Here is a 55979-nt window from a genome sequence, read left to right on the forward strand (position 1 = left end):
ACCGGGCTGTACATCAGCAATTTGTGGTACCTGAACTTCTCGGATCAACCGGCGGCGCGCCTCACCGGCATGACTCGCTTCGCAACCTTCTGGGTCGAGAACGGCGAGATTCAGGCGCCGGTCAGCACCATGCGTTTTGATGACAGCGCTTACAACCTGCTCGGTTCGCAGCTGGAGGCGCTGACCGCCGAGCGCGAGATGTTGTTGTCGGCGAGCACGTATAGCCAGCGCAATACTTCGTCGGCGCTATTGCCGGGCGCGCTGGTGAGCCGATTGACGCTAACGCTGTAAACATAAATCCCCGGCACACCGGGGATCAAATGTTGGAATGAGCTTTGTGGCGAGGGGATTTATCCCCGATGGACTGCGCAGCAGGCCCCCGCATTTGATTTTAAAAGCGGGGGCCGCTACGCGCCCCATCGGGGATAAATCCCCTCACCACAGGGTTTCATTTCAGAACAAGAATTCGGATTAACCCACAAGAGGTTCCATGCCCAACCGCCCGCCTCTCGACGCCATCACCGCACGCTGGTTGCCGTGGGTCGTCGCCATCGCGTTCTTCATGCAGTCCCTCGACGGGACCATCCTCAACACCGCCCTGCCGGCCATGGCCCGGGATCTGGCCGAAGACCCGTTACGCATGCAAGGCGTGGTCATCGCCTACATGCTCACCGTGGCGTTGTTGATCCCCGCTTCCGGCTGGATCGCCGACCGCTTCGGCACCAAGAAAATCTTCTTCGGCGCGATCCTGCTGTTCAGCCTCGGCTCGCTGCTCTGCGCGCTGTCGAGCAGCTTGAGCATGCTGGTCGGGGCCCGGGTGATTCAGGGCCTGGGCGGTGCGCTGATGCTGCCGGTCGGGCGACTGGTGGTGCTGCGTGCCTATCCGCGATCCGAACTGGTGCGGATCATGGGCTTCATCACCATTCCCGGCCTGCTCGGCCCACTGATCGGCCCGACCATGGGCGGCTGGATGGTGGAGTACCTGACGTGGCACTGGATCTTCCTGATCAACCTGCCGGTGGGCGTGATCGGTTGTTACGCGGTATGGAAATTCATTCCCGATCTGCGCGGCACTGAGCGCACGCGCTTCGACAGTCTCGGCTTCCTGCTGTTTGGCGCGGCGATGATCCTCATCACCATCGCCATGGAAGGCCTCGGCGAACTGCACCTGCCGCACCTGCGGGTGATGTTGCTGCTGTTCGGCGGCATGGCGTGTCTCGCGGCGTACTGGCTGCGCGCCGGGCATATCGAAAATCCATTGTTCGCGCCATCGCTGTTCAAGACTCGTACATTTGCCGTCGGCATTCTCGGCAACCTGTTCGCCCGTCTGGGCAGCGGCGCCCTGCCGTTTCTGGTGCCGTTGCTGCTGCAAGTGGCGCTGGGTTATTCACCGTCGCAAGCCGGGATGAGCATGCTGCCGCTGGCCGCTGCGGCGATGGTCGCCAAGTGGGTGGCGCGGCCGCTGATTGAGCGCCTCGGTTATCGCATCGTTCTCACCGGCAACACGCTGGCGCTGGGGATCATGCTGGCGAGCATGGGCCTGGTCAGCGAGCAGACGCCGTACTGGTTGCTCTTGTGCCTGCTGGCGGTGCTCGGCGCGATCAACTCGCTGCAATTCACCGCGATGAACACCGTGACCCTGATCGACCTCGATGACGCCAGCGCCAGTAGCGGCAACAGTCTGCTGTCGGTGGTCGCGCAGTTGTCGTTGAGTCTCGGTGTGGCGTGCGCCGGTGCATTGCTCGGCGGTTTTACGGCGGAGATCGGCAACGATGGCGTGGAAACCGTGCTGGGTGCCTTCCAGTTGACCTTTGTGACGGTCGGAATCATGGCGATGCTCGCCGCGACGATCTTCTCGCAACTGTCGAAAGAAGATGGCCGGCGCGCCAAACGTCCGGAAGAACACATCGAACATTAATCACTGTTCGTCCAGAACTTTCGAGGAAAGTGGCACGGGGCTGCTACACTGCGCGACATTTTGTTTTGCAGGCCAGTCCCGTGACCACCATCGCCACCGCTTTTAATACTCTGCCGCTGTCCGCCGCCATGCTGGCTAACCTCGAATCCCTCGGTTATGCCCAAATGACGCCGATCCAGGCGCAGAGCTTGCCGGTGATCCTCAAGGGGATGGACCTGATCGCCCAGGCCAAAACCGGCAGCGGCAAAACCGCTGCGTTCGGCATCGGCCTGCTCAACCCGATCAACCCGCGCTACTTCGGTTGCCAGGCGCTGGTGATCTGCCCGACCCGTGAGCTGGCCGACCAGGTCGCCAAGGAAGTCCGTCGTCTGGCCCGTGCCGAAGACAACATCAAAGTCCTGACCCTGTGCGGCGGCGTGTCGTTCGGCCCGCAGATCGCTTCGCTGGAACACGGCGCACACATCATCGTCGGCACCCCGGGACGCATTCAGCAGCATCTGCGCAAGGGTTCGCTGGTACTTGATGGCCTGAACACGCTGATCCTCGACGAAGCCGACCGCATGCTCGACATGGGTTTCTACGACGCCATCGAAGACATCATCGTCAAAACCCCAGAGCGTCGTCAGACCCTGCTGTTCTCCGCCACTTACCCGGTGGGCATCAAGCAACTGGCCTCGAAATTCATGCGTGACCCGCAAACGGTCAAGGCCGAAGCGTTCCACGATGACACGCAGATCGAGCAGCGTTTCTACGAGATTTCCCCGGAAGACCGTATGAGTGCAGTGACCAAAGTCCTGCACCACTTCCGTCCGGCCTCCTGCGTGGCGTTCTGTTTCACCAAGCAGCAGGTGCAGGAAACCGTCGACCACCTGACCGCCAAGGGCATTTCCGCCGTCGGCTTGCACGGCGATCTGGAACAGCGTGACCGCGATCAGGTGCTGGCAATGTTCGCCAACCGCAGTACTTCGGTACTGGTCGCCACCGACGTTGCCGCCCGTGGTCTGGACATCGATGCACTGGACATGGTGATCAACGTCGAACTGGCCCGCGACTCGGAAATCCACATTCACCGCGTTGGCCGTACCGGTCGTGCCGGCGAGAAAGGCATTGCGATCAGCCTCGTTGCACCGGGCGAAGCGCACCGCGCGCAGGCCATCGAGCAACTGCAGAAATCCCCGCTGAACTGGGATCAGGTCGACAACCTCAAGTCCCAGGGCCTCGCCCCGCTGCAGCCGCCGATGACCACCCTGTGCATCGGCGCTGGCCGTAAAGACAAAGTGCGTCCGGGCGACATCCTCGGTGCTCTGACTGGCGACGCCGGCATTCCCGGCGCTCAGGTCGGCAAGATCGCAATCTTCGATTTCCAGGCCTACGTGGCCGTTGAACGCACCGTGGCCATGCAAGCCTTGCAGCGTTTGAACGACGGCAAGATCAAGGGCCGTTCGTTGCGTGTGCGTATCTTGTAAACAATCTTCCATCCAAAGGAGATCCCCTGTGGGAGCGAGCCTGCTCGCGAATGCAATCTGTCAGTCGACATCAGTGTTGAATGACACACCGCTTTCGCGAGCAGGCTCGCTCCCACAGTTTGTTTTGTAGCGATCCACCAAGAGGACACCGTTTTGCGCTCTACCGAAGTCGTGATCATTGGCGCTGGCGCCGCTGGATTGATGTGTGCACTGACCGCCGCCGGGCGTGGCCGTCAGGTACTGCTGCTCGACCATGCGAACAAGGCCGGCAAGAAAATCCTGATGTCGGGCGGTGGTCGCTGCAATTTCACCAACATGTACACCGAACCAAGCAATTTCCTTTCGCAAAACCCGCACTTCTGCAAATCCGCACTGGCACGCTACACCCAGTGGGATTTCATCGGCATGGTCGGCAAGCACGCCGTGCCGTATCACGAGAAAAAACTCGGCCAGTTGTTTTGCGATAACAAGTCCAGCGACATCCTCGGCATGCTGCTGGACGAGTGCGATCAGGTCGGCGTCGAGTTGCACCTCGATACCTCGATCCAGACCATCGAAAAAATCGAGAGCGGTTACCTGCTCGACACCACCCTCGGCCAGATCCAGTGCCAGTCGCTGGTGATCGCCACCGGCGGTCTGTCGATCCCCACGCTAGGCGCCACCGGTTTCGGTTATCAGGTGGCCAAACAGTTCGGCCACGAACTGCTGCCGACCCGCGCCGGCCTGGTGCCGTTCACCATCACCGATCAGCTCAAGGACTTGTGCACGGAGCTGTCCGGCACTTCCGTGGATTGTCTGGTGAGCTGCAACGACCAGAGTTTTCGCGAGAACATCCTGTTCACCCATCGCGGGCTCAGTGGGCCGGCGATCTTGCAGATCTCGTCGTTCTGGGAATCCGGCGACACGGTGGAGATCAATCTGCTGCCGGATCACGACGCGGCTACATGGCTGCAACAGCAAGTGGCCGAACGCCCGAACAGCGAACTGAAAACCCTGCTCGGTGAAATCTTCACCAAGAAGATGGCCAATCTGCTGGCGGACAACTGGTTCGTCTCCAAACCGATGAAGCAATACACCCATGCCGAGCTGGCGGAAATCGCCGACAAGCTGGGGAGCTGGAAAGTCGTTCCGGCCGGCACCGAAGGTTATCGCACCGCCGAAGTTACGCTGGGTGGGGTCGATACTCGCGAAGTCTCCTCCAAGACCATGGAATCGCTGAAAAGCCCTGGCCTGTACTTCATCGGCGAAGTGCTCGACGTCACCGGCCATCTGGGCGGCTTCAACTTCCAGTGGGCCTGGGCCTCGGGTTACGCGGCTGCGCAGTACGTCTGATCCAAACCCAATGCAAAACCCTGTGGGAGCGAGCTTTTGTGGTGAGGGGATTTATCCCCGATTGGGGTGTGCTGCACCCCCAAAAAGCCTGAATGCGGTCCGTCTGACAAACTGAGGTGACAGATTTGGGGGCGCTGCGCACCCCATCGGGGATAAATCCCCTCGCCACAGTTTCAATACAGGCCTTCAATGCCCATCAATCAAGGAACACTTTTTGCTGTCAGATGTGATCGGCGCCATTGCGTCGGCGTCATTACTGGCTCAATTTAGCGGCATCGCCTCGGAAGGCCTTCGCACTTCATGTCCTCTACCTCGTTTCGTCAGTCTTTGCGGCGCCTGTGGGCGCTGGATAAATTCAGCTATAGCGTGCGGGTGTTCATCGCCCTGACCGGCAGCATGGCGCTGTGTTGGTATCAGGATGAAATGGGGCTGCTGATCCCGTTGTTCCTGGGGATTATCGCCAGCGCCCTGGCCGAGACCGACGACAGTTGGCAGGGCCGCCTCAACGCACTCGCCGTGACGCTGGTGTGTTTCAGCATCGCCGCGCTGTCGGTGGAATTACTCTTCCCCTACCCCATCGTGTTTGCCGTCGCTCTGGCACTGGCCAGTTTCGGCCTGACCATGCTCGGTGCGCTCGGTGAGCGTTATGGTGCGATCGCGTCGGCGACCTTGATTCTCTCCGTGTACACGATGATCGGCGTCGATCAGCGCGGTGGCGCGGTGATCGATTTCTGGCATGAACCGATGCTGCTGGTGGCGGGCGCCGCTTGGTACGGCTTGCTCTCGGTGCTGTGGCAGGCGATGTTTTCCAATCAGCCGGTGCAGCAGAGTCTGGCGCGGTTATTCCGTGAACTCGGGTTCTACCTGAAGCTGAAATCCTCGCTGTTCGAGCCGGTCCGGCAGATGGACGTCGAAGCCCGGCGCCTGGAACTGGCCCAGCAAAATGGCCGCGTGGTCGCTGCACTGAACAGCGCCAAGGAAATCATCCTGCACCGGGTCGGAAACGGTCGCCCCGGCTCGAAAGTCAGCCGTTACCTGAAGCTTTATTTCCTCGCCCAGGACATTCACGAACGCGCCAGCTCTTCGCACTATCCGTACAACGCACTGGCCGATGCGTTTTTCCACAGCGACGTGCTGTTCCGCTGCCAGCGCCTGCTGCGCCAGCAAGGCAAGGCCTGCCGGGCGCTGGCCGAATCGATCCAGATGCGCCAGCCGTTCGTCTACGACGCCAGTTTCGCCGAAGCCCTGAGCGACCTCGACGCCTCCCTCGAACACCTGCGCATCCAGAGCAATCCGGCCTGGCGCGGCCTGCTGCGGTCACTGCGCGCACTGGCGGCCAACCTCGGCACCCTCGACCGTTTGCTAAGCGATGCGAGCAACCCCGACGCCTTGGCCGACGCCACCGACAGCAGCCTGCTCGACCGCTCGCCACGCAATCTGAAAGACGTGTGGATTCGCCTGCGCACACAACTGACGCCGACTTCGCTGCTGTTCCGCCACGCCCTGCGTTTGCCGCTGGCATTGAGCATCGGCTACGGCATGGTGCATTTGATTCACCCGTCGCAAGGCTACTGGATCATCCTCACCACGCTGTTCGTCTGCCAGCCGAACTACGGCGCGACGCGACGCAAACTCGGTCAGCGGATTCTCGGTACGGCCATCGGCCTGACCGTGGCGTGGGCCTTGTTCGATCTGTTCCCGAGCCCGCTGGTGCAGTCGTGCTTCGCCATCGCCGCCGGGGTGGTGTTCTTTACCAATCGCACTACCCGCTACACCCTGGCGACGGCAGCGATCACCATCATGGTGTTGTTCTGCTTCAATCAGGTCGGCGACGGTTACGGGCTGTTCCTGCCACGGCTGTTCGATACCCTGCTCGGCAGCCTGATCGCCGGCCTGACGGTGTTCCTGTTCCTGCCGGACTGGCAGGGTCGACGCCTGAACAAAGTGCTGGCCAACACCCTGACCTGCAACAGCATCTACTTGCGCCAGATCATGCAGCAATACGCCGCCGGCAAGAGCGACGACCTCGCTTATCGCCTGGCCCGGCGCAACGCGCACAACGCCGATGCGGCGCTGTCGACGACGCTGGCGAACATGCTGATGGAGCCGGGGCATTTCCGGAAGGAAGCGGATGTCGGCTTCCGCTTTCTGGTGCTGTCGCACACCTTGCTCAGTTATCTGTCAGGGCTGGGCGCGCATCGCGAGACTCAGTTGCCGGCCGATGTGCGCGAACATTTGATTGACGGTGCCGGCGTGAAACTGGCGGCGAGCATCGATGAAATCGCCCAAGGGCTGGCGAGCAAGCAGCCGGTGGCGATTCAGAGTGATGAAGAAGAAGCGCTGGCCAATGAGCTGGAGCAGATGCCGGATGAGATTGATGAGGGGCAGCGGTTGGTACAGACGCAACTGGCGCTGATCTGCCGGCAGCTTGGGCCGTTGCGCACGCTGGCGGCGCACCTAATCAAGGACACTGCCGAGGTTTGAGGTGGCCGGACTGGCCTCACATCCCATGCTGCCTCAGCAATTTGTCATAACTGCCATCCGCCTTCATCGCCTCAATCGCCTTATCAAACCCCGCGACAATCTGCTCATGCTGCGGATTCTTCAGGCTCACCAAGATATGCAGGCTGTTCTCGCTCAACGGCTTGGGCAAAAACTCCACGGCACTGCGCACTTTCGGTGATTCCCGTGCCAGGTAATGCCGCGCGACATATTCATCTTCCAGCGTCAGCTTGACCCGATCCGCCGCGAGCATACGCACCGCCATCGCAAAGTTATGCACAGGGACTTTCTGCAACGCGGTATCGGCATCGAACGGCGGCGAGTAGGCGTAACCGCGTACCACGGCAATCGGATAAGTGTGCAGTTGCTGCAAGTTATTGTATTCGAGCGGCGTGTCTTTGCGCTTGAGGAAGCGGATGCGATTAACCAGATACTCACCGGAAAATTGCCCGAATTTCGTGCGCTCATCGTTGTACCAGGCGTTGACCAGCACATCGTAGCGTCCCTCACCGACACCCAGCAGCGCCCGCGCCCATGGCACTTGCTCATAATCGCTGGCATAACCGGCCCGAGCCAGCGCGGTGCTGACAATGTCGGTGGCCAGACCGCCGTTGACCAGCGTGTCGTCAGTAAAGGGCGGCCAGATATCAAACACCAGCCGCAGCTTTTCGGCTGCAGCGGCTTGGGCCAGCAAGAGCAATCCGATCAAAGCAAAAGCTCGATGCAGTCGCGGCATGCTTGAAAATCCTTAGCGGGCGGCACGCCCGGCGTGTTTCCAGTCAAAACCCCAAGGCCCCGTACCGGCAAAACCCAGGCCCTAACATTAGCTCATTGCAGCCAGTGCACAGGGCTCCCCAGCAGATTACACAAAGAAGTCACCGGTGCGAGAAAGGAATGATGGCATTTTGACCTTTGTCACAGACTCTTACGCCATACAGACATCTTTCGCGCCTGCGCTTAGTATCGGGCGACACGTTCAAGGAATCGGAAAATGACAATCGAATGGGTCTGCAAACATCACAGCGACTTGGGCAAAGAACAGCTCTACGCCCTTTTGAAGCTGCGCTCGGAAGTATTCGTGGTCGAACAGAAATGCGCCTATCCGGACCTCGACGGCCAGGACCTGGACGGCGACACCTACCACCTGATGGGTTGGGAGGATGACCAGTTGATGGCGTATCTGCGCCTGCTGGACCCGGAGTCCCAGGGCGGCGACGTGGTCATCGGCCGCGTGATCACCGCGCCACAAGGACGGGGCAAAGGGCTGGGGCACGAGATGATGGAGCAGGCGCTGAAACAGGCCGAGAAACACTGGCCGCAGGTGCCAATCTATCTGTCGGCGCAGGCGCATTTGCAGGGGTATTACGGCAAGTACGGGTTTGTGGCGGCGGGTGAGGAATATCTGGAGGATGACATTCCACATATCGGGATGCGGCGCGCTTAAGGGCCTTTTCGCGAGCAGGCTCGCTCCCACATTTGGAATGCATTTTCCTGTGGGAGCGAGCCTGCTCGCGATGGCGTCAGCTCAGTCAACGCAGGATTCAGGGATATTCCAGCACCGCTTTGATCTGCCGCAAATTCCTCTCGATCCACCCCCGATCAATCGCTCCCCACTCGCGAATCCGATAACGCCCGGCATGGTTGCGAGCGCCCTCTTCCTGTTCGAACTCGCAGACGATATCCAGATCCGCCAGCGCGGCAATCGTGTCCTGCGCCGTGCGCCGGGGCATGCCGGTGACTTCGGTCAGCGTCGGCACACTCGGAGCCAGACTGCTGTCGATCAGGTAAGCCACATACAAGCGGCGATAGAAACTGCTTTTGGTCTTGCTTACGTCCATCCACACCTTCCTGGTTGCGACTGTTGTTATTGCATGTCCCGCCACGTCAGATACATCCGCAGATCAAACTCGACCTGGTGATACCCCGGCAGCATGTGCTCACACAATTTATAAAACGCCTTGTTGTGATCCGACTCTTTGAAGTGCGCCAGCTCATGCACCACGATCATTTTCAGAAAGTCCGGTGCGGCGTCCTTGAACAGCGAGGCGATACGAATCTCTTTCTTGGCCTTGAGCTTGCCGCCCTGCACGCGTGAAACCGTGGTGTGCAGACCAAGGGCGCGGTGGGTCAGGTCGAGGCGGTTGTCGAACAGCACTTTGTCGATGGCCGGAGCATTACGCAGGTATTCCTGTTTCAGATCCAGCGCGTAGCTGTACAACGCCTTGTCGCTCTGCACGTCATGCCGCCCCGAATAACGTTGATCCAGGTATTCACCCAGACGCCCGTCGGCGATCAGTTGACGCACCTGATCCTGCAATGGCGCGGGATAGGCCTGGAGGTACTTCAACACAGTCATGGACGGGCGACACGGTTCGAAAAAGGTGCGCCAGTGTAGCGAATTCAGCCTGGAAGCGCGCTCCAGTCGAACGGTTCGGCGAAGGTGGCGGCGTCCTCGGCGATCAATGGCCGCGCCACCAGGAAGCCCTGCACGTACTCACAGCCGTGGGCTTGCAGCCATTGGTATTGCTCGATGGTCTCGACACCCTCGGCAATCACCAGCAAACCGTACTGCTTGCACAGACTGATGACTGTGCTCACCAGTGAAGCGTCCCGCGACGAATCAGGCAATCGGGCGATGAGGTGCCGGTCGAGCTTGAGCGTGTCCAGTTCCAGATCGCGCAGATGCGCCAGTGAACAAGGCCCGGAGCCGAAGTCATCCAGCGCCACACGCACCCCGAGATTGCGCAGCAAGCGCAACTGTTTGCGGGTTTCGTCCGGATTTTGCATCAAGGCTTCTTCGGTGACCTCGACCTCCAGTTGCCGTGGCTGCAAAGAATGCCGCTCCATGACCTGACGCAACTCGGTGACCAGATTCGGCAGGCTGAACTGGGTGTTGCTCAAACTCACGCCGAGCACCAGATCTTCGGCAAACAAGGTTTCCCAGGCTTTGCGCTGGCCGGCGCCGCGATGATAAATCCAGCTGCCGAGACGACTGATCAGCCGCGCCTCTTCCAGCAACGGCAAAAACAGACCCGGCGGCACATCACCCACGCTCGGGTGCTGCCAGCGCAACAACGCCTCAAACCCACGGATCTGGCCGCTATTAATGGCTACCTGCGGTTGATAGACCAGGTTGAAGTCGCGGTTTTCGATGGCGGCGCGCACGCTCTCTTCCAGCATCAGACGCGAACGCGCCCGGCCGTTCATTTCATGATCGTAAAAGCGATATTGCTGACGCCCGGCACGCTTGGCTTCGTACATGGCAATGTCAGAGGCGCGCAGCAGACCGTCGAGGTTCGATCCGCAATCAGGGTATGTCGCGATACCGATACTGGCGCCCAGCGCGATATCCAGCCCTTCGATTTGCTGACAGATCGACACTCGCTCGATGAGTTTCTCGGCAATCTTCGCCGCCTGCTCGGGAAACTCCAGATCCAGCAACGCGGTAAATTCATCACCGCCCATGCGCGCGAGAATATCGAACGGCCGCAGACACGCCTTCAACTGCTCGGACACCCAGCGCAACACACGGTCGCCAGCATCATGGCCGAGGGAATCATTGACCCGTTTGAAGCCGTCCAGATCCAAATACAGCAGCACCCAACTGCTGTCGCTGCGCTCACCGCGCAACAGCAGGTTCTCAACGGTCTGGTAGAAACCGCGACGGTTAAGTAAACCGGTCAGCGGATCGGTGACGGCCTGAAATTCCAGTTGCTGATGCAGATGGCGCACCACCGACATGTCCAGCACCGTCACCACCATCGCCTGTTGTTCGGAAGGTAACGGCGCACAGGACAGCGCCACCGGCACCTGCTGACCCGGCGCGGTGCGCAGCAGCGCATCGTGCAGCCGCAGGGTTTCGCCGCGCTGATAGCTTGTACGGAATTCGGAATCGGCCCACACGGGAATGTGCGGTTTCTGCAGGTAATCGAGAAACTCCTTACCGTCCAACTCCTTCACCGGCGCATTGAGCAACCGTGAGATCGCCGGATTAGCAAAACGAATCAAGCCGTCCTCGCCCAAAACCAGAATGCCCTCGGCGGCGTTATCCAGCACCGAAGCATTGAAGGCCCGGGCGGATTCCAGATCCCGGCTCAGGCGCTGCAAGGCCCGGCGATTGCGCTGATGCTCAAGCAACGCCTGCACTTTGGGCTTGAGAATCTGCGGATCGAACGGTTTGAACAGGTAATCCACCGCGCCACTGGCGTAGCCCTTGATCACGGCGTCCTGGGACTGTTCGTTAGCGGTGAGGAAGATGATCGGCGTAAGCCGCGTACGCTGACTGCCGCGCATCAGTCGCGCGACTTCAAAGCCGTCCATGCCCGGCATCTGCACGTCCAGCAGCACCAGATCGACGTCGTGTTCGAGGAGGATATTCAGCGCCTCGAAACCGGAGGCGGCGGTCAGCACGTGCCAATCCTGACGCTGCAGCAACGCGCGCATGCTGATCAGGTTTTCAGGGTAATCATCAACGATCAAAAGGACAGAGTTGCCTTCACCTGGCTGGGGTTGCGCGCATTCCATGCTGCTTCTCTTATCGGGACCACAGGCGGTTTTCCGGTTAAAACCGTACACATACTGAGCCATCACTCTAGTCGCGGATCGACAAAAGCAGTAGCTGTCATCAGGCCATCATTTAACCAATGGCAGGTTTAGCCGACTAACGGTCACTCCTGTAGCCCGCTAAAACCGGGATAGATGGCATTTCGACAGGATGTTGACGTCAATCGTCCGCCGGACGGCGGTTAACAAAAAATCCCTCTACGCTTATAAAGGCCGCCCCAAAACGCGCGGGCTAGAGCTTCTGGCACGCGCGTGCAGCGAAAATTGAGTGGAAGAACCGACATGATCGATCTCGCAACCTGGAACCTCAGCGTTCCCGTTGGCAGCCCGCCATACACCGTCGAAACCTCCAAACTGGTGAAAGGCTTCAAGGATCAGTACTTCCATTCCGACACCGGCACCCTGTTCTTCTGGTCACCGGTGACCGGGTCAAAAACCGAAAACGCCATCTACCCCCGCACCGAACTGCGCGAAACCTATAGCAACGGCACCCTGCGCAATTGGTACTACCCCGACGCCGACAACCTGCTGCGCGCGACCCTCACGGTCAACAAAGTGCCGAGCTCCGGCAAAATCGTCATCGGCCAGATCCACGCCTATGAAAGCCAGAAGCCGATGCTCAAACTCGAATACCAGTACAAGACCAAAACCGAAACCGGCAACCTGGTGATCAAAGTTCGCATGCATCCCGATGACGACGAAAGCCGCGTCATCACCCTCGCCACCGGGGTCAAACTCGATCGCGAATTCAACTACCTCATCCACTTAAGCCCGGGCGGCGCACTGGGCGTAAGTGCGGCGGGTTATCAGTGGGATTCGCAGATCAGCGCGACGTGGCGCAACAAGCCGCTGTATTTCAAGGCAGGGGTTTATGTGCAGGACAATACGGGGTACACGAGTGAGGGTGGGCAGGTGACGTTTAGCAAACTCGATATCGATCACGACAAATAATCCCCGCATTTAAACGGCGTTGTTTAGATCGGTCGGCGGTTACTTCCGGATGCCTACAACAGCTTGCGTCGTTGCCTACGGGTACGCCAGAATCCGCCGGCTTGTGCGCCTGGAGGGCCATCGGTAACTTGATCCGCGTCACTGATTTCCAGTGATCGGGTTTAGTAGCCCGAGGTGTTTTTCAGTTATGCGCAAAGCGCATCGGTCGGCTATTGCTGTTTGACTTGATGGTGGCTGTGTGCAGGGCGCTTCGGCGCGCCGGTTAATGCTGAATAACTCCCCGGTCTACTAACCTGCGCACAGCTGCCACCCTTCTTTTAGTAGAGAAGGCGAAGCGGCTCCATCAGGAGTTTTCAGCAAATGATCAAATCAACGCCTCATCCGCCGGTCACAGATCCGGCATCCCCTTACGAATCCCCCAACTCAAAAAGATTCCACGACGCCGCCGAGCGCGCCCTAGACCACTACCTCAACCCCGCCGCAGCCATCATGGCCAGCACCCACGAACCCGAGGCCATGTACCTCGCCAACCCGAAGTACAACACCGAATCCCTGCTGGCCAACGCTAGCGAAACCCTGAGTTCAGCCAGCGAAATGCTCAACAACTTCGCCGCGATGCTCGACACCTCGCACCGCAAGACAGCGCTGGGCATCGCGCAGGTGGTCATGCTCGGTGAACTGGCGGTGAATCAGGCGCTGGATCATGTTGAGTTGAAGGAGTAGTCACCCAAAAAGAACCCGCATTTATGCGGGTTCTCTGATGACAGGCTTACTTGCTGTCTTTCGGAAGTTTAACAGGTGCCGGACCTCTGGATTTGATCAGGTTTTCGGGTTGCGGTTTCGGATCAACTGGAAGAGTGCCGGGTGCCGCGCCTTTTGGTGTTACATCCTTAGTAGCCATCGATGTGTACTCCATCACAAGGTGAAGTTTCATTTTGTGAGCATCACCAATGGCCGTCCACTGTCAGATCTGACAGTCCGTAATACTCATTTGAAATAAACCCAACATCGATTAGTCCCAAAAGCTCAGAATCTCGATGCATTGGATGCTTCAATAGCCATCCACAAGAAACCCGCCTCTCGGCGGGTTTCTTGAATAAGCGGGTTAGCGCTCAGGCTTAGTTAATCCTGAATTTCACCTCAGCATTCACACTTTCGCAATAACAGTGACTGAATCATGACGAAATAAATTTATCCCTTTCACGCTTCCTGCTTAGTTACTTTTTCCAGACTTTTTGACCAGCCCACACAATATGCTTATTTCTTTTTAACGGGCCACTCATCGCAAAAACATCTCTACACCTGTCAACTCTGACAGGTGACGAATTACATGCCGCCTCATAACCTCAGGATCGAAACATCAGAAAAACGGATGGAAAAATAACCCATTCACTGCTCATCAAAAAATAAAGGAGAAATACCATGGGCCAGATCAACCCGAATGGTACTTATAGAGGTCGCGTATACGATGCCGGCGAGAGCCATGAAGCCACACTTAAAATAACTTCTTCAGATCCACAGACGGGCAACATAAGCCAAGGCAGCATGGAGTATTACGGGCTTAGCTTCAAAGTTAATGGAAGTTTCACGTATGAAAATTTAACGGATGAATCCGCCGTATCCTTTAATCTTCGAGCAGAAGCAGGGAGCCCTGAACACAACGTGTTCAGCATCAGTTTGAGATCGCCTGACAGAAACTATTCGAAGTTAGACGGAACCGTTCGGGTTGATCGCGGCGGCCCGAATGTAGGTAAAACTTACAACATCACCTTTACAAAAAGCTGAGATCTTCTATCAAACGCAAAAAACCCGTCTAACGACGGGTTTTTATTACCGCTGAAACAGTGATCAATCAGTTAACCTTAGCGTTCAACTCACCCTTCAAATAACGCTGGTACATCGCTTCCAACGAGATCGGTTTGATCTTCGAAGCATTACCGGCAGTGCCGAACGCTTCATAACGAGCGATACAAACATCGCGCATCGCAGTCACGGTGGCGCCGAAGAATTTACGTGGGTCGAATTCGCTCGGGTTGGTGGCCATCAGGCGACGCATGGCGCCGGTGGATGCCAGACGCAGGTCGGTATCGATGTTGACCTTGCGCACGCCGTACTTGATGCCTTCGACGATTTCTTCAACCGGCACGCCGTAGGTTTCTTTGATGTCGCCGCCGTACTGGTTGATGATCGCCAGCCACTCTTGTGGAACCGAAGAGGAACCGTGCATCACCAGGTGGGTGTTCGGGATGCGTTTGTGGATTTCCTTGATGCGGTCGATGGCCAGCACGTCGCCGGTAGGTGGCTTGGTGAACTTGTAGGCGCCGTGGCTGGTGCCGATGGCAATGGCCAGGGCATCAACCTGGGTCTTCTTGACGAAGTCAGCGGCTTCTTCCGGGTCGGTCAGCATTTGGCTGTGATCCAGAACGCCTTCAGCGCCGATGCCGTCTTCTTCACCGGCCATGCCGGTTTCCAGCGAACCCAGGCAACCCAGTTCGCCCTCTACCGATACGCCGCAAGCGTGAGCCATGGCCACGGTTTGCTGAGTAACGCGCACGTTGTACTCGTAATCGGTCGGGGTCTTGCCGTCTTCGCCGAGGGAACCGTCCATCATCACCGAGCTGAAGCCCAGTTGGATCGAGCGCTGGCAGACGTCAGGGCTGGTGCCGTGGTCTTGGTGCATGCACACCGGGATGTGCGGGAATTCTTCGATCGCGGCCAGGATCAGGTGACGCAGGAATGGCGCGCCGGCGTATTTGCGAGCGCCGGCCGAAGCCTGGACGATCACCGGGGAGTCAGTCTTGTCAGCGGCTTCCATGATGGCGCGCATCTGCTCAAGGTTGTTGACGTTGAAAGCTGGAACGCCGTAGCCGAATTCGGCTGCGTGGTCCAACATCTGGCGCATGCTGATAAGTGCCATTGTGTGTGTCTCTCCCGGTTGAGGGTCGTTAATCGTGCCAGCCTGCCGGAGCGGCGGCGGCTATTCAAGTGATTGCAGATCGGGGGTCGAAGCCCGGTCTGGTGATTCGATAAAGCAAATTCTGTATTACTGCGCCTTGCAGCCGCGGCCGATCAGGTCATTGGTAGCGACCCAGTACACCAGGCCTTCGTTACCCTTGATGTGAAACGCCAGCATGCCGTCGCTGTACAGCGTGCCCGAGGCGCCCGGCTCTTCTTTCAGGCGATAGACCTGATCACCGCCACCCAGTCGAACATCGACTTCTTTCTGGCCGGCATCGGTGTAACGCCACAGCACTTTGGCCTGGCTGTCGCAGGTCCAGGTGGTCCAGTTATCCGTGGGGGCGGACGACTGAAACAGGTTCAACTGCGCGCAACCGCCCAACAATGCCAACGCCGCAATGGCGATCAAGCCTTTCATCCGTGTTCCTCGACTGACGGCGCACGCCGCCAGCCCTGAGTTAAGAGTCAGACCCGTCAAGGACAACCATGTTCCTTGGCCGGGGTTTGCGCTTCGTATTTGTCCAGACCGTCCGGCCCCGAGCGCTTGTTCAGCACCGGGTTGGTTTCGGCCTGCCAGTCGGCCTGATAACAGCCCTTCTGCGACTCGCTGGGTGCCGGTGTCGCTTCGGCCTTCGGGTTACTCCCGCAGGCCGCCAGCGTACCGGTCAGCAACAACAATGCTAACGACTTGACCATGTGACCACTCCTTTGCCTGGTCTGACGGGCGGCCTCAGGCCTTGGCCCGGCTTTCCAGGACTTCTACGGCAGGCAGCACTTTGCCTTCGACGAATTCGAGGAACGCGCCGCCACCGGTGGAAATGTAGGAGATTTGCTCAGCCACGCCATATTTATCGATGGCGGCCAGGGTGTCGCCACCGCCAGCAATCGAGAATGCGGAACTGTCAGCAATGGCTTGGGCCAGCACTTTGGTGCCGTTGCCGAACTGGTCGAATTCGAACACGCCGACCGGACCGTTCCACAGAATGGTTTTCGACGACTTCAGCAGTTCGGCGAAGTTGGCTGCGGTTTGCGGGCCAATATCCAGAATCATGTCGTCGGCAGCGACGTCAGCGATCAGCTTGACGGTGGCTTCAGCGCTTTCAGCGAACTCCTTGGCGCACACCACATCGACCGGCAACGGCACGCTGACCTTGGCGGCGATGGCGCGCGCGGTGTCGAGCAAATCCGGCTCGTACAGCGACTTGCCAACCGGATGACCGGCTGCGGCGAGGAAGGTGTTGGCGATGCCGCCGCCGACGATCAGTTGATCGCAGATCTGGCTCAGACTGTTCAATACGTCGAGTTTGGTCGAGACCTTGGAGCCAGCAACGATGGCAGCCATTGGCTTGGCCGGAGCACCCAGGGCTTTGCCCAGTGCATCCAGTTCAGCGGCCAGCAGCGGGCCGGCGGCGGCGATTTTGGCGAACTTGGCCACGCCGTGGGTTGAACCCTCGGCGCGGTGAGCAGTGCCGAACGCGTCCATCACGAACACGTCGCACAGCGCGGCGTATTGCTGGGCCAGCTCGTCGGCGTTCTTTTTCTCGCCCTTGTTGAAGCGCACGTTTTCGAACAGCACGATGTCGCCGGCCTTAACGTCAACGCCGCCCAGGTAATCGGCCACCAGCGGCACTTCGCGGCCCAGGGCCTTGCTCAGGTAGTCGGCGACTGGCTTGAGGCTGTTCTCGGCAGAGAACTCGCCTTCGGTCGGACGGCCAAGGTGCGAGCAGACCATCACGGCCGCGCCTTTTTCCAGGGCCAGCTTGATGGTCGGCAGCGAAGCCAGGATACGCGCGTCGCTGGTGACAACACCGTCCTTGACTGGGACGTTGAGGTCTTCGCGGATCAATACGCGCTTACCTTGCAGATCGAGGTCGGACATCTTCAACACGGTCATGGGTCGCACTTCCTACGGTTTTTTTGAAGTTGCTGTTTGCAGATAGTGGTCTGCAACGTCCAGCATTCGGTTGGCAAAACCCCATTCGTTGTCGAACCAGGCCAGGATGTTCACCAGTTTTGGGCCGGAAACACGGGTCTGACTGGCATCGACGATGGCCGAATGTGGGTCATGGTTGAAATCACAGCTGGCATGAGGCAATTCGGTATAGGCCAAAAGTCCTTTGAGCGGGCCGCTGGTGGCGGCTTCGCGCAGGATCCGGTTGACCTCGTTCGCGTCGGTCGCCGTGGCGGTCTGCATCGTGATGTCGAGGCAGGACACGTTGACCGTCGGCACGCGTACGGCTTTGGCCTGAATTCGCCCGGCAAGTTCCGGCAGCAGGCGCTCGATACCGCGCGCCAGACCAGTGGACACCGGGATCACCGACTGGAACGCCGAACGGGTGCGGCGCAGGTCTTCGTGGTGATAGGCGTCGATCACCGGCTGATCGTTCATCGCCGAGTGAATCGTGGTGATCGACACGTAATCGAGGCCGATCGCCTTGTCGAGCAGACGCAACAGCGGCACGCCGCAGTTGGTGGTGCAGGAGGCGTTGGACACCAGCAGCTCATCGCCGGTCAGGCAATCCTGATTGACGCCGTAGACGATGGTGGCGTCGACATCCGCCTCGCTGGCCATCGGCTGCGAGAACAGCACGCGTGGCGCACCGGCGTCGAGGAAACGCTGGCCGTCGGCACGGGTGTGGTAAGCGCCGGAACATTCAAGCACCAGATCGACGCCAAGCGACGCCCAATCGATGCCTTCGGGGGTGGCACTGCGCAGGACCTTCACGCAGTCGCCATTAATATGCAGACAATCGCCTTCAACCCGTACTTCGCCGGGAAAGCGGCCGTGGGTGGAGTCAAAGCGTGTCAGGTATTCGATGCTGGCCATGTCGGCCAGATCGTTGATCGCGACAATTTCAAACCCGGCCTTTTCGCCTCGCTCAAACAACGCACGCAAGACGCAACGACCAATCCGGCCGTAGCCGTTGAGTGCAACTTTGTAAGGACGCGGTTGAGGCATGGGGTTCTCGATTACCGTGGTGAATCAGGCAGTGCGATGCTGCCTGAACCAACACTTTCGCGAGCAGGCTCGCTCCCACAGGGAAATGCATTCCAATGTGGGAGCGAGCCTGCTCGCGAAGGCGTCAGTCCAGACGACGCGACTTCTGGATCAGTCTTCCAGCAGCTCTTCAGCCTGACCCAGGATGTTTTCCAGGGTGAAGCCGAACTCTTCGAACAGTGCCGAAGCCGGAGCCGACTCACCGTAGGTGGTCATACCGATCACGCGTCCTTCCAGACCCACGTACTTGAACCAGAAGTCGGCGTGAGCCGCTTCGATCGCGATACGTGCGCTGACCTGCAACGGCAGAACGGCTTGCTTGTAGCCGGCATCCTGAGCGTCGAACACGCTGGTGCATGGCATGGAAACCACGCGCACCTTGCGGCCCTGCTCGGTCAGTTTGTCGTAGGCCTGAACCGCCAGCCCCACTTCCGAACCGGTGGCGATCAGGATCAGCTCAGGCTCGCCTGCGCAGTCCTTCAACACATAGCCACCGCGGCTGATGTCGGCGATCTGGCCGGCATCGCGCTCTTGGTGCTGCAGGTTCTGACGCGAGAAGATCAGCGCCGATGGGCCGTCCTTGCGCTCCAGAGCGTTTTTCCAGGCCACCGCCGATTCAACGGCATCGGCTGGACGCCAGGTGTCGAGATTCGGCGTGGTGCGCAGGCTGGTCAGTTGCTCGATCGGCTGGTGCGTCGGGCCGTCTTCGCCCAGACCGATGGAGTCGTGGGTGTAGACGTGGATCACGCGCTTCTTCATCAGTGCCGACATGCGCACGGCGTTGCGAGCGTATTCCATGAACATCAGGAAGGTCGCGCCGTAAGGCACGAGGCCGCCGTGCAGAGTGACGCCGTTCATGATTGCGGTCATGCCGAATTCGCGCACGCCGTAGTACATGTAGTTGCCGCTGGCATCTTCAGCGCTGACGCCTTTGCAACCTTTCCACAGGGTCAGGTTGGAACCGGCCAGGTCAGCCGAACCGCCAAGCAGTTCCGGCAGCAAAGGGCCGAAGGCGTTCAGGGTGTTCTGGCTGGCTTTACGGCTGGCGATGGTTTCGCCTTTGGCGGCCACTTCAGCGATGTACGCCGAGGCTTTTTCCGAGAAGTCGGACGGCAGTTCGCCGCTCAGACGACGGATCAGTTCGTTGGCTTCGGTCGGGAACGCAGCGGAGTAAGCAGCGAAACGCTGATCCCACTCGGCTTCAACCGCGCGGCCAGATTCTTTGGCATCCCATTCGGCATAGATGTCGGCCGGGATTTCGAACGGGCCGTGGTTCCAGTTCAGCGCCTGACGGGTCAGAGCGATTTCCGCGTCACCCAGTGGGGCGCCGTGGCAGTCTTCTTTACCCTGCTTGTTCGGCGAACCGAAACCGATGGTGGTCTTGCAGCAGATCAGGGTCGGCTGCGCGCTCTTGCGAGCGGTTTCGATGGCGGTCTTGATCTCTTCCGGGTCGTGACCGTCAACGTTGCGGATCACCTGCCAGTTGTAGGCTTCGAAACGCTTCGGGGTGTCATCGGTGAACCAGCCTTCAACTTCGCCGTCGATGGAGATACCGTTGTCATCGTAGAAGGCGATCAGCTTGCCCAGGCCCAAAGTACCGGCCAGAGAAGCGACTTCGTGGGAAATGCCTTCCATCATGCAGCCATCACCCAGGAACACGTAGGTGTGGTGGTCAACGATGTTGTGGCTCGGACGGTTGAACTGCGCCGCCAGGACTTTTTCTGCCAAGGCGAAACCCACAGCGTTGGCCAGACCCTGACCCAGCGGGCCGGTGGTGGTCTCGACGCCCGGGGTGTAGCCGAATTCCGGGTGGCCCGGGGTGCGGCTGTGCAGTTGACGGAACTGCTTGAGGTCTTCGATCGACAGGTCGTAACCGGTCAGGTGCAGCAGCGAGTAGATCAACATCGAGCCATGGCCGTTGGACAGCACGAAGCGGTCACGATCGGCGAATGATGGATTGCTCGGGTTGTGCTTGAGGTAGTCGCGCCAAAGCACTTCGGCAATATCTGCCATACCCATAGGGGCACCGGGATGGCCGCTGTTGGCTTTTTGCACGGCATCCATGCTGAGGGCACGAATGGCGTTGGCACGCTCACGACGGCTAGGCATCGCTGATCTCCTGGGTGTGAATAAACTGGAACGGAAAAAAGGAGGGCATTTTCCCTCACCGGAGCGCCTCGGGGCAATGACAGATAGTCATGCAGAGGCGTTTTTCCAATGGATAGCGGCGGTTTCTGTTGGTGAAACCTTTCCGCTGCTCGTTTGTAGAGTTAACCATCTCGTGAGAAGTGCCATCTGTCGAGCAATATCAAAACTTTTTGATATTGCTCTTGCAGGGATTTAACCCCGTCTCTAGACTGCTGCCCCATGAACTTACGCGCGCCTTCCATTAGCCATGACGATTGCGACGAGCTGGCGGCCCTGTGCAAGGCCGGCGGCGATCCGTTGCGGCTGAATGTATTGCGCGCGCTGGCCAACGATTCGTTTGGTGTACTGGAACTGGCACAGATTTTCGGCATTGGTCAGTCCGGTATGAGTCACCACCTCAAGGTCTTGGCGCAAGCCGAGCTGGTGGCAACTCGCCGTGAAGGCAACGCGATTTTCTATCGTCGCGCCCTGCCCCATACCGAACTGCTGGGCGGCAAGTTGCACGCAGCGTTGTTAGAAGAAGTCGACAATCTGGCGCTGCCGGATGCCGTGCAGGCGCGCATCGCTCAAGTGCACGGGCAACGTGCTGCGGCCAGCCAGGACTTTTTCGCCCGGGTCGCGGAGAAATTCCGCGCCCAGCAAGACTTGATTGCCGGCCTGCCGCAGTACCGCGAAAGCGTGCTGGCCCTGCTCGACAAACTGAGCTTCAGTGGCGCTGCCACGGCCATTGAAGTCGGCCCCGGCGATGGTGCTTTTCTGCCGGAACTGGCGCGCCGCTTCAGCACCGTAACAGCGCTGGACAACAGCCCGGCGATGCTCGAACTGGCGCGTCAGGTATGTGAACGTGAACGGCTGGCTAACGTCAGCCTGCAATTGGCCGATGCATTGAACGGCAGCAGCCTTCAGGCCGATTGCGTGGTACTGAATATGGTCTTGCACCATTTCGCCGCGCCGGCCGAAGCGCTCAAGCACATGGCCGACCTGCTGCAACCGGGCGGTAGCCTGCTCGTGACAGAGTTATGTAGCCACAACCAGAGTTGGGCCAGGGAGGCCTGCGGTGATCTGTGGTTGGGGTTTGAACAGGACGATTTGGCCCGTTGGGCCACCGCTGCGGGACTCGTTCCCGGGGAAAGCCTCTATGTAGGCTTACGTAATGGTTTCCAGATCCAGGTTCGCCACTTTCAGCGACCGGCTGGCGACACTCACCATCGGTAAATTCAGGAAAACATCGAGATGAGCGAATACTCCCTCTTCACCTCCGAGTCCGTGTCTGAAGGACATCCGGACAAAATCGCCGACCAGATTTCCGATGCGGTGCTGGACGCCATTATTGCCCAGGACAAACACGCACGCGTTGCGGTGGAAACCCTGGTCAAGACTGGCGTGGCCATCGTTGCCGGTGAAGTGACCACCAGCGCCTGGGTTGACCTGGAGCAGATCGTTCGTGACGTTATCTGCGACATCGGCTACACCAGCTCCGAAGTCGGCTTCGACGGCGCCACCTGCGGCGTGATGAACATCATCGGCAAGCAGTCCCCCGACATCAACCAGGGCGTTGACCGTGCCAAGCCTGAAGATCAGGGCGCCGGCGACCAGGGCCTGATGTTCGGCTATGCCAGCAACGAAACCGACGTTTTGATGCCAGCGCCGATCACCTTCTCGCACCAGTTGGTGCAGCGCCAGGCCGAAGCCCGTAAATCGGGTCTGCTGCCTTGGCTGCGTCCGGACGCCAAGTCGCAAGTGACCTGCCGTTACGAAGGCGGCAAGGTTGTCGGTATCGACGCCGTTGTACTGTCGACCCAGCATAACCCTGAAGTGTCGTACAAAGACCTGCGCGAAGGCGTGATGGAGCTGATCGTCAAGCACGTACTGCCGGCCGAACTGCTGAGCAAAGACACCCAGTTCCACATCAACCCGACCGGCCAGTTCATCATTGGCGGCCCGGTAGGTGACTGCGGTCTGACCGGTCGCAAGATCATCGTCGACAGCTACGGCGGCATGGCCCGTCACGGTGGCGGCGCGTTCTCCGGCAAGGATCCATCGAAGGTTGACCGTTCGGCGGCCTACGCCGGCCGTTACGTCGCCAAGAACATCGTCGCTGCCGGCCTGGCCGAGCGTTGCGAGATCCAGGTTTCCTACGCGATCGGTGTGGCCCAGCCTACCTCGATTTCGCTGAACACCTTCGGCACCGGCAAGATCAGCGATGACAAGATCGTCAAACTGGTGCGTGAAGTGTTCGACCTGCGTCCATACGCGATCACCACCATGCTCGACCTGCTGCACCCGATGTACCAGGAAACTGCAGCCTACGGCCACTTCGGCCGTGCTTCGCAGACCAAGACTGTTGGCGAAGACACCTTCACCACCTTCACCTGGGAAAAAACCGACCGCGCCGACGCTTTGCGTACTGCTGCCGGCCTGTAATAACCTGGCTGCATGAAAAGCCCCGCACGGTTTGCGCCGTGCGGGGCTTTTTTGTGCCTGAAATGCGACTCCTGAACCCAAACGAATAAACCTGTGGGAGCGGGCTTGCCCGCGAAGAGGCCTGCAAGAGCGACATCAATTTGCGCATTGAAACACTCCGCAAAACACCACGCCGACCCAACTCAAAATCCTCGCCTAGCCTTCAAGCATTCCCTTTGAGCAAGGACGCTCACGATGCATGCCACGCTGCGCCTGTTGATTACTTTTCTGCTGTCGCTCCCTACTCTAAACGCCTACGCCGAATGCCCGAATTGGCCACCCGCCCAAGCCCAACGCGAAATCACCGCTCTGCAAAAACAGCTCGACCAATGGGACGACGCCTACCACCGCGAAGGCCGCTCATTGATTGCCGACGAACTTTACGACCAGTCGCGCGTGCGGCTCAGCGAGTGGCGAGGCTGTTTCAAATCGCCAGCGACGATCGAGCCTGTGCGCACGGTCTCCGGCGCTGTCGCCCATCCAATCGCCCACACAGGCCTGGATAAACTTCACAAAGCCGAGGCCGTGCAAGCCTGGCTGCGTGATCGCCAAGGGGTATGGGTACAACCCAAGGTCGATGGCGTGGCGGTGACGCTGATTTATCGCGATGGACTTTTGCAGCAAGCGATCAGTCGCGGCGACGGCGTCAGCGGGCAGGACTGGACGGCGTCGGCGCGCATGATCGGCGCTATTCCTCAGCGACTGAAACAACCGCTGGATCTGCTCGTGCAGGGCGAACTCTATTGGCGTCTGACCGAGCATGTTCAGGCTCAAGCCGGCAGCGTCAACGCCCGCGCCACCGTGGCTGGTCTGATGGGACGCAAATCGCTGAGCGCTGAACAAGCCGCCGGGATCGGGCTGTTCGTTTGGGACTGGCCGCAAGGGCCAGCAGACTTGCCTGAAAGGTTATCGAGATTGGCGGCGCTGGGGTTCGCCGCAACAGAACCCTACAGCCATCCCGTCCCGCAATTCGTCGAGGCACAAAAATGGCGCGAGCATTGGTATCGCTCTCCCCTGCCATTCGCCACTGACGGTGTGGTTTTGCGCCAGAGCCAGCGCCCACCCGCCGAGCGCTGGCAGGCGCGTTCGCCGTACTGGGCCATCGCCTGGAAATATCCGTTTGCCCAAGCCTTGGCCGAAGTGCGCAAAGTGAATTTCAAGATCGGGCGCACCGGGCGCATCACCCCGGTGCTGGAACTGACGCCCGTCATGCTCGATGACCGGGAGATCAAACGGGTCAGCGCCGGCTCGCTCAAACGCTGGCAGGAGCTGGACATCCGCCCCGGCGATCAAGTGGCAATCAGTCTCGCCGGCCTGACGATTCCGCGACTCGACAGCGTTGTATGGCATAGCACTGAACGTGCGGAACTCAAAATCCCCAGCGCCAGCGACTTTCATGCCTTGAGTTGCTGGCAACCTACACCCGGTTGCGAAAGTCAGTTTCTCGCCCGCCTGACCTGGCTCAGTGGCAAGCAAGGACTGGCCATGCGGCATGTCGGTCGCGGCACCTGGGAGAAACTTCTCGAAACAGGCCGTCTGAACTACCTGCTGGATTGGTTGACCCTCGACGAGCCAGAGCTTGCTAACATTGCCGGCTTCGGTGAACGCAGCAGCGCGCGCCTGATGCACAGTATTCACAGCGCTCGCCAACGGCCGTTTGCCCAATGGCTAAAGGCCTTGGGTTTACCGCCGACCGGTCAGGCGCAACTCCCTGACTCGTGGCAGTTGCTGGTACAACGTGACACCGAACAATGGCAGGCAGAACCCGGCATCGGCCCCGGTCGCGCGGCGCAATTGAGCGCATTCTTCCGCGACCCGCAGGTGCTAGCCTTGAGCGAAACTTTACACGCCGCCGGAATTGACGGTTTCTGAACATGCAATCCCGGCACGCCGGGAACCCGTCGGCCACTGAGGCGCTCCAACAGCGCAGTGCCCAACCGACCCGATTGTCTTTGCACATGGAGCTTTTATGAAATTTCTCGCACCGCTCGCCCTGCTCACCCTCTGCGCCGCCATGGCCGCTCCCGTGATGGCCGACGAAGATGCTCCGGGCCTGACCGGTTGCGCTGCCAAGAAGCAGGGCATCATCAACCAGATCGAACAGGCCAAGTCGCGCGGTAATGCCGATCAGCAGGCGGGCCTGGAAACTGCTCTGCGTGAGGTCACCGAACATTGCACCGACGCAGGCCTGAAAAAGGAACGCGAGAACAAGGTGCTGGAAGCCAAGCACGAAGTCAGCCAGCGCCAGGCTGACCTCGACAAAGCCATAAAGCGAGGCGACCCGGAAAAGATCGACAAGCGCAAAAACAAGCTCGCCGAGTCGCGTAAAGAGTTGCGGGACGCACTGGATCAGATCGATAAGTAAAAAATCAAAAGATCGCAGGCTGCGATCTTTTAAATATCAATGATCGCGAAACTCTTTATGGCAAGCGCTGCAGGCATCTTCGACTTTCTGCACCGCAGGCCCGAGATTACTGGCCTTGTAAGGCTGTACCTTGCTGGCGATCACCAATTCACCGGTGGCCGCTTCAAGGTTGCGAGCCATTTCCTGAAAGCGGGCCTGCTTTTGCCAGACATCGTCCTTGGCACTGGTGTGATCTTCTTCGCGAACCTGCGGGAAATGCTTCCACGGCTCATGGGACAGCGCATCGAGTTTCACCGCACCCTCGGCGAATTTCGGTCCGTCGAATGGAATGCGTCCACGCAACATGCCACCCAGGTCTTCGCCGGTGTTGAGCATCTGTTTGAAGATCGCCTTGCGTTGCCCCAGCGGAGAATTCGGATCGACACCGCCACAGGCGGACAAGGTCAGACAGGCCAGCAATACAACAGAAATACGTTTAAGAGTCATGGTGGCTTCAGGTCACGGAAATCGGCGGCCAGTATCCCCGCGTCACCGATAAACACCAATAGCCCTATTAAAAATACGGGTTGCTTGAGCGCATGAAGCACTGAGGCAACCGGCACAGGAATCACTGCATGAACAGCCGTTTCAAGGCCTGGCGTCACCCACTGATCACGACCCTGCCATTGCTGGCCATTCTTGCCGGCTGCACCGGTGGCGACAGCGCCAAGCCGAAAACCCATCCGCTGGCCACTTATTCCACCGCGACGTGGGAAGCACTGCCGGCGGTGTCCGATAGCGATCTGGTCGCCGGTTTCGGTTCGTGGCGCAGCGCCTGTACTCGACTCAAGGCCGATCCGGTCTGGGGCACTACCTGCGCAGCGGCAGCCAACGTGCCGCAGAACGCCAACGAGATCCGCGCCTTTCTCAAACAGAATCTTGATGTCTTCGGCCTGCGCGCCGAGAACGACAACCCCAACGGTCTGATCACTGGCTACTACGAGCCGGTCTACCCCGGCAGCCTTACGCCAACCGAAACGGCGAACGTACCGGTTTACGGCGTGCCCGAGGACATGATCATTGTTTCGCTGGACAGCATTTATCCGGAGCTTAAAGGCAAGCGCCTGCGCGGGCGCCTGGAAGGTCGGGTGCTCAAGCCGTACGACGACTCTGCGACCATTGAATCGAAAGGCGTGAAAGCACCGGTGGTGGCCTACCTTACCGATCCGATGAACCTGCAATTTCTGCAGATCCAGGGTTCCGGGCGGATCCAGACACAAGACGGGAAACAGCTCCGCATCGCCTACGCCGACCAAAACGGCCATCCGTACCGGCCCATCGGCCGCTGGCTGGTCGAGCAAGGCGAGCTGAAAAAAGAAGACGTGACCATGGGCGCGATCAGCAACTGGGCCAAGGCCAACCCGTCGCGCATCCCGGAACTGCTGGGCAGCAACCCGAGCTACGTGTTCTTCACCCGTAACCCCGACAGCAACGAAGGCCCGCGCGGATCGCTGAACGTGCCACTCACGGCCGGCTATAGCGCTGCAGTGGATCGCAAGGTTATTCCGTTGGGCAGCCTGTTGTGGCTATCGACCACTCGCCCGGATGGCACGGCACTGGTGCGGCCAGTGGCAGCGCAGGATACCGGCGGTGCGATTGCCGGCGAGGTGCGTGCGGATCTGTTCTGGGGCACCGGTGATGCGGCCGGGCAATTGGCCGGGGACATGAAACAGCAGGGGCAGATCTGGATGCTCTGGCCAAAAGGCGCGACGTTGCCGCAAGTGCCGCAGGTGGCAGATACGCCATAAAAGCAAAAGATCGCCGCCTGCGGCAGCGCCTACAGGGAAACGCGAAGTCCTCTGTAGGAGCTGCCGCAGGCTGCGATCTCTTGATCCTGTTTTTCTACACGGACACAAAGAAGAACGAAGCAATCAGCCCCATCCCCACAAACCACACCAGCGAACGCAGAACCGCCCAGTCCGCCAGGTAGCAGATGATGTACAGCAGGCGACTGGTGATAAACAGTACCGCCAGCACATTCACCGTCACCAGCTCCGCAGTCCCCACCAGATGCGCGACGATCACCGCCACGGCAAACGCCGGCATCACTTCGAAACTGTTCAGTTGCGCCGCATGCGCCCGCCGGGCCACACCATCAACGCTGTCGAGAAAATCCCGGGGATCGTGATTGTCACTCAGCCTGAAACCGCCCGAGGCCTTGGCCACAATCGTGCACACATACGGCAAGAAGATCGCGATCAACACACACCACAGAGCCACCGTCATAACGCCGTCCTTTTTTCGAGTTATAGAATTCGCGGGCGGTCAGAACTTCATCACCAGCATGCCGATCAGCACCAACCCACAGGCTAAGAGCCGTGGCCGGCCAAAAGGTTCTTTCAGGTAGCGCATGCCGAACAGCACCACCAGAATCACACTGATCTCGCGCAACGCCGCCGCTTCCGCAATCGAGCCCAACTGCATCGCCCATAGCACCAGAGCGTAGCTGAACAACACGCAGAATCCGACCGTCAGCCCCAGCTTCCATTGTTCACGCCAGAACTGCATGAACGCCGGGCGTTTGGCGACCCACGCCAGCAGCGGAAACGGCCAGGCGCTGAGCAGCGTGACCCAGACCAGATAATCCAGCGGATGCGACCAGCGCCGCAGCGCCTGCCCATCGATGTAGGTGTAGCTACCGATGCACAGGCCAATCAGCGCCACCACCGGCAGCATTGACCATGGCAAATGCTTCCCGCCACCGCCCTGCCACAGCAGGCAAACCATGCCCAATGGAATCAGCATGATCCCGAAGATCTGCTGCGTGGTCAGCACTTCGCCGGCAAAAATCAGGGTCAGCGCCAGCACCACCAGCGGCGACAAACCACGCATCAACGGATAGACCAGCCCGAGGTCGCCGACCCGATAGGCCTGAATCAGCAGATAGCGATAGAGCAACTCGAAGGCTGCCGAAGCGAGAATCCACGGCCAGATCTGCGCAGGCGGCAAACTCACGAAGGGCAGCGCAATGGCGACAACCAGCAGCGCCACGGTGTCCATGCACGCCACCACCAGCAGCCGTTCGGCGCTGAATTTGATCAGGGTATTCCACGCCGCATGCAACAGCGCCGCCACCAACACCAGAGCTGTCGCCAACACGTTTCACTCCTTGATTTTTATGGTTGACCCTACACCAATGTGTGCGGCTGACCAACTGAGGGGACACAGTTGTGTCCCCGCCCCGAATCAACCCATCCAACCCTTGCCCCGAAGAATCGGTGCGCTGTCTTTCCACTCCTCATCCAAAGGACCCCGGATGCTTGAACTCGTAGCCGCTTTCATCTGCCTCACCACCCTCCTCACCTTCGTCAATTTCCGCTTCATCGGCCTGCCACCCACCATCGGCGTGATGGTCACCGCTCTGCTGTTCTCCCTGCTGCTGCAAGGCCTGAGCCTGCTCGGCTATCCAGGCCTCGAAGAACGCGTGGAACAACTGATCGGCCAGATCGACTTCGGCGATCTGCTGATGAACTGGATGCTCTCGTTCCTGTTGTTCGCCGGCGCCCTGCACGTCAACCTGAACGACCTGCGCAGCTACCGCTGGCCCATCGGCCTGCTGGCAACCTTCGGTGTGTTGATCGCCACCGCCGTGATCGGCAGCCTCGCCTATTACATTTTTGCCCTGTTCGGCTGGCACGTGAGCTTCCTCTACTGCCTGCTTTTCGGCGCACTGATTTCCCCGACCGACCCGATCGCGGTGCTCGGCGTATTGCGTACCGCCAACGCTTCGAAACCACTGAAAACCACGATCGTCGGCGAGTCACTGTTCAACGACGGCACTGCGGTTGTGGTATTCACCGTGTTGCTGGGCATCGCCCAACTCGGCGAGACCCCGACCGTCGGCGCCACCGCCATGCTGTTCGCTCACGAAGCCATCGGCGGTGTGCTGTTCGGTGGGCTGATCGGTTATCTGGTCTACCTGATGATCAAGAGCATCGAGCAACACCAGATCGAAGTGATGCTGACCCTGGCACTGGTGATCGGCGGTTCGGCGATGGCGTCCGAGCTGCACGTCTCCGCGCCGATTGCGATGGTGGTCGCCGGTCTGATCATCGGTAACCTGGGCCGCAACCTGGCGATGAATGACATGACGCGCAAATACCTCGACGGCTTCTGGGAGCTGCTCGATGACATGCTCAACGCGCTGCTGTTTGCGTTGATCGGTATGGAACTGTTGCTGCTGCCGTTCAACTGGTTGCATGTGGCAGCGGCAAGTTTGCTGGCGGTGGCGATTCTGTTGTCACGTCTGCTGACCGTGGCCCCGGCGATCCTGCTGCTGCGGCGCTGGCGCACAGTGCCGAGCGGCACCATCCGGATCCTGACGTGGGGCGGTTTGCGCGGTGGTGTTTCGGTGGCACTGGCGCTGGCCCTGCCGCTGGGCGCGGAACGTGATCTGCTGCTGAGCATCACCTACATCGTGGTGCTGTCGTCGATCCTGTTGCAGGGTCTGACCATCGGCAAACTGGTCAAGCACGCGACTCGCAACGAGCCGGGTGATGTGACGCAACCCGCACACTGACGCCTCAACGCGGCACCGTCGCGGAGTCCTTCACGACGCACTGCCCAGCAGGTCAAGCAGATGCCGCATCGCCAACGGGCGGTGCGGTGTCGAACCATGCATCACCACCAACTCCCGCGTGTAACGCTGCCCGCCGCCCACCGGCATGACGCACAAGCCGTCCAGTGCCATCCCTGCCCATTGCGGCACCAGCGATACGCCCATCCCCTGTGCGACCAGCATGACGATGGTCTCCAGCGCATCCAGTTCGCACAGCACATTCGGCTCGATCACCTGTTCATCGAGGTAGCGCTGGGCAATCTGCCCACCCCAAGAGCGCGCGTCATAACGAATGAATGGATGTTCGCGCAGCAGCGCTTCAAGTGACTGCCCGGCATGCCTGGCCGGGGCAACCAGAATCAGCGGCTCGACCTTGAGCACAGTCAGCGCCAAGGCTTTCGGCGGCTGGAACGGTGGCCTGACCAGAATCGCCGCGTCCAGCTCCCCAGCGAGCACCTTCTCATAAAGACTTTTTGAATCGCCGGGGGTGATCTTCAGCTTTAAATCCGGTGCCGAAAGCGCCAGTCGCTCGATCAAGCCCGGCAACACGCCGGTCAGCGCGGTGGAAATTGCGCCGATTGTCACTTCACCGAACAGCCCATCGTGGTGCAGGTCGCCGTGTAACTCCTGCGCCAGTTCGATGATCGCCCTGATCTTCGGCAGGATCAGCAAGCATTGGTCCGAGGGCCGGGCGGCGTGCGCGGTACGCAGCAGTAACGTGCAACCCAGCGCGCGTTCGAGCGCCTGGACACGCTGACTGATTGCTGCTGCGGTGCGATTTTCTCGCCGCGCGGCCGCCGCAATCGAACCGGCTTCAACCACCGCGACCAGACTGTTCAAGAACCTGACATCCATAAGTTTTCCTTTCGCTCAGAACAAGGCGAAGCCGTTATGCCCCGCCGCACGGTCTGTTTACCCTGAGCGCTCCTTCACTTGGGGACATCACATGAACAGACCTTTTCACGCTGCATACCATGTTTGCGACCTGGAACAGGCGCGGACTTTTTATCGAGATGTGTTGGGCTGCACCGAAGGCCGCAGTACAGAGACCTGGGTCGACTTCGATTTTTTCGGCAACCAGATCTCGCTGCACGTGGGCACACCCTTTGCCACCACGCGCACCGGCCAAGTCGGCGAGCATAAAGTGTTGATGCCGCACATTGGCGTCGTGCTGCCGCTGGAGGAGTGGCTGGCGTTGGCCGAGCGCCTGAACCGCCTCGGCACTGCTTTTGAAATTCCACCAGTAATCCGCTTCGCCGGCGAACCCGGCGAGCAGCGCACGATGTTCTTTCTCGACCCCAGCGGCAACCCGATTGAGGTCAAGGGATTCAAGGATTTCGCCGGTCTTTTCGCACACTGAGCTTCCCCCAACAAACACAAGAAAAAAGGGGCAAAACATGACTACCAGGAAACCTACCAGCCTTGTCACCCGCATCATGATCGGGCTGGCGGCCGGAATAATCGTCGGCATCCTTCTCAACCAGTTTCCCGAACACAAGCTCTGGTTCATCGACAACCTGCTGCAACCGGCAGGCGATCTGTTCATCAGACTGATGAAGATGATCGTCGTACCGCTGGTCTTTGCGTGCATGGTAGTCGGCATTGCCGGGGCAGGCAGCACCAAGGCTCTGGGGCGAGTCGGGATCAAGACGCTGGTGTATTTCTTCACGATCACCAGCATCGCCATTGTCTTCGGCCTGATCGTCGGCAATGTATTCCAACCGGGTGCTGGAGCCGACTTCAGCAGCACCCTGCAATCACCGGTAAGCGGTCTGGTCAGCACGGGCGAAACGCAGAACCTGGGCCGCACCCTGGTCAACATCGTTCCGGACAACATCGTGCTGGCCATGTCCCAGGGCAAACTGCTGTCAGTGCTGTTTTTCGCCATCCTGTTCGGCTGCGCCTTGTCGATGCTGCCAGAGCAGCAAAAAGCACCGTTGATCGCCGTGATGCAGGCAGTCTCGGACACCATGTTCAAGGTCACGCATCTGGTCATGCACTATTCGCCGATCGGGATCTTCGGCCTGATCGGGGTGACCGTGGCCAGTTTCGGTCTCAGTGCCTTGCTGCCGCTGGCCAAGCTGATTGGTATCACCTATGTGGCGGTACTTCTGTTCGCGCTGTGCGTGCTGGGAGTGGTGGCGCGAATGGCCGGGGTCCGGTTTTTCCACCTTGTGCGAGAGATCCGCAGTGAGCTGCTACTGGCTTACAGCAGCGCCGCCTCGGCCACGGTGATGCCGCAACTGATCGAGAAAATGGAGCGATATGGGGCGCCACGCCCAATCACCAGCATGGTCATTCCACTGGGTTACTCGTTCAATCTCGACGGCGCTTCACTGTTCGCCGGGCTGGGCACGCTGTTCATCGCCCAGGCCTACGGCATCGACCTGGGTCTGGCCGATCAGGCGATGCTGGTGCTGATCATGGTGTTGACGTCCAAAGGCGCGGCGGGGGTTCCGGGCTTCATGTTCATCATCCTGACCGCCACCCTGACCGCCGCCGGCTTGCCAGTGGAAGGCGTGGCCATCATCGCCGGTGTCTACCGATTGATGGACATGCCGGTGACCGCGCTCAATGTGTTGGGCAACGCCTTGGCGCCGCTGGTCATCGCTCGCTGGGAAGGACAGCTCAAGGCCCCTGAGAGCGAGCCGGTTACAGAACCGCTCAGCCCGCCGTTCAAGGCCTGAAACTATTGCGTCTTGCGGTCGGAATCATCGTCGCGGGGTTCGCCAGTGTCTGGTTTATCAGCCTTTGGCGCCCCGCTCTCGCTGCGTATCTGTGCATGACTGATCAGGGCAAAAATGAAGCTGCCGCCGATGATGTTGCCCGCCAAGGTCGGCCCGGCGAACACCATCCAGAAATCACTCCACGGCAATTCGCCGGCAAACACCAGATATGACACTTCTGCCGAACCCACCACGATGTGGGTGAAATCGCCGAGCGCCATGAGGTAGGTGATGAGGATAATGATCCACATCTTCGCGCTCTCCATGGACGGGATCATCCAGACCATGGTGGCGATCATCCAGCCGGAAATAATGCCTTTGGCGAACATCTGACTGGCATGGTTTTCCATGACCTTGCGGCCGATTTCGAGAAAGGCGTGGTCCGTCTTGGTGTCGAAGATCGGCAGTTCCAGCATCACGTACGCCACCAGAATCGTGCCGCACAGATTGCCAAACAGCACCACCGTCCAAAGGCGGATCAGCCGGCCGAAATTGAGCAGGGTCGGTTTGGTCATCACTGGCAGCACGGCAGTCAGGGTGTTTTCGGTGAACAGTTGCTGGCGGGCGAGAATCACCGCGAGAAAGCCTGCGCAGTAGCCGAAACTGGCAATCACCTTGAATTCGTCGCCGTCGGGCAACCGCGAGGTGAGCAGCCCCATCCCCATCAGCGACAGGCCCATGGTCAGGCCGGCGGCGAGTGCCGACCACCATAGTGCGGCGATGCTGCGCTCCAATTCCTGATCGCCTTGGGAGCGGATGATTTCATGCAGAACCGCCGCGCGGGGCGGCTGGCTTTTCTCGACTTCGTGTTGCTCTTTGGCCGAGAGGTCGGGGGTCTTGCCGTCTGTCGGAGTGGTCATGGCGTGGGAACCGGTTGGGGGCTTTTAGCTACGACCCTTGCCGTTCGGAATACGTTCTGTAGGGGCTCGCATTACTCGCTGACTGATTCATCTTCCTTGAACTGATCTTTGACGTACCTGATCTCCGTGCGCCCGTGCGGTGCCGGCAAGCCGTCTTCGCCCAGATTCACGAAAACCATTTTCTCGACGGTGAGAATGCTCTTGCGGGTGATCTTGTTGCGCACTTCACAGGTCAGCGTGATCGAGGTGCGGCCGAACTCGGTGGCGGTGATGCCCAGTTCGATGATGTCGCCCTGGCGCGAGGCGCTGACGAAGTTGATTTCGGAGATGTACTTGGTCACCACGCGCTGATTGCCCAACTGAACGATGGCGTAGATGGCCGCCTCTTCGTCGATCCAGCGCAGCAGGCTACCGCCGAACAGGGTGCCGTTGGGGTTCAGGTCTTCGGGTTTTACCCATTTGCGGGTGTGGAAATTCATGTTCACTCCTGAGCGTTTGCCGAAAGATGTGCGCCATCTTGGCAGACCGAGCGGTCAGGCTCCATGCGGCTTCGACTATGGTCGCCATTAGCGATCTTCATTTGGCCGACAGAAACCCTTTGGAAGATCAGTCTAGACGGCTATAATCGCCCCCGTTTCAAAACGGTAACCTTCACTTGCTACCGTTTTCCCGCCACCTGTCCGAGGGGCGCTGCAGCAGGTTCATCCTGTCAGGCTCGGATGGGGCGTTGACTGGCCTTGGCCGGACACTAAACGCACAACGGCGCCCATTCGCATACATTACGAATGGAGGCTCTTCATGAGCGCTGTTACCACGCCTGCAGATTTTACCGATTACAAAGTTGCCGACATGTCCCTGGCTGCCTGGGGCCGTCGCGAAACCATCATCGCCGAATCGGAAATGCCGGCCCTGATGGGTCTGCGTCGCAAGTACGCCGGCGAACAGCCGTTGAAAGGCGCCAAGATCCTCGGCTGCATCCACATGACCATTCAGACTGCCGTGCTGATCGAAACCCTGGTTGCCCTGGGTGCCGAAGTTCGCTGGTCGTCCTGCAACATTTTCTCGACTCAGGATCAGGCTGCTGCCGCTATCGCTGCTGCCGGCATCCCGGTTTTCGCCTGGAAAGGCGAGACTGAAGAAGAGTACGAGTGGTGCCTGGAGCAGACCATCCTGAAGGATGGCCAGCCATGGGACACCAACATGATCCTCGACGACGGCGGCGACCTGACCGAGCTGCTGCACAAGAAATACCCACAGGTGCTGGATCGCGTTCACGGCGTGACCGAAGAAACCACCACCGGCGTACACCGTCTGCTGGACATGCTGGCCAAGGGCGAGCTGAAAATCCCGGCCATCAACGTCAACGACTCGGTGACCAAGTCCAAGAACGACAACAAGTACGGCTGCCGTCACAGCCTGAACGATGCGATCAAGCGCGGTACCGACCACCTGCTGTCCGGCAAGCAAGCGCTGGTCATCGGTTACGGTGACGTGGGCAAGGGCTCGGCTCAGTCCCTGCGTCAGGAAGGCATGATCGTTAAAGTTTCCGAAGTTGACCCGATCTGCGCCATGCAAGCGTGCATGGACGGTTTCGAACTGGTTTCGCCGTTCATCGACGGTATCAACGACGGTTCCGAAGCAAGCATCGACAAAGCGCTGCTGGGCAAGATCGACCTGATCGTGACCACCACCGGTAACGTCAATGTTTGCGACTCCAACATGCTCAAAGCCCTGAAGAAGCGCGCTGTTGTCTGCAACATCGGTCACTTCGACAACGAAATCGACACTGCTTTCATGCGCAAGAACTGGGCATGGGAAGAAGTGAAGCCACAGGTACACAAGATCCACCGCACCGGTGCTGGCGCGTTCGACGCACAGAACGACGACTACCTGATCCTGCTGGCCGAAGGCCGTCTGGTGAACCTGGGCAACGCCACGGGTCACCCGAGCCGCATCATGGACGGTTCGTTCGCCAACCAGGTGCTGGCGCAAATCTTCCTGTTTGGCCAGAAGTACGCCGACCTGTCGCCAGCCCAGAAAGCCGAGCGTCTGACCGTTGAAGTACTGCCGAAGAAACTCGACGAAGAAGTGGCCCTGGAAATGGTTCGCGGCTTCGGCGGCGTGGTCACTCAACTGACCAAGCAACAGGCTGACTACATCGGCGTGACCGTCGAAGGCCCGTTCAAGCCGCACGCTTACCGCTACTGATTGGCTGAGCGTCAACGCGGTGTGCCTGGCGCACCGCGTTGCCTGACTGGCGCTGCTGACCGCTCTGTGTAGGAGCTGCCGCAGGCTGCGATCTTTTGATTTTCAAAGATCGCAGCCTGCGGCAGCTCCTACAGGGGTGCAGCGTCCGGCTTACGTGTTTCCAAGGGTATGACCATGTCCCAAGACCGTCGCTACAGCTTCGAGTTCTTCCCGACCAAGACCGATGCTGGGCATGAAAAGCTGCTCAACGTTGCCCGTCAGTTGGCAACGTACAATCCCGATTTCTTCTCCTGCACCTATGGCGCTGGTGGTTCGACCCGTGATCGCACCCTCAACACCGTTTTGCAACTGGAAAGCGAAGTCAAAGTACCCGCCGCACCGCACCTGTCGTGCGTCGGCGACAGCAAGGACGACCTGCGCGGCCTGCTGAACGAGTACAAGGCTGCCGGCATCAAGCGCATCGTCGCCCTGCGTGGTGATCTGCCGTCCGGCATGGGCATGACCAGCGGTGAGCTGCGTCACGCCAATGAACTGGTTGAATTCATTCGTGAAGAAACCGGCGATCATTTCCACATCGAAGTTGCCGCTTACCCGGAGATGCATCCGCAGGCGCGCAATTACGAAGACGATCTCGCCAATTTCGTGCGCAAGGCCCGCGCCGGCGCCGACAGCGCGATCACCCAGTACTTCTTCAACGCCGACAGCTACTTCTACTTCGTCGACCGTTTGCAGGCGCTGGGCGTGGATATTCCGGTGGTGCCGGGGATCATGCCGATCACCAACTACAGCAAACTCGCGCGCTTCTCCGATGCCTGCGGTGCGGAAATCCCGCGCTGGATCCGCAAGCAACTGGAAGCCTACGGCGACGACAGCCAAAGCATTCAGCGCTTTGGCGAGCAAGTCGTCAGCGAAATGTGCGAACGCCTGCTTCAGGGCGGCGCACCAGGGCTGCACTTCTATTCCATGAACCAGGCCGAACCTAGCCTGGCGATCTGGAATAACCTGAAGTTGCCGCGCTAAACGCTACAAGCAAGATCAAAAGATCGCAGCCTTCGGCAACTCCTACAGGGGTTGTTGTGGCTGCGATTTTTTGCGTTTGAATCCCCGAATTAGAGCCTGTGCTGTCACTTTCTGGCTCTTTGCGGTTTCTCGTCGTAATCTCAAGCCATGCCTTTGATCACGCAATTATTCGCCGTGCTGGTTTTTGCTTGCCTGAGCTTCGCCGCTCGGGGCGAGAAGTTGCGTATTGTCACCGAGCCGTGGGCGCCTTATGTCTATGAGGAGAACGGCAAGAACCTCGGGCTGGACTACGAAACCACGGCCATCGTGTTCAAGCGCCTGGGCATTGAGGTCGAATGGCAATTCCTGCCGTGGAAGCGTTGTCTGTCGATGCTTGAAACCGGTCAGGCTGATGGCGCACTGGACATTTTTCACAGCGACGAGCGCGACGCCACCCTGCTCTACCCCAGCGAACCGCTGTCGGACGTCGAGTTCGTGATGTTCTACGCCAACGACCGGCCGCACCCGTTCAGCACACTTGAAGAGCTCAAAGGCCTGACCATCGGCACCTCGCCGGGTTATCTGTACAGCCCCGACTTCAGCGAATCGACTCTGTTCACCCGCGAACCGGCGCCGACCCACGAAGCCAATTTCGGAAAACTGGTGCGCGGGCGTATCGATTTGCTGATTACTGATCGCCGCGTCGGCCAGCATTTGCTCGATCAGTTGAATATCCGTGACCAGATCAGCGAAAACCCCACTGTCATTAGCCGTCAGAGCCAATTTCTTGCGGTTCGGCGCAATGCTGGTATGGATTTACTGGTGCAGCGTTTTGGCGCCGAGCTCAAGCGATTCAAGCGTGAACCGGCCTATGCCGAGCTGAGCGCGCGTTATGGCGCAGCGCCAACCGGAGCCACGCCACTGGGGAATGTCTCGGCGAGCAGCAAAACCGTTGAGCAGCAGGAAAGCAGCGCGCAGTGATTGCTCTGTTATACTCCGGCGTTCCCGCCAGGCTCACGCCCGGACGCCCGGAACCGTAACAGGCCTCTCGACCCGCTACAGCGCAGCTTTCAGCCCGCGCGAGCACTCCAGACGTGCCTTCGGAACCGCAGCAGGACCGGACGGGATTGCGTCCTCTTAAACGCTATTCGCGCCAGGCAAGACTCCCATTGGGCCAAGCCCTAACTAAAACAGGATTACTCATGTCCTTTGCTTCCCTCGGTCTCTCCGAGGCTTTAGTCCGCGCCATCGAAGATGCGGGCTATACCGAGCCTACTCCGGTGCAACAGCGGGCCATTCCCGCCGTGTTGCAAGGTCGCGACCTGATGGTTGCGGCTCAGACAGGTACTGGTAAAACCGGCGGTTTCGCCCTTCCGATTCTGGAGCGGTTGTTCCCTAACGGTCACCCGGACAAATCCCAGCGTCACGGCCCGCGCCAACCACGCGTACTGGTCCTGACCCCGACCCGCGAACTCGCGGCCCAGGTTCACGAGAGCTTCAAGATCTACGCCCGTGACCTGAAATTCGTCAGCGCCTGCATTTTTGGCGGCGTCGGCATGAACCCGCAGGTTCAGGCCATGTCCCGTGGCGTTGACGTCCTCGTTGCTTGCCCGGGTCGTTTGCTCGACCTGTGCGGCCAGGGCAGCGTCGATCTGTCCCACGTCGAAATTCTTGTGCTCGACGAAGCCGACCGCATGCTCGACATGGGCTTCGTCCATGACGTGAAGAAAGTCCTCGCGCGTCTGCCGGCCAAGCGCCAGAACCTGCTGTTCTCGGCAACGTTCTCCAAAGACATCACCGACCTCGCCGGCAAACTGCTGCACAACCCGGAACGCATCGAGGTGACGCCGCCGAACACCACGGTCGAGCGCATCGAGCAACGCGTGTTCCGTCTGCCGGCCAGCCACAAGCGTGCACTGCTGGCGCACCTGATCACCGCAGGCGCCTGGGAGCAGGTGCTGGTGTTCACCCGCACCAAGCACGGCGCCAACCGTCTGGCCGAGTACCTGGACAAGCACGGCCTGCCGGCTGTGGCGATCCACGGCAACAAGAGCCAGAACGCCCGCACCAAAGCCCTGGCCGACTTCAAGGCTGGCGAAGTGCGCATTCTGGTAGCGACCGACATCGCCGCTCGCGGTCTGGACATCGACCAGTTGCCACACGTGGTCAACTTCGAACTGCCGAACGTCGATGAAGATTACGTACACCGTATCGGCCGTACTGGCCGCGCCGGTCGTTCGGGTGAGGCGATCTCGCTGGTAGCACCGGACGAAGAAAAGCTGCTGAAAAGCATCGAGCGCATGACCAAGCAGAAGATTGCCGATGGCAACCTGATGGGCTTCGACTCGAGCACCATTGAAGCCGAGAAGCCGGAAGTGCGTGAGCGTCCGGACGTGCGCAACCCGCGCAATCCTCGCGGCCCACGCGGCGACGGCCCGAATGGCGGCGGCGGTGGCGGCGGTCGTAAAGACAAAGGCAAGGACAAGGGCAAGGAAAAACCGGCCGGCGAACGTGGCGAGCGTCCTGCCCGTCAGCAGAAGCCGCGCGAAGGCACCCCGGCCCGTGAACAGCGTCAGCCATCGCAGCCGCCACGCGCCGCTGCCGATCGTGCACCGGACGAGTTCCTCGACGACGATGTCGATAACTTCGGTAACCGCGTTGATTACGTTCCTCAAGCCAAACCGGCTCAGGGCCGTGGTCGCCGTCCGGGTGCTCCGGCACAAGGCACGACAGCGGGTGCAGGTGCTCCGCGCAGCGGCAGCGGTAAGCCTCAGGGTCGTCAAAGCGGCCCACGCAGCAGCGATGGCGCCACCACCGGCACTCCGCCGGCCAAGCGCAACGGCCCGCGCAGCGGTGCTCCACGTGACGGCCAGGCCCGTCGCGAAGAGTCCCGCAACCGTCGCCCGGCTCGCACCGACGACCAGCCGCGTTCGGAACCTGCCGTGCAAAATCCGCGCGGCCCGGCACCGAAGATCATTCACAAGGAGTCAAAAACCGATCGTTTCCCGACTCCTGAGCAACTTGATCAACTGCCAGGCCGTCCGCGCGGCGAGAAACCAGCGTTGCTGACCCGCAACCGCTGATTTAACGCAGCCATAAAAAATGCCCCTGATCGCGAGATCAGGGGCATTTTTTTGTCCGTCGCGAAAGTTATTTCGCTTTGACACCTTCAAACGTGATGTACAGATCGACGTTATCGGACTGTGGACCCAGAACCATCATCTTGCCGAAATCAGAGCGCTTGATGCTGGTAGTGCCTTCGAAACCGGCACGGTAGCCGCCCCATGGATCCTTGCCTTCACCCAGGAAAGTGGCCTTGACCACGATTGGCTTGGTCACGCCGTGAAAGGTCAGGTCGCCGGTCACGTCAGCAGTGACCTTGCCGTCGGCATTCTTGCCGGTTGGCTTGACGCTGGTAGAGACGAAGGTCGCTTTGGCGAACTTGCTCACGTCCAGGAAGTCAGCGCTGGCGATGTGTTTGTCGCGCTCGGCATGGTTGGTGAATACGCTGGCGGTATTGACGTTGAACTCGATTTTGCTGTCTTCAGGCTTGGCAGCGTCAAAGCTGAACTTGCCGTCGATGTCTTTGAAAGTACCGGTGATGAAGCTGTAGCCCAGGTGGCTGATCTTGAAGTCAACGAAGGCGTGCTGACCTTCTTTGTCGACGGTGTAGTCAGCGGCCATTACGTTGGCGGACAGCACGGCAGAACCGATTGCCAGAGCGGCCAGAGTCTTTTTCAACATGCTTTCTTTTCCTTTGAGTCGAGGTTGAACTTCAGGCTTTGCGACCCAGCATTCGAGTGAGGGTCGCATCACGATCGATAAAGTGGTGCTTCAATGCTGCCAACGCATGGAGACCGGAAAAAATTACCAGCGCCCACGCCAGCCAGAGATGAATCACCCCAGCGGTATCTGCCTGATCCGGTAGCCCGGAAACCAGTGCAGGAACTTCAAACAGGCCAAACACCGGAATCCCGACACCGTCTGCGGTGGAAATCAGGTAACCGGCAAGCATCACAGCGAACAGCCCTACATACAGAAACCCGTGGCCGAACCTGGCGCCGATACGAGTCATGCGGCTGTAGCTTTGCAGCGTTGGCGGCGGTGGGCTGATAAAGCGCCACAACACCCGCAACACCATCACACCCAGCAGCACCAGACCGATGCTCTTGTGTAGATCCGGCGCGTCTTTGCGCCAGCTGCTGTAGTAATCCAGCCCAACCATCCACAGACCCAGCGCGAACAGTCCGAAGACCACCAGCGCCACGCCCCAGTGCATGAAGATGCTGACCCAACCATAGCGCGAAGAAGAGTTACGTAGCTGCATTGCCCAAATCCTGTGAGAACTGCGAACCAAGACTAGCGAGTTATCTATCGAATTAAAGCGGAAAATTTCGCTTTGAAATATCGAGAAATACGATGAAGAGTTTGAAAGTGACGTGTTAAGGAAAGATTAAACGCGATTTTGACGTGGCGTGGTTCAAAAAGGCTGGCAGATCCTCCCCCGCTTTTCTCCGGCGTGATCCGAGGCATGGGCCTCGCCAGTCGGTTCTCAATACACCACCACGAAGGACAAAAATTTTAACTGTATATATATGTATTGCAGATTGCGAATTTGAACCTGATCAAATGAAACCTCAGTCATTCATTTAACAGGTGAAAACATGGCACTACGATACACTCCCTTTCAAGCAAGTGGATCGCCGGTATTACCTCCTAATCAAACGATGACAGCGGGGCAATACCTGCAATCCGAAAATGGACGATTCCGTCTGCTATTGCAGAGTGATGGAAATCTAGTAATTAAAGATGGAGAGGCTGTCGCCTGGATTGCAGATAGCAATCAGGCTTACAGTAAAACACTCCATCAAAAGAGAATGCGCGAGCCTCTGCAATTCGTCATCAGTAATAACGGTTTCCTATACGATCCTTCGCGAAAGCGTTTATGGATCGCGGAAGGCAACCACAGCACAGATAAATCACTTTGGTACAACGCTCACCTCATCCTTCAGGATGATGGAAATCTAGTGATCTATGACGGACGAACGGGGAAACTGTGTTGGGCCCGCTGGGGGTTTGTCCCTGGTAGATTTCCTAAGCCAAAGCCGCTCAAGGTCTTGTTTCAGGGTATTCCAATTTTCATATGGGATCTCCCATGACCTTCAAACCTTGAGTGCTTAAACTAATACTCCGAGAGTATGCGGCTAATTGACCGAGCACTCCGGCTTAAACGGATCCATTTTGCATTTGTGTGCTAATTCAGGATCATTCCTAGGTATCATCGGAATTTTTAATGGGTCTCTGTGCTCACCTAATACACACCCAGCAAGTGCAACTAACAGAATCAGCAATATCGTTATTTTCATAGATGCTCCAAGTTTTTTTGGAGCCTATGGCGTGCGCCAAGCTGCGATCAATCAATCCTTTCCGAATAATTTGTGGGATGTTTCCGATATCTGTGAAGGATCGCCGGCATTGGGCAAAAAAAACGTGATTTCCACTCATCTGATCGCGAATGAACGCGAAAAAAAACGCGGCCCATTTGGCCGCGTTTTTTGTTGAAGCGAAGGCTTACTGCGCCTTGGTCTCTGTCGTTGCAGCAGGCTTGGCCGCGGGTTTCTTCGCCGGCTCAGCCTTTTTTACCGCCGGTTTGGCCGGAGCTTTTTTCGCTTCGGTCTTGGCCGCCGGCTTCTTCGCCACAGGCTTGGCCGCTGCTTTCTTGGCTGGCTCGGCTTTTACCGGGGCCGCTGGTTTCGGTGCTTCCACCGGAGCTGGCGCAGGTGCCGGGGTTGGCGCAGGCGCTGGAGCAACGGGTGCTGGAGCCGGCTCCGGGGCCTTGGCTGGCTCTGGCTTCTTGTCGTCATCCGAACCGCCGAACAGGTTGCTGAAGAAGTTGCCCTTCTTCGCCGCCACGGCACCCGCCGCGCCTGCCGCTGCAGCGGCCGGAACCACTTTGGCCGGTTCGAACGACTTGCCTGCCGCCAGATCTTCAACCTGGCTGGCCGCACGCTGACCAGTGCGCAGAGCGCCTTCCAGCGTGCCCGGGTACAAGGTGTCGGTGTGTTCACCGGCGAACGCTACGCGTTGCAGCGGACGTTCCCAGATACGCCAGAACTTGCTGATCTGGCCCGGGCCGTAGGCCAGGTAAGCGCCGCCCATCGACGGGTCGGTGCTGTAGCGACGAATTTCATAACCGGTGAACGAGCCACGGGCCTGTGGATAAAACGCGTGCAGACGGATCAGCACCTGATCGACCATCTGTTTGTCGCCGAACGCCTGCATCACACGGGAGTTGTCGCCGGACAGGTTGATCACCACGTTGGCGCCGCCCTTCAGCGCCGGCTCGATCCAGAGCATGCCCAGACCTGCGTTGCTGTAGATTTCGCCGGACATACGCGCCTTGCTTTCCCAAACCGGCGTCTTGAACTTCAACATGATCTGGTCGCGCCAGCCGTAGTTGGTGCCCTTGATCGCCGCCATATGCTGGGCATCCAGCGCAGGCGTCAGCTGAATCTTGCTCAGCGCACGCAGCGGCACGGCCAACACCACGTAATCGGCCTGATAACCGACACTGCCGACCTTGACGGTCACGCCATCCTTGTCCTGGCTGATGGCCGATACCGGTGAGTTGGTCTTGATGGTCTTGATCTGTTTGACGAAGGCCTGCGCCAGCACCTGGCTGCCGCCGACCAGACGCGAGGCGCGCAGGTCACGGTCGGAGATGCCGCGATAGACGCGGTTCTGCTGGGCGAAATACAACAGCGACAGACGCGATGGTTCGTCGTAGTGAGTGCGGATGTCCTGGTTGATCAACTGGCGCGCAGTGGCTGGCAGGTTTTGCTTGTCGAGCCAGTTCGACACGTTGATCTGGTCCAGCGCGTGCAGGGTGCTGGTCGCCGCCGGGTTTTGCGGATCGTCGATAGAACGCGCCAGATCATCGAGGGTTTTCTGGTAGCGCTTCAAGGCATCGGCAGTGGCCGGTTGCTTGGTCGCCAGATCAGCGGCGGAGAAATACTCGCCGTCGATCAGATAACCCGGGGTGCGCACGAATTCCGGTGCCGGCGTAGTGCCCAGTTTGAAGGTCGAGACGTACTTGTTCAGCACCGGCTGCGTCTTGTCGTTGCCGATCCATTCGCTGGTGGCCATGCCCGAGCGACCGCCCATGCCTGGCTTGGCTTCCAGCAGCGTCACCTGCCAGCCTTTGTTTTGCAGCTCATAAGCAGCGGTCAGACCCGAAAGGCCGCCACCGATCACGATTGCGGTTTTATCCTTGGCCAGCGCCGTAACGCTGAACAGCCCCAACATCACCAGCGCACAGGCGCGCAGCCAACCGACAGACATTCAGCGAACTCCGGAAAACACATAGGAAAAAGCAGTTTTGCGGGTCAGACGACCCAAAGAACCGCGAAGAATACGTTAGCCATCAAAACGCCGCCAGCGACGTCTATCGGCTCATACAAAGTAGCTCAATCGACACAATGGGTTGTCCCCGCGCGATGCATTGCATAGGCTTGCGCGATTGTTCGCCCGCGCCTGACGCGAGCCGCCTCGAGGAGACTGAAAATGGGCCTGAATAACCAGTGGATGCAACGCGATCTCGCGGTGCTGTGGCATCCCTGCACCCAGATGAAAGACCACGAACAGCTGCCGCTGATCCCGATCAAGCGCGGCGAAGGCGTCTGGCTCGAAGACTTCGAAGGCAAGCGCTACCTCGACGCGGTCAGCTCCTGGTGGGTCAACGTGTTCGGCCACGCCAACCCGCGAATCAACCAGCGCATCAAGGATCAGGTCGATCAGTTGGAGCACGTGATTCTCGCCGGCTTCAGCCATCAACCGGTGATCGAGCTGTCCGAGCGTCTGGTAAAGATGACGCCGCAAGGCCTGAACCGGGTGTTCTACGCCGATAACGGTTCGTCCTGCATCGAAGTCGCGCTGAAAATGAGCTTTCACTACTGGCTCAATCGCGGCCAGCCAAACAAGAAGCGCTTCGTTACCCTGACCAACAGCTACCACGGCGAGACCATGGCGGCGATGGCAGTCGGTGACGTGCCGCTGTTCACCGAAACCTATAAAGCCCTGCTGATGGACACCATCAAGGTGCCGAGCCCGGATTGCTACCTGCGCCCCGAAGGCATGAGCTGGGAAGAACACTCGCGCAATATGTTCGCGGCGATGGAACAGACACTGGCTGAGAATCACGACAGCGTTGCAGCCGTGATCGTCGAACCGTTGATCCAGGGCGCCGGCGGCATGCGCATGTATCACCCGGTGTATCTCAAGCTGCTGCGCGAAGCCTGCGACCGTTATGGCGTGCACCTGATCCACGACGAAATCGCCGTCGGCTTTGGCCGCACCGGCACCATGTTCGCCTGTGAACAGGCCGGTATCCGTCCGGACTTCCTCTGCCTGTCCAAGGCCCTGACCGGCGGCTACCTGCCGCTGGCGGCGTGCCTGACCACCGACGAGGTCTACAGCGCGTTCTACGACGACTATCCGACCCTGCGCGCCTTCCTCCACTCGCACAGCTACACCGGCAACCCACTGGCCTGTGCGGCTGCGTTGGCGACGCTGGATATCTTCGAGCAGGACAACGTGATCGAGAACAACAAGGCGCTCGCCCAACGCATGGCGTCGGCCACCGCGCACCTGGTCGACCACCCAAACGTGTCGGAAGTGCGCCAGACCGGCATGGTGCTGGCCATCGAGATGGTCAAGGATAAAGCCACCAAAGAGGCCTACCCTTGGCAGGAACGTCGCGGCTTGAAGGTGTTCCAGCATGCGCTGGAGCGTGGCGCGTTGCTGCGTCCGCTGGGCAGCGTGGTGTATTTCCTGCCGCCCTACGTGATTACCCCGGAGCAGATCGACTTCCTCGCCGACGTCGCCAGCGAAGGCATCGACATCGCTACGCGTGAGAGCGTCAGCGTGGCGGTGCCGAAAGATTTCCATCCCGGTTTCCGTGATCCGGGCTGATTGGATTGATGGTTTGACTAGAACCCTGTGGCGAGGGGATTCATCCCCGATGGGTGGCGAAGCCGCCCCAATCCCTGATCGCACTTTTCAACTGAAGAACTCGGTTGCTGATTTTGGGGGCGCTCCGCGCCCCATCGGGGATAAATCCCCTCGCCACATAAGCTCTGTACCACAGCGACTATGAGCCATTTTTTAGAGACCCGAAATGAGACTGTCCCGCTTCTTTATCGACGCCCCGCTGAGCACCGGCCAACACGAATTGCCGGAAGCCCAGGCGCATTACATCAGCCGCGTGCTGCGCATGGCCGAGGGCGATGCGGTGCAGATGTTCGACGGCTCCGGCCATGAGTTTCGCGGATCGCTGGTGGAAGTCGGCAAAAAACGCGTCGTCGTGCAGATCGACGAACAACTTGCCGGTCAGATCGAATCGCCGCTGCAAATCCACCTCGGCCAAGGCCTGTCCCGTGGCGAGCGAATGGACTGGGCGATTCAGAAAGCCACCGAACTGGGCGTCACTGAAATCACCCCGATCTTCAGTGAGCGCTGCGAAGTGCGCCTGAAGGACGAACGCGCCGACAAACGCCTGCTCCACTGGCGCCAAGTGGCGATCAGCGCTTGTGAGCAATGCGGGCGCTCGCGGGTGCCGGTGATTCATCCGCCGGTGCTGTTGGCAGACTGGATCAAGCAGACTGAAGCTGATCTGAAGCTAGTACTGCATCCAGTGGCTGAGCCGATGGTGAGCCATGCAAAACCTTCGACACTGGCGTTCCTGATCGGGCCGGAGGGTGGGTTGTCCGATGCCGAGGTCGAGCAGGCCAAGGGCAATGGTTTCCACGCGGCCCGCCTCGGACCGCGAGTGTTGCGTACCGAGACCGCGCCGGTGGTTGCACTGGCGGTGGCCCAGCAACTTTGGGGTGATTTCTAGGGCGCCATCGCTGGCAAGCCAGCGATTAGTCGCACCTCGGTCTACAAGACGTAAAACATAATCGCCACAAAGTGCAGCAAGCTCCCGGCAATCACAAACAGATGCCAGATCCCGTGCGCATGCCGCAATCGGTGATCCAGGGCAAAAAAGATAATCCCCACGGTGTACAAAACCCCGCCCGTGGCCAGCCAGGCGAAACCGGTGGTGCCCAGTGCCGCCAATAACGGCTTGACCGCCACCAGCACAATCCAGCCCATCACCGCGTAGATCACAATCGACAGAATCCGCGCCTCGGAGCGCGGTTTGATCTCTTGCAGAATACCGATCAGCGCCAGCCCCCAGACAATCCCGAACAGCGTCCAGCCCCACGGCCCGCGCAGGGTCACCAGACAGAACGGCGTGTAACTCCCGGCGATCAGCAGGTAGATCGAAAAGTGATCGACCTTCTTCATGATCGCTTTCTTGCGCCCGCGCACGCTGTGGTACACGGTCGATGCGCTGTAGAGCACCAGCAAGGTAAAGGCGTAAATCGCCACACTGACAATCTTCCAGGGACTGCCATCCAGGCTGGCAATCACCAGCATCCACACCCCACCGATAAAAGCCGCCACCGCCCCGACCAGATGCGTCCAGGCGTTCAATCGTTCCCCGTGATACATGTATCGCTCACCTCAAATTCGTTACCGCAGCGCGCAAGGCTCGGGCCTTGAGCGTAAAAGCGCAATGTTTCTGTTCAACCTCAGGATCAAAAGATCGCAGCCTTCGGCAGCTCCTACAGGAAGCTCGCATTCCAAAGGTAGGAGCTGCCGAAGGCTGCGATCTTTTGATCTTCAAGGCACAATCGACGCATTCCAAAAAGAGTCCGCGCCATGCTGATCGATGAAGAGTTGACCCTGAAAAAACTCGAGGTGTTCCTCGCCTTCATGCGCACCGGCAATCTGGCCCGCGCCGCTGCGGAGTTGCAGACCAGCAATGTCAGCGTGCACCGCGCGATTCATTCGCTGGAAAGCGCCCTGCGCTGCCCGCTGTTCAAACACGAAGGGCGCAACCTGACGCCGCTGGAAAGTGCCTATGTGCTGGAAGAACGCGCACAGAAGCTGATTCAGGACGTGGTCGAAAGCGTGCGCCTGACCCGCGAAGCCGCCGGGTTCTCCGCAGAACGCTTCAAGCTGGGCTCGCTGTACTCGCTGACGGTGAAGACCGTGCCGCAACTGATCATGGGCCTGAAGATCCGCCGCAGCGAACTCAACATCGACCTGATCCTCGGCTCGAACATCGACCTGCTCTACAAGCTGAAAAACATGGAAGTCGACGCGATCCTGGTGTCGCTGGACGACAGCATCAACGACCCGGACTGCGAGCAGATTGCGCTCTTCTCCGACGACATCTTCCTCGCCACGCCAGCGGATTCACGGTTCGCCCAGCGCAGTGAAGTGGATCTGGCAGACGTTCGCGACGAAACCTTCATCACCCTGACCCAAGGCTTCGCCACCCATCAGGACGGTAACCGGGTGTTCAAGCAGGCGGGGTTCGAGCCGAAGGTGGCAATGCAGGTGAACGACATTTTCACACTGCTGAGCATGGTCAGTTCCGGGGTGGGCTATGCGTTGCTGCCAGGGCGAATTGCGGCGGTGTATGAGAATCGGGTGAAGCTGATTCCGCTGCAGGAGAAGTACCGGCTGCAGCAGCACATTGGCGTGGTGTTTCTGAAGGCCAAGGAGCGCGATCCGAATTTGCTGGCGTTGCTGGCGGAGTGTCGGATGTATGCCAATCGGCAGGCTTGAGACCGAGTCGTCTCCTTCGCGAGCAGGCTCGCTCCCACAGTTGGAATGCATTTCCCTGTGGGAGCGAGCCTGCTCGCGAAGGCGTCAGCCCAGACGACTCAAAACCCGAACCTAGCCAACAATCGCGCGAACAATAAAGAACAACAACGAAGGCCCAAGCAAGCATCCAAGCCCGGTGTGGAACGTCGCCGTCAGCGCCCCATAAGGCACCAACCGCCGATCCGTCGCCGCCAGCCCGGCAGTCACACCACTCACCGTCCCGGCCAACCCGCCAAACACCATCGCCGAACGCGGGTTATCAAGGCCCATCCAGCGCGCCGCGACCGGCGTGCCGACCATCACCAGAATCGCCTTGATCAACCCGGTGGCAATCGACAGCGCCATCACATCCGAACTCGCACCAATCGCCGCACCGGTCACCGGGCCAACGATGTAGGTCACCGCGCCAGCGCCGATGGTGGTCATGCTCACCGCATCGCGATAACCAAACGCCCAGGCCATGCTCGCGCCGACAATGAACGGCAGGATCGTGCCCAGCAACAACGCAATCACCCCGATCATCCCGGCCTTTTTCGCCTCGGTCGCCTGCACTTCAAACGCGGTGGCAACAATCGCGAAATCACGCAGCATTGCCCCGCCCATCAGGCCGATGCCGGAGAACAGCGTCAGATCCGCCAAACCTTTCTGCCCGCCCGTCATGGTGCCGCCGACCCACGCCAGCACCAGACCGATGACGATGGCAATCGCCGAGCCGTGAATGCGTCCGAAGGTCAGGCGCTTGGAGAGAACCACGGAGACCCACATGATCACGCCGACAAAAGCGAAGGCAGTGATCAGACCGTTATGTTCCAGACCTTTTTCGATGAGATCCCACATATCAGCGACCCCCTACCGGCGTGCCGACCGGGGAGATTTCCGCCAGTTCGTCGGGCAACGGTTCGCCCTTGTGGGTGCGGCTGATCAAGGCAATCGTGCAACCACAAATCACCACCGAACCGATCGCCGCCAGCACCGCCACCGGGCCGCCGTGCAGCGCGGTGACGACGTTCTGTTGCGCGGCCATCGCCACCACCACCGGAATGTACATGGCGCCCCAGAAGCCGACTCCATCTCGCACTCCTTGGTCATGCCGCCGCGTTTCTGCATCCACAACCGCGCGCAGATCAACAGGATCATCGCGATGCCGACCCCGCCGACGTTGGATTTGACGCCCAGCAACACGCCGAGCATGTCGCCCATGATCACCCCTGCCAGCGTACAGATCGCCAGCAGCGCCACACCGTAAATAATCATTGTTGTAGTCCTCAAAGTGCATCGTCGAATGTTGTTTTTGTTGTTCGAAGCTTGAGTCGGCGTTTTAGGTTCGGCGGCTTCCCTCCTCACGCAACAGCGCCTGCAAGGTGTCGAGGCGAGCACTGTCGAAGGCAGTGACGGTGCCTTGCTCGAACACCCGGCGCGCCAGCCCGGTCAGCACCGCACCGGGCGGCAGTTCGATCTGTAGCCGCACGCCGCGCTCGTAGGCGCTTTGCACGGTGCCGCGCCAATCCACGACGCGGCACATGTTGAACGCGAGGTCATCGCGCAGGGCATCGACCTTGATTACCGGGCGCGCGCGGCTGCCGCTCAGGTAGGCGATTTTCGGGGCTTGCAGTTGTACTTTGGCGAACGCTTCGGCGAGGGTTTGCGCCGGTTTTTCCAGCAGCGGACAGTGCGACGGCACGCTGACCGCCAGACGTTTCGCCAGACCCGCGCCACGGCTGCGCGCGAGTTCGGCCACCGCTTGCATCGCCTTGTCGCTGCCGGCAATCACCACCTGGTTATCGGCGTTGATATTGGCCAGATAAACCGGCGTTACGGCGCTGTGAACTTGCGCCAGCAACGTTTCGACTGTGGACAGTTGCAGACCGATGATCGCAGTCATGCCAAAGCCCTGTGGATAAGCCTGTTGCATCAACTCACCGCGCAGGCTGACCAGATGCAGCGCATCACTGAAGCTCAAGGCCCCGGCCACCACCGCTGCGGAGTAAGCACCGATGGACAGGCCCGCGACATAGTCCGCGTTCAAACTGTCCTGCAACAACTGTCGCGAAGCCGCGACACCGGCGATCAGCAGGCAGAGCTGCACTGCCCTTGTACTGCGCAGCGCTTCGGCAGAATCAAGCAGCAAGACATCTTCACCCAGCACATCACTGGCCTCGGTCAACGTTTCCCGAGGCAAACGCTGGAGCATGCCCGGTTGCTGTGCGCCCTGACCGGGGAACACCAACAGACTGCTCATGCTGCCTGCTCCTGCGGGTTCCACGGGTCTACTACCAGACACGCCTGATGCGCGTTTTTCAGCAGCACCCGCGCCGAAGTGCTGGCCCATTCACGCAGGGCTACGGCGCCGAACGGCGTCTGCAATTGCATGTCGACCCGGCACACTGCCTGATCGAAAAGCGCCACCAGTTTGCGCGCCTGATTGCGGGTCATCAGTTGCGGTGTGCGCAGGATCAGATCGAGATCGCTGCCCTCATGCATCGCCGCAAAACCACTGGCCAGTTCAAATCCGGCACTGCCGCTGACGCCCCAGATCCAACCGCAATCATCGAGCATCGGCCGCAATTGCTTGAGGGCGCACATGGCCGGCAGATCACGTTCACTGTCGACCCGACACAGCGCCTCGGGGCTGACACGACAGCCAATCGAATCAAGCGCCATGAACGCCGCCAAGCGCTGCTCGCGTAACACACCGCGCACGCCCACTGCCACGAAACCCTCAGCACTTAACGCACGGCGCACCACCACCGGTTGCCCGGCGCTGAGCGACTCGACTGCCCACTGCGGCGCATCCGCCGGTAGCTGCGCCGGGGTCATGCCCCAGAGCAGATCGTGGGCCAGAGGCGTATTCACCACTGCGCCCTCAACAGTTCACGCACGCGACTGGACGCTTCACGATTTTTAGCACCGAGGCGACCGCTCAAATCATTGCCAGTGACATCGCTGATGGCTTGCTTCAAGCACTCGGTCACTCGCGTCAGATCCTCGGCTGTCGGCTGTTCGATCTGCTGCACCGACAGGGTTTCCCAAAGCAGCCCGAGGCTGGCGTAACTGTCGATGTCATAGGCCATCGGCGGCACGCTGGCTGCCAGTGCTTCGAGTTCTTCGACGCTGCGCAAAGTCACCCGCGCCGCCGATGCTTTGCCCATCGCATGCACCATCACGCCGGGATCACGCAGGGCGATCAAGCGGTTGGCCTGATAGCCGTGGGCGAGAAACGCACCGGACATGGCTTTGCCCACCAGCAGCGCAATCACCGGATGCCCGGCCAGGCGTGCGCGGGCATAACTGTCCGCCGCACCGGCCAGCGCCTGATGAATGCCGAGGGCTTCTTCGCGACGGCCGTAGGCCTGGCTCGGTACATCGACGATGGCAATCAGTGGACGCTTTTGCGGTTTGTCGCGGTCAGCGTTGATCGCATCGTCGACGGCTTTGGCCAGGCCCCAGCCTTCCAGCAACCCGACTTCGCCGTTACGGGCACGGGGGAAACGGTTGTCAGGGTCAGCGACCACGGCGATAAAACGCCCGAGTTCAGCATCGGCAACCTTCAACGAGGGCGGCAAACCTTCTACAGCTTTCGCGCCCGCGCTCAACGCGTTGAACCAGTTCAAACCGCGCAATGAATAACCACTCATGAGCGCTCTCCTTGATACAGATCGCGAACCACCGAAGGCTCGATTTGCTTGTCAGTGTCCAGGCTGGCCAGCCGTTGCAGGAACCACTCGGCCCGCTGACTGCGCGGTTGGGCTGGCAAGCCTTGTTGCAGCAACTCGCCGACCTGCTGACGAATCTGCGCCACATCATCGGCGGCAAACCGATCCACCAAGCCACTGGCAAAACGCTGCTCGCCACCGGTCAGGCTCCATATAAACGGCCGGTCGCGGGAGTCGTATTCCTCGATCCCGGCTTCCTGCTCGATCACCTGCGGGCCATTCAGGCCCAGGCGTGCTTCCTGGGTCACCAGCAAATAGCTGCACAGCGCTGCGGCAATCGACATGCCGCCAAAACAGCCGACGCTGCCCGCGACCACACCCACCACCGGTTGGTATTGCTGCAAGTCGACAATCGCCGCATGAATATCGGCAATCGCCGCCAAGCCGAGATTGGCTTCCTGCAGCCGCACACCGCCGGTTTCCAGCAGCAACACGGCGCGGGTCGGAGTGCCGTTGCGGTTGTCCTCGGCGGCCAGTTCCAGTGCACCGGCAATCTTCGCCCCGCCGACTTCGCCGAGGCTGCCGCCCTGAAACGCGCCTTCGATGGCCGCGATCACTACCGGCAAACCGTCGAGGCTGCCCTTGGCGATCACCACACCGTCATCGGCTTGCGGCACCACGCCCTGGCGTTCTAGCCACGGCGACATCACCCGTTGAAAAGGATCGAGCAATTCGCGAAAGGTGCCGGCATCAAGCAAGGCTTTCGCCCGTTGCCGCGCGCCGAGTTCGACGAAGCTGTGTTTATGGAGAAGCGCTGCGCTGTCAGTCATGGCCGATCTCCTCGAAACCTTGTTCCAGGCGCAAACGCACCACACCCGGCGTCGCGCCGAAATCGTGGATATCGATGGCCATGGCTGGCGGCGTGGTGCCGTCGAACATCCGCGCAAACAGATGCTGCCAGCGCAGCTGTGCGCCGTTGACCGAGGTTTGCACGTTGATCGTCAACTTGCCGGCCAGCCCCGGTTCGATCAGCACTTCCAGATCACCCGAGCCGACACAACCGACCAGCGCCCGACCGCGAGGCGGCTGCCCGGCGGGGAATTCAAACGATAGGGTTTCCATCAAAACGCTCCCTGAAAGGTGCCGTCGCACTCGATTCGGTCGAGCAGCAGCGTGGCGGCGAGCAAGTCGGCGGCGCCACCGGGCGAGGCATTCAATGCGATGAGTTGTTGATCGAGTTCATGCAGGCGCCGGCGACCGCTGAGGCTGGCGCTGCCACCGGCGTCGAGCACCGCTTGCGCGCCCTGCTGCATGGCGTGCAGGCCTTGTTCGCCGGCGCGGTAGAGCACGCAGGTGTCGGCCAGGTCAGTCATGATCGCGAGCAAGGCGTCGAGCCGGGCGTTCTGTTCGCCGTGGCCGTTTGCGCGGCTGCGCTTGAGTTGCGGCAAACCACGTTGCAGCACGGACGGGAAGCCGAGTTGCGCTTCCTCTCGGGCGCCGCGAGCGCCGTAACGCAGGGCGACTTGTGCACCGTGGCTCAGGGGACGAGGTGCAAAACGATCATCGAGCAGCGCCAGACGTGCAGCGCGCAGGGTGACGGCGTTGGCGCCTGTGGATTTCGCTTCGAGCGCGGCGGCGGTCACCAACAGGCCCAAGGCCCAGATTGCACCGCGATGAGTGTTCACGCCGTTGGTGGTCGCGAGCATCGCTTGCTCGCCTTCACGGCCGATGCGGCCAATGCTTTCACGCAGCGTTTGATTGATCTCGCCGACTTCAATGGCAGCTTCGGCCATCTCCTTGAACGCCGGCCACAACGACAGCGCCGAGGCGTGCATCAGGCCCAAGTGCAGATCGGTGTGCGCGCCGTTGCCACGACGGTCGACCAGCGCCGGTTTCGGCGACAGATCCGCTTCGTCGATCAACGCATCCACCGCCATGTCCGCCAATCGCTCGGCCAGGGAAATCGGTTTCGCTTGCAGGTTAAGTGCGTGCATTACCAGCTCCTGAATTTGGCGGGCGGGTTGTAGAGGCCGCCGGACCACTCGACCAGATCGGCCACGCTTTTCGCCGCCAGCAGTTCGCGGGTAGCGTCAGTGCGGCGGATGCCGAGGTCTTCGGGCAAGGCGATCAGGCCTTCACGGCGCATGCGTTCGGTGTCTTTCGGGTTGTGGCGCAGGCCAATGGCGGTGACGCCGGCGACAGCGGCGATCATCGCCTGGCGCTCTTCCAGCGAACGCGCCTTGTACAGATAGGCGATGCCTTCTTCGGTGAGCAGGTGGGTGACGTCGTCGCCGTAGATCATGATCGGCGCCAGCGGCATGCCGCTTTTCTTCGCCACTTCCACCGCATCGAGGGTTTCGACGAAGGTCGGTTTGCCGCCCTCCTGGAAGGTCTCGACCATTTGCACCACGAGTTTCTTGCCGCGTTCGAGCATCGGTTGCGGCGAGTCGTCGTGGCGCATGTCCAGCCATGCCGGCGTGCCGTGACGGCGGCCACGCGGGTCATGGCCCATGTTCGGCGCGCCACCGAAACCGGCGAGACGGCCACGGGTGACGGTCGAGGAATGGCCATCGCCATCAACCTGCAACGTCGCGCCGATAAACAGATCCACCGCGTATTGCCCGGCCAGTTGGCAGAACATCCGGTTGGAACGTAGCGAGCCGTCGCGGCCGGTGAAGAACACATCCGGGCGCGCGGCGATGTAATTTTCCATGCCCAGTTCGGTGCCGAAGCAATGCACGCTTTCGACCCAGCCGCTCTCAATCGCCGGGATCAACGTCGGGTGCGGGTTTAGCGTCCAGTTGCGGCAGATCTTGCCTTTGAGGCCGAGGGATTCGCCGTAGGTCGGCAGGATCAGTTCGATGGCCGCGGTGTTGAAACCGATGCCGTGATTGAGCGACTGCACGTTGTGTTTTTCGTAGATCCCGCGGATCGCCATCATCGCCATCAACACGTGGACAGGCTTGATGTGCCGTGGGTCGCGGGTGAACAGCGGTTCGATGTAGAAGGGCTTGTCGGCCACCACGACGAAATCGACCCACGACGCCGGAATATCCACACGGGGCAATTCGCTGACGTCGTCGACCAACTGGTTGACCTGGACGATGACGATGCCGTCGCTGAACGCGGCCGGCTCGATCAGTGCCGGGGTGTCTTCAGTGCTCGGGCCGGTGTAGATGTTGCCGGCGCGGTCGGCCATGAAACCGGCCGAGAGCACGACGTTGGGGATCAGGTCCACCACCAGCCGGGCGTAGAGTTCGATGTAGGTGTGGATCGCGCCGATTTCCAGCAAGCCATCTTCAAGCAACTGGCTGATGCGCAGGCTCTGGGTGCCGGCGAAGGAGAAATCGAGTTTGCGGGCGATGCCGCGCTCGAACAGGTCGAGGTGCTCGGAGCGGCCGACGCTGGGCATGATCATGTGCAGGTCGTGGAGCTTCTCGGGATCAGCCTTGGCCAGCGAGCGAGAAAGAAAATCCGCCTGCTTCTGGTTGTTGCCCTCCAGCACCACTCGGTCGCCGGGATGAATCAGCGCTTCGAGCGCGGCGACGATCTTG

55 protein-coding genes, 1 pseudogene and 1 riboswitch (2 of these 57 cut by a window edge) are annotated in these 55979 nt (G+C 59.7%); of the genes and pseudogenes, 27 read left to right on the plus strand and 29 right to left on the minus strand.

All coding sequences use genetic code 11. The features are described 5' to 3' along the window. The 5 genes from ACA074_RS25875 to yccS all read left to right on the plus strand — a co-directional run. On the plus strand, nucleotides 1–291 hold the final stretch of the coding sequence (locus ACA074_RS25875) for a TldD/PmbA family protein (RefSeq protein ID WP_497678020.1). 1047 nt of this gene lie to the left of the window's left edge; the window shows 291 of its 1338 coding nt (coding positions 1048–1338); its start codon lies beyond the left edge, outside the window; the stop codon is at nucleotides 289–291. Nucleotides 292–490: 199 nt separating this feature from the next. After that, complete coding sequence (gene mdtD / locus ACA074_RS25880; protein WP_489879347.1) at nucleotides 491–1918, plus strand: multidrug transporter subunit MdtD; 1428 nt, start codon at nucleotides 491–493, stop codon at nucleotides 1916–1918. Nucleotides 1919–2046: 128 nt separating this feature from the next. Then, the gene (dbpA, locus tag ACA074_RS25885; RefSeq protein ID WP_238156321.1) at nucleotides 2047–3384 is read left to right on the plus strand and encodes an ATP-dependent RNA helicase DbpA; all 1338 of its coding nucleotides are present in this window, start codon (nucleotides 2047–2049) and stop codon (nucleotides 3382–3384) included. A gap of 153 nt (nucleotides 3385–3537) precedes the next feature. Next, nucleotides 3538–4716, plus strand: coding sequence for a BaiN/RdsA family NAD(P)/FAD-dependent oxidoreductase (locus ACA074_RS25890; RefSeq protein WP_187679686.1), 1179 nt, complete (start codon nucleotides 3538–3540; stop codon nucleotides 4714–4716). Between the two features lie 300 nt (nucleotides 4717–5016). Beyond that, nucleotides 5017–7200, plus strand: a complete 2184-nt coding sequence (gene yccS, locus ACA074_RS25895) for a YccS family putative transporter (protein ID WP_489879346.1) — start codon at nucleotides 5017–5019, stop codon at nucleotides 7198–7200. Nucleotides 7201–7216: 16 nt separating this feature from the next. On the opposite strand, the gene ACA074_RS25900 is transcribed toward yccS, so the two are convergent. Then, nucleotides 7217–7954 (minus strand): substrate-binding periplasmic protein, encoded by a 738-nt coding sequence (locus ACA074_RS25900; protein WP_401271787.1) that lies wholly within the window; start codon nucleotides 7952–7954, stop codon nucleotides 7217–7219. Between the two features lie 255 nt (nucleotides 7955–8209). Between ACA074_RS25900 and ACA074_RS25905 the strand changes: the two genes are divergently transcribed. After that, entirely contained in the window at nucleotides 8210–8662 is a 453-nt protein-coding gene (locus ACA074_RS25905) for a GNAT family N-acetyltransferase (RefSeq protein WP_401271788.1), read from the plus strand. Between the two features lie 97 nt (nucleotides 8663–8759). Here ACA074_RS25905 and ACA074_RS25910 read toward each other — a convergent pair whose 3' ends face one another. Genes ACA074_RS25910 through ACA074_RS25920 form a run of 3 tightly spaced genes read right to left on the minus strand, consistent with a single transcriptional unit; the run spans nucleotide 8760 to nucleotide 11742 of the window. Next, nucleotides 8760–9056, minus strand: a complete 297-nt coding sequence (locus tag ACA074_RS25910; RefSeq protein ID WP_497678021.1) for a winged helix-turn-helix domain-containing protein — start codon at nucleotides 9054–9056, stop codon at nucleotides 8760–8762. A gap of 26 nt (nucleotides 9057–9082) precedes the next feature. Next, nucleotides 9083–9574 (minus strand): M48 metallopeptidase family protein, encoded by a 492-nt coding sequence (locus tag ACA074_RS25915; RefSeq protein ID WP_497678022.1) that lies wholly within the window; start codon nucleotides 9572–9574, stop codon nucleotides 9083–9085. 44 nt (nucleotides 9575–9618) lie between these two features. Next, entirely contained in the window at nucleotides 9619–11742 is a 2124-nt protein-coding gene (locus ACA074_RS25920; RefSeq protein ID WP_489879345.1) for a putative bifunctional diguanylate cyclase/phosphodiesterase, read from the minus strand. Nucleotides 11743–12063: 321 nt separating this feature from the next. Between ACA074_RS25920 and ACA074_RS25925 the strand changes: the two genes are divergently transcribed. The 3 genes from ACA074_RS25925 to ACA074_RS25935 all read left to right on the plus strand — a co-directional run bounded on the left by ACA074_RS25925 (nucleotide 12064) and on the right by ACA074_RS25935 (nucleotide 14517). Continuing rightward, on the plus strand, nucleotides 12064–12732 hold the full coding sequence (locus tag ACA074_RS25925; protein ID WP_187679692.1) for a polysaccharide lyase family 7 protein: 669 nt from the start codon (nucleotides 12064–12066) through the stop codon (nucleotides 12730–12732). 360 nt (nucleotides 12733–13092) lie between these two features. Continuing rightward, nucleotides 13093–13455 carry a DUF6124 family protein gene (locus tag ACA074_RS25930; RefSeq protein ID WP_489879344.1) on the plus strand — a complete coding sequence of 121 codons (363 nt, stop codon included), beginning with the start codon at nucleotides 13093–13095 and terminating at the stop codon, nucleotides 13453–13455. A gap of 699 nt (nucleotides 13456–14154) precedes the next feature. Further along, a complete protein-coding gene (locus tag ACA074_RS25935; RefSeq protein ID WP_489879343.1) occupies nucleotides 14155–14517 on the plus strand; it encodes a hypothetical protein in 363 nt (120 codons plus the stop codon). Between the two features lie 67 nt (nucleotides 14518–14584). Here ACA074_RS25935 and fba read toward each other — a convergent pair whose 3' ends face one another. The 6 genes from fba to tkt all read right to left on the minus strand — a co-directional run bounded on the left by fba (nucleotide 14585) and on the right by tkt (nucleotide 20797). Further along, nucleotides 14585–15649, minus strand: a complete 1065-nt coding sequence (gene fba, locus ACA074_RS25940; RefSeq protein WP_003177554.1) for a class II fructose-bisphosphate aldolase — start codon at nucleotides 15647–15649, stop codon at nucleotides 14585–14587. Between the two features lie 126 nt (nucleotides 15650–15775). After that, nucleotides 15776–16108: an MliC family protein gene (locus ACA074_RS25945; RefSeq protein ID WP_187679697.1), complete on the minus strand. Its 333-nt coding sequence runs from the start codon at nucleotides 16106–16108 to the stop codon at nucleotides 15776–15778. A gap of 56 nt (nucleotides 16109–16164) precedes the next feature. Continuing rightward, nucleotides 16165–16386 carry a hypothetical protein gene (locus ACA074_RS25950; protein ID WP_187679698.1) on the minus strand — a complete coding sequence of 74 codons (222 nt, stop codon included), beginning with the start codon at nucleotides 16384–16386 and terminating at the stop codon, nucleotides 16165–16167. Between the two features lie 34 nt (nucleotides 16387–16420). After that, nucleotides 16421–17584 (minus strand): phosphoglycerate kinase, encoded by a 1164-nt coding sequence (locus ACA074_RS25955; RefSeq protein WP_187679699.1) that lies wholly within the window; start codon nucleotides 17582–17584, stop codon nucleotides 16421–16423. 12 nt (nucleotides 17585–17596) lie between these two features. Then, a complete protein-coding gene (gene epd, locus ACA074_RS25960; RefSeq protein WP_187679700.1) occupies nucleotides 17597–18649 on the minus strand; it encodes an erythrose-4-phosphate dehydrogenase in 1053 nt (350 codons plus the stop codon). Nucleotides 18650–18799: 150 nt separating this feature from the next. After that, entirely contained in the window at nucleotides 18800–20797 is a 1998-nt protein-coding gene (gene tkt, locus ACA074_RS25965; RefSeq protein WP_497678023.1) for a transketolase, read from the minus strand. Between the two features lie 16 nt (nucleotides 20798–20813). Here tkt and ACA074_RS25970 point away from each other — a divergent pair, with 16 nt between their 5' ends. The 5 genes from ACA074_RS25970 (at nucleotide 20814) to ACA074_RS25990 (ending at nucleotide 25664) form a co-directional block, all read left to right on the plus strand. Continuing rightward, entirely contained in the window at nucleotides 20814–21032 is a 219-nt protein-coding gene (locus tag ACA074_RS25970) for a hypothetical protein (RefSeq protein WP_497678024.1), read from the plus strand. A 23-nt stretch (nucleotides 21033–21055) separates the two neighbouring features. Continuing rightward, nucleotides 21056–22051 (plus strand): ArsR/SmtB family transcription factor, encoded by a 996-nt coding sequence (locus ACA074_RS25975; RefSeq protein ID WP_489879340.1) that lies wholly within the window; start codon nucleotides 21056–21058, stop codon nucleotides 22049–22051. Nucleotides 22052–22069: 18 nt separating this feature from the next. After that, complete coding sequence (metK, locus tag ACA074_RS25980) at nucleotides 22070–23260, plus strand: methionine adenosyltransferase (protein WP_187679704.1); 1191 nt, start codon at nucleotides 22070–22072, stop codon at nucleotides 23258–23260. A 234-nt stretch (nucleotides 23261–23494) separates the two neighbouring features. Further along, a complete protein-coding gene (gene ligB / locus ACA074_RS25985; RefSeq protein ID WP_497678025.1) occupies nucleotides 23495–25171 on the plus strand; it encodes an NAD-dependent DNA ligase LigB in 1677 nt (558 codons plus the stop codon). Between the two features lie 97 nt (nucleotides 25172–25268). Further along, entirely contained in the window at nucleotides 25269–25664 is a 396-nt protein-coding gene (locus ACA074_RS25990; RefSeq protein ID WP_401272041.1) for a DUF1090 domain-containing protein, read from the plus strand. Between the two features lie 36 nt (nucleotides 25665–25700). Here ACA074_RS25990 and ACA074_RS25995 read toward each other — a convergent pair whose 3' ends face one another. Then, nucleotides 25701–26150, minus strand: a complete 450-nt coding sequence (locus tag ACA074_RS25995; RefSeq protein ID WP_187679707.1) for a c-type cytochrome — start codon at nucleotides 26148–26150, stop codon at nucleotides 25701–25703. A 128-nt stretch (nucleotides 26151–26278) separates the two neighbouring features. Between ACA074_RS25995 and mltA the strand changes: the two genes are divergently transcribed. Then, a complete protein-coding gene (mltA, locus tag ACA074_RS26000) occupies nucleotides 26279–27451 on the plus strand; it encodes a murein transglycosylase A (RefSeq protein ID WP_497678026.1) in 1173 nt (390 codons plus the stop codon). Nucleotides 27452–27545: 94 nt separating this feature from the next. On the opposite strand, the gene ACA074_RS26005 is transcribed toward mltA, so the two are convergent. Then, complete coding sequence (locus ACA074_RS26005) at nucleotides 27546–27929, minus strand: MAPEG family protein (RefSeq protein ID WP_497678027.1); 384 nt, start codon at nucleotides 27927–27929, stop codon at nucleotides 27546–27548. A 39-nt stretch (nucleotides 27930–27968) separates the two neighbouring features. After that, nucleotides 27969–28802 carry an EamA family transporter gene (locus ACA074_RS26010; RefSeq protein WP_497678028.1) on the minus strand — a complete coding sequence of 278 codons (834 nt, stop codon included), beginning with the start codon at nucleotides 28800–28802 and terminating at the stop codon, nucleotides 27969–27971. 157 nt (nucleotides 28803–28959) lie between these two features. Here ACA074_RS26010 and ACA074_RS26015 point away from each other — a divergent pair, with 157 nt between their 5' ends. Then, nucleotides 28960–30222, plus strand: a complete 1263-nt coding sequence (locus ACA074_RS26015) for a cation:proton antiporter (protein ID WP_187679711.1) — start codon at nucleotides 28960–28962, stop codon at nucleotides 30220–30222. Nucleotides 30223–30252: 30 nt separating this feature from the next. On the opposite strand, the gene ACA074_RS26020 is transcribed toward ACA074_RS26015, so the two are convergent. After that, nucleotides 30253–31116, minus strand: a complete 864-nt coding sequence (locus ACA074_RS26020; RefSeq protein WP_401272044.1) for a LysR family transcriptional regulator — start codon at nucleotides 31114–31116, stop codon at nucleotides 30253–30255. 91 nt (nucleotides 31117–31207) lie between these two features. On the opposite strand from ACA074_RS26020, the gene ACA074_RS26025 reads away from it, so the two are divergent. Further along, nucleotides 31208–31621 (plus strand): VOC family protein, encoded by a 414-nt coding sequence (locus tag ACA074_RS26025; RefSeq protein WP_497678029.1) that lies wholly within the window; start codon nucleotides 31208–31210, stop codon nucleotides 31619–31621. A gap of 37 nt (nucleotides 31622–31658) precedes the next feature. After that, entirely contained in the window at nucleotides 31659–32948 is a 1290-nt protein-coding gene (locus tag ACA074_RS26030; RefSeq protein ID WP_401272045.1) for a cation:dicarboxylate symporter family transporter, read from the plus strand. A 2-nt stretch (nucleotides 32949–32950) separates the two neighbouring features. Here the strand turns inward: ACA074_RS26030 and ACA074_RS26035 are convergent, their stop codons facing one another. After that, nucleotides 32951–33847, minus strand: coding sequence for a formate/nitrite transporter family protein (locus tag ACA074_RS26035; protein WP_187679714.1), 897 nt, complete (start codon nucleotides 33845–33847; stop codon nucleotides 32951–32953). Nucleotides 33848–33918: 71 nt separating this feature from the next. Then, nucleotides 33919–34326, minus strand: coding sequence for an acyl-CoA thioesterase (locus ACA074_RS26040; protein ID WP_187679715.1), 408 nt, complete (start codon nucleotides 34324–34326; stop codon nucleotides 33919–33921). A 197-nt stretch (nucleotides 34327–34523) separates the two neighbouring features. Further along, nucleotides 34524–34622, plus strand: a riboswitch (S-adenosyl-L-homocysteine riboswitch). A 23-nt stretch (nucleotides 34623–34645) separates the two neighbouring features. On the opposite strand from ACA074_RS26040, the gene ahcY reads away from it, so the two are divergent. The 4 genes from ahcY to rhlE2 all read left to right on the plus strand — a co-directional run bounded on the left by ahcY (nucleotide 34646) and on the right by rhlE2 (nucleotide 40137). Beyond that, nucleotides 34646–36055 carry an adenosylhomocysteinase gene (gene ahcY / locus ACA074_RS26045; RefSeq protein ID WP_187679716.1) on the plus strand — a complete coding sequence of 470 codons (1410 nt, stop codon included), beginning with the start codon at nucleotides 34646–34648 and terminating at the stop codon, nucleotides 36053–36055. A 174-nt stretch (nucleotides 36056–36229) separates the two neighbouring features. Next, entirely contained in the window at nucleotides 36230–37075 is an 846-nt protein-coding gene (metF, locus tag ACA074_RS26050) for a methylenetetrahydrofolate reductase [NAD(P)H] (RefSeq protein WP_003229047.1), read from the plus strand. A gap of 147 nt (nucleotides 37076–37222) precedes the next feature. Then, the gene (locus ACA074_RS26055; protein WP_187679007.1) at nucleotides 37223–38035 is read left to right on the plus strand and encodes a substrate-binding periplasmic protein; all 813 of its coding nucleotides are present in this window, start codon (nucleotides 37223–37225) and stop codon (nucleotides 38033–38035) included. Nucleotides 38036–38256: 221 nt separating this feature from the next. Continuing rightward, complete coding sequence (gene rhlE2 / locus ACA074_RS26060) at nucleotides 38257–40137, plus strand: RNA helicase RhlE2 (protein WP_401269299.1); 1881 nt, start codon at nucleotides 38257–38259, stop codon at nucleotides 40135–40137. Nucleotides 40138–40204: 67 nt separating this feature from the next. Here rhlE2 and ACA074_RS26065 read toward each other — a convergent pair whose 3' ends face one another. Next, the gene (locus ACA074_RS26065; protein WP_401269302.1) at nucleotides 40205–40798 is read right to left on the minus strand and encodes a YceI family protein; all 594 of its coding nucleotides are present in this window, start codon (nucleotides 40796–40798) and stop codon (nucleotides 40205–40207) included. Nucleotides 40799–40829: 31 nt separating this feature from the next. Then, a complete protein-coding gene (locus tag ACA074_RS26070; protein WP_401269305.1) occupies nucleotides 40830–41381 on the minus strand; it encodes a cytochrome b in 552 nt (183 codons plus the stop codon). A gap of 337 nt (nucleotides 41382–41718) precedes the next feature. Between ACA074_RS26070 and llpB the strand changes: the two genes are divergently transcribed. Next, nucleotides 41719–42213, plus strand: a complete 495-nt coding sequence (llpB, locus tag ACA074_RS26075; protein WP_497678030.1) for a lectin-like bacteriocin LlpB — start codon at nucleotides 41719–41721, stop codon at nucleotides 42211–42213. A 49-nt stretch (nucleotides 42214–42262) separates the two neighbouring features. Then, nucleotides 42263–42616 carry a hypothetical protein gene (locus tag ACA074_RS26080; RefSeq protein ID WP_497678031.1) on the plus strand — a complete coding sequence of 118 codons (354 nt, stop codon included), beginning with the start codon at nucleotides 42263–42265 and terminating at the stop codon, nucleotides 42614–42616. Nucleotides 42617–42625: 9 nt separating this feature from the next. Here ACA074_RS26080 and ACA074_RS26085 read toward each other — a convergent pair whose 3' ends face one another. Further along, complete coding sequence (locus ACA074_RS26085) at nucleotides 42626–44395, minus strand: flavin monoamine oxidase family protein (protein ID WP_497678032.1); 1770 nt, start codon at nucleotides 44393–44395, stop codon at nucleotides 42626–42628. A gap of 222 nt (nucleotides 44396–44617) precedes the next feature. On the opposite strand from ACA074_RS26085, the gene ACA074_RS26090 reads away from it, so the two are divergent. After that, nucleotides 44618–46024 carry an adenosylmethionine--8-amino-7-oxononanoate transaminase gene (locus ACA074_RS26090; RefSeq protein ID WP_497658244.1) on the plus strand — a complete coding sequence of 469 codons (1407 nt, stop codon included), beginning with the start codon at nucleotides 44618–44620 and terminating at the stop codon, nucleotides 46022–46024. Between the two features lie 205 nt (nucleotides 46025–46229). Further along, complete coding sequence (locus ACA074_RS26095) at nucleotides 46230–46949, plus strand: 16S rRNA (uracil(1498)-N(3))-methyltransferase (RefSeq protein WP_489879334.1); 720 nt, start codon at nucleotides 46230–46232, stop codon at nucleotides 46947–46949. 41 nt (nucleotides 46950–46990) lie between these two features. Here ACA074_RS26095 and trhA read toward each other — a convergent pair whose 3' ends face one another. After that, nucleotides 46991–47608: a PAQR family membrane homeostasis protein TrhA gene (trhA, locus tag ACA074_RS26100; protein WP_401269315.1), complete on the minus strand. Its 618-nt coding sequence runs from the start codon at nucleotides 47606–47608 to the stop codon at nucleotides 46991–46993. Between the two features lie 210 nt (nucleotides 47609–47818). Here trhA and ACA074_RS26105 point away from each other — a divergent pair, with 210 nt between their 5' ends. After that, nucleotides 47819–48733 carry a LysR family transcriptional regulator gene (locus tag ACA074_RS26105; protein WP_497678033.1) on the plus strand — a complete coding sequence of 305 codons (915 nt, stop codon included), beginning with the start codon at nucleotides 47819–47821 and terminating at the stop codon, nucleotides 48731–48733. Nucleotides 48734–48844: 111 nt separating this feature from the next. Here the strand turns inward: ACA074_RS26105 and madM are convergent, their stop codons facing one another. From madM to mdcA, 9 genes and pseudogenes are all read right to left on the minus strand, one after another. Next, nucleotides 48845–49609, minus strand: coding sequence for a malonate transporter subunit MadM (madM, locus tag ACA074_RS26110; protein ID WP_401269319.1), 765 nt, complete (start codon nucleotides 49607–49609; stop codon nucleotides 48845–48847). A 1-nt stretch (nucleotide 49610) separates the two neighbouring features. Beyond that, nucleotides 49611–50026, minus strand: a pseudogene (gene madL / locus ACA074_RS26115) (malonate transporter subunit MadL). 64 nt (nucleotides 50027–50090) lie between these two features. Beyond that, nucleotides 50091–51011, minus strand: a complete 921-nt coding sequence (gene mdcH / locus ACA074_RS26120) for a malonate decarboxylase subunit epsilon (RefSeq protein ID WP_497678034.1) — start codon at nucleotides 51009–51011, stop codon at nucleotides 50091–50093. Next, complete coding sequence (locus ACA074_RS26125; RefSeq protein ID WP_497615517.1) at nucleotides 51008–51628, minus strand: malonate decarboxylase holo-ACP synthase; 621 nt, start codon at nucleotides 51626–51628, stop codon at nucleotides 51008–51010. The genes mdcH and ACA074_RS26125 overlap by 4 nt, the downstream gene beginning before the upstream one ends. Beyond that, nucleotides 51622–52407 carry a biotin-independent malonate decarboxylase subunit gamma gene (mdcE, locus tag ACA074_RS26130; RefSeq protein ID WP_497678035.1) on the minus strand — a complete coding sequence of 262 codons (786 nt, stop codon included), beginning with the start codon at nucleotides 52405–52407 and terminating at the stop codon, nucleotides 51622–51624. The genes ACA074_RS26125 and mdcE overlap by 7 nt, the downstream gene beginning before the upstream one ends. Continuing rightward, the gene (locus ACA074_RS26135; RefSeq protein ID WP_497678036.1) at nucleotides 52404–53255 is read right to left on the minus strand and encodes a biotin-independent malonate decarboxylase subunit beta; all 852 of its coding nucleotides are present in this window, start codon (nucleotides 53253–53255) and stop codon (nucleotides 52404–52406) included. The genes mdcE and ACA074_RS26135 overlap by 4 nt, the downstream gene beginning before the upstream one ends. Then, complete coding sequence (locus ACA074_RS26140) at nucleotides 53248–53547, minus strand: malonate decarboxylase subunit delta (protein ID WP_007913697.1); 300 nt, start codon at nucleotides 53545–53547, stop codon at nucleotides 53248–53250. Before ACA074_RS26140 ends, ACA074_RS26135 begins: the two co-directional genes overlap by 8 nt. After that, nucleotides 53547–54419 carry a triphosphoribosyl-dephospho-CoA synthase gene (locus ACA074_RS26145; RefSeq protein ID WP_497678037.1) on the minus strand — a complete coding sequence of 291 codons (873 nt, stop codon included), beginning with the start codon at nucleotides 54417–54419 and terminating at the stop codon, nucleotides 53547–53549. The genes ACA074_RS26140 and ACA074_RS26145 overlap by 1 nt, the downstream gene beginning before the upstream one ends. Then, nucleotides 54419–55979, minus strand: partial view of a malonate decarboxylase subunit alpha gene (gene mdcA / locus ACA074_RS26150; protein WP_401269338.1) — the 3' portion only. 110 nt of this gene lie beyond the right edge of the window; 1561 of the gene's 1671 nt are visible here — the last part of the coding sequence; its start codon lies off the right edge, out of view — the gene reads right to left on this strand; its stop codon occupies nucleotides 54419–54421. The genes ACA074_RS26145 and mdcA overlap by 1 nt, the downstream gene beginning before the upstream one ends.

Source organism: Pseudomonas sp. LBUM1655 (genome assembly GCF_059716085.1).

What these genes read in the sequence shown, in the direction of transcription:
- mdtD (WP_489879347.1), top strand. Translation starts at nt 491, where the DNA reads ATGCCCAACCGCCCGCCTCTCGACGCCATCACCGCACGCTGGTTGCCG.
- madM (WP_401269319.1), bottom strand. Translation starts at nt 49,609, where the DNA reads ATGTGGGATCTCATCGAAAAAGGTCTGGAACATAACGGTCTGATCACT.
- ahcY (WP_187679716.1), top strand. Translation starts at nt 34,646, where the DNA reads ATGAGCGCTGTTACCACGCCTGCAGATTTTACCGATTACAAAGTTGCC.
- ACA074_RS25920 (WP_489879345.1), bottom strand. Translation starts at nt 11,742, where the DNA reads ATGGAATGCGCGCAACCCCAGCCAGGTGAAGGCAACTCTGTCCTTTTG.
- ACA074_RS26055 (WP_187679007.1), top strand. Translation starts at nt 37,223, where the DNA reads ATGCCTTTGATCACGCAATTATTCGCCGTGCTGGTTTTTGCTTGCCTG.
- metF (WP_003229047.1), top strand. Translation starts at nt 36,230, where the DNA reads ATGTCCCAAGACCGTCGCTACAGCTTCGAGTTCTTCCCGACCAAGACC.
- rhlE2 (WP_401269299.1), top strand. Translation starts at nt 38,257, where the DNA reads ATGTCCTTTGCTTCCCTCGGTCTCTCCGAGGCTTTAGTCCGCGCCATC.
- ACA074_RS25955 (WP_187679699.1), bottom strand. Translation starts at nt 17,584, where the DNA reads ATGACCGTGTTGAAGATGTCCGACCTCGATCTGCAAGGTAAGCGCGTA.
- ACA074_RS25925 (WP_187679692.1), top strand. Translation starts at nt 12,064, where the DNA reads ATGATCGATCTCGCAACCTGGAACCTCAGCGTTCCCGTTGGCAGCCCG.
- ACA074_RS26070 (WP_401269305.1), bottom strand. Translation starts at nt 41,381, where the DNA reads ATGCAGCTACGTAACTCTTCTTCGCGCTATGGTTGGGTCAGCATCTTC.
- ACA074_RS25950 (WP_187679698.1), bottom strand. Translation starts at nt 16,386, where the DNA reads ATGGTCAAGTCGTTAGCATTGTTGTTGCTGACCGGTACGCTGGCGGCC.
- ACA074_RS25900 (WP_401271787.1), bottom strand. Translation starts at nt 7,954, where the DNA reads ATGCCGCGACTGCATCGAGCTTTTGCTTTGATCGGATTGCTCTTGCTG.
- ACA074_RS26135 (WP_497678036.1), bottom strand. Translation starts at nt 53,255, where the DNA reads ATGACTGACAGCGCAGCGCTTCTCCATAAACACAGCTTCGTCGAACTC.
- trhA (WP_401269315.1), bottom strand. Translation starts at nt 47,608, where the DNA reads ATGTATCACGGGGAACGATTGAACGCCTGGACGCATCTGGTCGGGGCG.
- ligB (WP_497678025.1), top strand. Translation starts at nt 23,495, where the DNA reads ATGCATGCCACGCTGCGCCTGTTGATTACTTTTCTGCTGTCGCTCCCT.
- fba (WP_003177554.1), bottom strand. Translation starts at nt 15,649, where the DNA reads ATGGCACTTATCAGCATGCGCCAGATGTTGGACCACGCAGCCGAATTC.
- ACA074_RS26020 (WP_401272044.1), bottom strand. Translation starts at nt 31,116, where the DNA reads ATGGATGTCAGGTTCTTGAACAGTCTGGTCGCGGTGGTTGAAGCCGGT.
- ACA074_RS26065 (WP_401269302.1), bottom strand. Translation starts at nt 40,798, where the DNA reads ATGTTGAAAAAGACTCTGGCCGCTCTGGCAATCGGTTCTGCCGTGCTG.
- ACA074_RS26015 (WP_187679711.1), top strand. Translation starts at nt 28,960, where the DNA reads ATGCTTGAACTCGTAGCCGCTTTCATCTGCCTCACCACCCTCCTCACC.
- dbpA (WP_238156321.1), top strand. Translation starts at nt 2,047, where the DNA reads ATGCTGGCTAACCTCGAATCCCTCGGTTATGCCCAAATGACGCCGATC.
- ACA074_RS26145 (WP_497678037.1), bottom strand. Translation starts at nt 54,419, where the DNA reads ATGCACGCACTTAACCTGCAAGCGAAACCGATTTCCCTGGCCGAGCGA.
- tkt (WP_497678023.1), bottom strand. Translation starts at nt 20,797, where the DNA reads ATGCCTAGCCGTCGTGAGCGTGCCAACGCCATTCGTGCCCTCAGCATG.
- ACA074_RS26035 (WP_187679714.1), bottom strand. Translation starts at nt 33,847, where the DNA reads ATGACCACTCCGACAGACGGCAAGACCCCCGACCTCTCGGCCAAAGAG.
- mdcE (WP_497678035.1), bottom strand. Translation starts at nt 52,407, where the DNA reads ATGAGTGGTTATTCATTGCGCGGTTTGAACTGGTTCAACGCGTTGAGC.
- ACA074_RS26140 (WP_007913697.1), bottom strand. Translation starts at nt 53,547, where the DNA reads ATGGAAACCCTATCGTTTGAATTCCCCGCCGGGCAGCCGCCTCGCGGT.
- mdcH (WP_497678034.1), bottom strand. Translation starts at nt 51,011, where the DNA reads ATGAGCAGTCTGTTGGTGTTCCCCGGTCAGGGCGCACAGCAACCGGGC.
- epd (WP_187679700.1), bottom strand. Translation starts at nt 18,649, where the DNA reads ATGCCTCAACCGCGTCCTTACAAAGTTGCACTCAACGGCTACGGCCGG.
- ACA074_RS25995 (WP_187679707.1), bottom strand. Translation starts at nt 26,150, where the DNA reads ATGACTCTTAAACGTATTTCTGTTGTATTGCTGGCCTGTCTGACCTTG.
- ACA074_RS26095 (WP_489879334.1), top strand. Translation starts at nt 46,230, where the DNA reads ATGAGACTGTCCCGCTTCTTTATCGACGCCCCGCTGAGCACCGGCCAA.
- metK (WP_187679704.1), top strand. Translation starts at nt 22,070, where the DNA reads ATGAGCGAATACTCCCTCTTCACCTCCGAGTCCGTGTCTGAAGGACAT.
- ACA074_RS26090 (WP_497658244.1), top strand. Translation starts at nt 44,618, where the DNA reads ATGGGCCTGAATAACCAGTGGATGCAACGCGATCTCGCGGTGCTGTGG.
- llpB (WP_497678030.1), top strand. Translation starts at nt 41,719, where the DNA reads ATGGCACTACGATACACTCCCTTTCAAGCAAGTGGATCGCCGGTATTA.
- mltA (WP_497678026.1), top strand. Translation starts at nt 26,279, where the DNA reads ATGAACAGCCGTTTCAAGGCCTGGCGTCACCCACTGATCACGACCCTG.
- ACA074_RS26105 (WP_497678033.1), top strand. Translation starts at nt 47,819, where the DNA reads ATGCTGATCGATGAAGAGTTGACCCTGAAAAAACTCGAGGTGTTCCTC.
- ACA074_RS25910 (WP_497678021.1), bottom strand. Translation starts at nt 9,056, where the DNA reads ATGGACGTAAGCAAGACCAAAAGCAGTTTCTATCGCCGCTTGTATGTG.
- ACA074_RS26085 (WP_497678032.1), bottom strand. Translation starts at nt 44,395, where the DNA reads ATGTCTGTCGGTTGGCTGCGCGCCTGTGCGCTGGTGATGTTGGGGCTG.
- ACA074_RS25935 (WP_489879343.1), top strand. Translation starts at nt 14,155, where the DNA reads ATGGGCCAGATCAACCCGAATGGTACTTATAGAGGTCGCGTATACGAT.
- ACA074_RS25990 (WP_401272041.1), top strand. Translation starts at nt 25,269, where the DNA reads ATGAAATTTCTCGCACCGCTCGCCCTGCTCACCCTCTGCGCCGCCATG.
- ACA074_RS25975 (WP_489879340.1), top strand. Translation starts at nt 21,056, where the DNA reads ATGAACTTACGCGCGCCTTCCATTAGCCATGACGATTGCGACGAGCTG.
- ACA074_RS25915 (WP_497678022.1), bottom strand. Translation starts at nt 9,574, where the DNA reads ATGACTGTGTTGAAGTACCTCCAGGCCTATCCCGCGCCATTGCAGGAT.
- ACA074_RS26040 (WP_187679715.1), bottom strand. Translation starts at nt 34,326, where the DNA reads ATGAATTTCCACACCCGCAAATGGGTAAAACCCGAAGACCTGAACCCC.
- ACA074_RS25930 (WP_489879344.1), top strand. Translation starts at nt 13,093, where the DNA reads ATGATCAAATCAACGCCTCATCCGCCGGTCACAGATCCGGCATCCCCT.
- ACA074_RS26005 (WP_497678027.1), bottom strand. Translation starts at nt 27,929, where the DNA reads ATGACGGTGGCTCTGTGGTGTGTGTTGATCGCGATCTTCTTGCCGTAT.
- ACA074_RS25905 (WP_401271788.1), top strand. Translation starts at nt 8,210, where the DNA reads ATGACAATCGAATGGGTCTGCAAACATCACAGCGACTTGGGCAAAGAA.
- yccS (WP_489879346.1), top strand. Translation starts at nt 5,017, where the DNA reads ATGTCCTCTACCTCGTTTCGTCAGTCTTTGCGGCGCCTGTGGGCGCTG.
- ACA074_RS25945 (WP_187679697.1), bottom strand. Translation starts at nt 16,108, where the DNA reads ATGAAAGGCTTGATCGCCATTGCGGCGTTGGCATTGTTGGGCGGTTGC.
- ACA074_RS26025 (WP_497678029.1), top strand. Translation starts at nt 31,208, where the DNA reads ATGAACAGACCTTTTCACGCTGCATACCATGTTTGCGACCTGGAACAG.
- ACA074_RS26030 (WP_401272045.1), top strand. Translation starts at nt 31,659, where the DNA reads ATGACTACCAGGAAACCTACCAGCCTTGTCACCCGCATCATGATCGGG.